Genomic DNA, 56126 nt, shown 5'->3' on the forward strand with positions numbered 1-56126 from the left:
CTCACCCGAACCCTCCACCACACCCGCCCAACCAGGAAAAACACTAAGTAAGTGGCATTGACCAGTGGTGTGGCGGGGTTTGGTGTCGCGCGGGGTGGTGGTGAGGGTGCGCGGGTCACGGCCAGTGGTGGTGTGCGGTGACGGGTGCTGACGCGTCGTCAACCGTTGAGATGGCCGAGGGTTTCCTTGATCTTCTCGGGTGTCGACGTCGGCTGCCTCCGGCATGAGGTGGCAGATCGCGTAGTGGGCTGACAGCAGCGCTCGGATCTTCTGTCGCACTGTCTCAGGGCTGGGTTGTGGGGCCGCCGCGGTGGGGGAGGGCCGAGAGAGGGCGGCTTGGGTGATCCCAGCGTTGTGGGCATTCGACTACGCCGCGCGAGTCGCGGGCGCCCTTCGCGAGGTGGGTCAGCGGAGGAAGGCGAGGAGGGCCTGGGTGAACTCCTCCGGGGCCTCGCGGTGCACGTGGTGGCCGACGTTGATCTCCACGACGCGGGCGTCCGGGATGGCGTTCGCCGACTCGTGGAGGCGGTCTTGGGGGACGTGGCTGGCTGGGCCGCCCGCGATCACGAGGGTGGGGGCGGTGATGGCGGGCAGCAGGTCCCACCACCCGGGGGTGGGGGTGCCGACCTGGCGCAGGATGGGGGCCACCAGGCGCCAGTCGAAGTCGACGGGTTGTGACGGGGTGGCCGGGGGGGCGCCGTGGGGTGGGTCTGGTGGGGTGTGCGGGGGTGGGGCCATGTCCTCGATGACCAGCCTGCGGACTCGGGTGGGGTGCCTGGCCGCGAGCAGGTGGGCGACGGCTCCGCCCATGGAGTGGCCGACGAGGTCGACCTGGGGCAGCCCGCGGCGGTCGAGGAAGGCGAGGACGTCGGCGACCATCAGGTCGAGCGTGTAGGCCGTCGCGGGGAGGCTGTCGCCGTGGCCGCGGGCGTCGAGGGCGATCGCCGCGTGGCCCGCGTCGGCCAGGGCGTCGGCGACCTTGTCCCACGTCGCGGCATTGCTGCCGAGGCCGTGCAGCAGCACCACGGGGTTCGCGGTGGGGTCGCCGGTCTCGCGGTGGCCGAGGACCACGGTGCCGACGGCGGTCGCCCCCGTGCGGAACTGCGCCATGAGGGGGCCTTTCTCCAACTCAACGCCAGAGGAGGCGGTGAAAGGGTAACGTAGCCAAGTTTCGCTCAGCGTGTCGAGAATGTCGGCAGGATCATCCCCCCGACCCGCCTAGCGCTTGGCCAGGCGGCGGCGCTGGGCGTCGAGATAGGCGCGGGCGCGGCGGGCGCCGCCGCGGCGGGTGATGGCGGCGTCGAGGGAGTCCAGGACGCGCACGACGCGGGCGGTGTCGGGGGTCCAGCCGAGCCGCGCGCACTCGGCCAGCCAGTCCGACGGGCTGGTGTGGCCCCTGAGCCGGTTGCAGCGGCGGCAGGCGGCCACCTCGTTCTCCAGCCACGACGGGCCGCCCTTGACGCGGGGGACCAGGTGGTCGGTGGTCGCCGGGACGCGCCCGGAGACGTCCAGGCCGCACCAGGCGCAGGTGGGGCCGTCGCGGGCCAGGATGAGGTCCATGCGGGCGCGGCGGTCCGGCTGGGCGGTCACAGGCGGGCGGCGAGGGACTGGGCGTCGCGGGGCGCTTTGACCTTCATGTCGTTGTCGAAGTACACGTAGACGTCGCGGCCCGAGGTGGCGACGGGGGCGCGGGCGGCCACGGCGAACTCGGAGCGGACGTCGCGCCCGTCGCGCCAGGTGCGGATCTTGCCCGCCCAGGCGTCCAGCGCCGAGTCGGTGTAGCCGCTGGCGTAGAGCTCCACGTCGCCGTGCAGGCGGACGTAGGCGAAATCGGCGGTGATGTCCTCGAACCGCGGCCAGGTGCCCGCCGTGTCCGCGGTGACGCACGCGACCCCGTGCGCGCGCAGCACCTCGGCGAACCCCGGCACGGCGAACCCGGGGTGGCGCACCTCGATGGCGTGCCGCAGCGGCCGGTCCTCGTCCGCCCGCGGCCACGAGCGCCCGTCGAGCCGGTGGTCGTGCTCCTCGGCCAGCCGGGCGGCCTCCCCGGTCGAGCGGGGTAGCTGCCCCAGGAACCCGTGCAGCACGTCGGCGTCGAAGGGCAGCGTCGCGGGCGTCTGCCACAGCACCGGGCCCAGCTTGCGACCCAGCGCCAGCACCCCGGAGGCGAAGAAGTTGGCCAGCGGCGTCCGCGCGTCCTTGAGGCGCTTCATGTGGGTGATGAACCGCGGCCCCTTCACCGCGAACACGAAGTCCTCCGGCGTGCTGTCGCGCCAGCGTTGGAAGCTCTCCGGGCGTTGCAGCGAGTAGAACGAGCCGTTGACCTCGACCGTGTTCACCTTGCGCGACAGGTACGCGAGCTCTTCCCGCTGCACCAGGCCCTTCGGGTAGAACTCACCGCGCCAGGGCGGGTAGACCCACCCGGACGTCCCCACGCGGACCGTTCCCGGCATGGCTCCATGGTGCGCCATGGCTGCTCACAGCCGCTCGACGAGCCGCCGGGCGTCGGTGGGCGCGTGCCCGTCCATCGTGTTGTCGAAGTAGACGAACACCGGTCCGGACGCCGCCCACGCGCGAACCCGCTCGCCCCACTCGTCCAGCGCGGCGTCGGAGTAGGCGCCCCGGTACAGCTCGCTCTCACCGTGCAGGCGCAGGTAGCGGAAGGCGGCGGTGTCGGAGTCCAGGCACGGCCACGGCCCCGCGCTGTCGGCCAGCACCAGCGCGACCCCGTGCGCGGTGAGCTGCTCGCCGAACCGGTCGTCGTGGAAACCGCGGTGGCGGACCTCCAGGGCGTGGCTGAACCCGTCGCCGCCCAGCTCGTCGAGCAGCCCCAGGAACCCCTCCACCCGGTCGGCGTCGTAGGGCAGCGACGCGGGGGTCTGCCACAGCACGGGCCCCAGCTTCGCGCCCAGCTCGGCGACCCCGGAGTCGAAGAACCGGGCGAGGGGGTCGCGCACGTCGCGCAGCCTGCGCTCGTGGGTGACCTCGCGCGGCCCCTTCACCGCGAACACGAACCCCTCCGGCGCCGCGTCGCGCCACCGCGCGTAGTCGGCGGGCTTGCGCGGCCCGTAGAACGTGCCGTTGACCTCGATCGTCCCGACGCGCTGGGCCAGGTAGGCCAGTTCCGCCCGCTGCGGCAGCCGGGGCGGGTAGAACTGGCCCCGCCAGTTCGGGTACACCCACCCCGACGTTCCCACCCGGACGTTGTCGACCACCACCCCATGGTGGCAAAAACGATCACGCACCGCAGGGCGAGACACCCGCGCAAAGCGCTGTGCCCCCGGCCGGGGCCGGGGGCACAGCGCTTTCGAGCGGACTTACGCGACCGGGACGGAGGCGACGCCCGGGGCCAGGAACGGCTTGCCGTTGACCTTCTCCGAGATGCCCTCGCGGTCCAGGAACGGGGTGATGCCGCCCAGCCAGAACGGCCAGCCGCCACCGAGGATCATGCACAGGTCGATGTCCTGCGCCTCGGCGACCACGCCCTCGTCGAGCATGATCCGGATTTCCTCGGCCACGCCCTCCAGCACGCGCTGCAGCACCTGCTCGCCGGTCAGCTCGACCGAGCCGAACTCCCAGAGCGCCTGCACCTCCGGGTCGACGGACTGGTTGCCCTTGTCGTCCCAGACGTAGACCGACGACTTGCCCGCGTCGACGAACTTCTTCATGTTCGGGCTGGCGCCGAAGCGGTCCGGGAACGCGCCGTGCATGGTCTCCGCGACGTGCAGCGCGACCGGCGCGCCGACGAGCTGCAGCAGCACCAGCGGGCTCATCGGCAGGCCCAGGCCCTCGGTGGCCTTGTCGGCCACCTCGAACGGGGTGCCCTCGTCGATCGCCTTGACGACCTCGCCCATGAAGCGGGTGAGCAGCCGGTTGACCACGAACGCCGGGGCGTCCTTGACCAGCACCGAGGACTTCTTCAGCGACTTGCCCACGGAGAACGCCGTCGCCAGGGTGGCGTCGTCGGTCTTCTCCGCGCGCACGATCTCCAGCAGCGGCATGACCGCGACCGGGTTGAAGAAGTGGAAGCCCACGACGCGCTCGGGGTGCTTGAGGCCCGCGGCCATGTCGGTGATCGACAGCGACGAGGTGTTGGTGGCCAGCACGCACTCCGGGCCGACGTGCTCCTCGACCTCGGCGAACACCTTCTGCTTGACGCCCAGCTCCTCGAACACGGCCTCGATCACGAAGTCCGCGTCGGCGAACGCCGCCTTGTCCAGCGAGCCGGAGACCAGCGCCTTGAGCCGGTTCGCGCCGTCGGCGGACAGGCGGCCCTTGGCCTGCAGCTTGTCGATCTCGGTGTGCACGTAGGACACACCCTTGTCGACCCGCGCCTGGTCGATGTCGGTCAGCACGACCGGCACCTTGAGCTGGCGGGCGAACAGCAGCGCCATCTGCGAGGCCATCAGACCGGCGCCGACGATGCCGACCTTGCCCACCTTGCGCGCCAGCGACTTGTCCGGGGCGCCCGCGGGCTTCTTGGCGCGCTTCTGCACCAGGTTGAACGAGTACAGCCCGGCCCGCAGCGGGTCGGTCATGAGCACGTCGGCCAGCGCCTTGGTCTCGGCCGCGTACCCCTTGTCGAGGTCGTTGTCGCGGGCCAGCTCCAGCAGCTCCAGGGCCTTCTCCGCGCCCGGGGACGCGCCCTTGGTCTTGCCGTGCACGATCGCCTTGGCGCGCGCGACCGCGGCGTCCCAGCCCGCGCCGCGGTCGATCTCCCGGCGCGGGACGGTCACCGTGCCGTTGACGACCTCGGCGGCCCAGAGCAGCGACTGCTCCAGGTAGTCCGCCGAGCCCAGCAGCACGTCGGTGATGCCCAGCTCGAGGGCCTGCTTCGGCTTGAGCATGCGGTTCTGCGCGAGCGCGTTCTCGAAGATCACCGTCACGGCCGCGTCCGGGCCGATCAGGTTCGGCAGCAGCTGCGTGCCGCCCCAGCCCGGGAACAGGCCGAGGAAGACCTCGGGCAGCGCGATGGCCGCGGTGTTGTCCGACAGGGTGCGGTAGTGGCAGGACAGCGCCAGCTCGAGGCCGCCGCCCATGACCGCGCCGTTGATGAACCCGAACGTCGGGATCTTCGACTCGGTGAACCGGCGGAACACGTCGTGGCCGGTCTGGGCGATGTCGAGCGCCAGCGAGCGGTCGCTGATCTGCTCCACACCGGACAGGTCCGCGCCGACGGCGAAGATGAACGGCTTGCCGGTGACGGCGATGGCGGCCGGGTCCAGCTCCAGCGCGGCGTCGAACGCGGCGTTGAGGCTGACCAGCGACTGCGGCCCGAAGGTCGACGGGCGGGTGTGGTCGAAGCCGTTGTCGATCGTGATGAGCGCGACCGGCTTGTCCAGGCCGGGGACCTTCACCGCACGGGTGACGGCCTTGGTCACGACCTCGTCCGGGAAGGCCTTCTCGGCCTGCTCCTGGGTCAGCATCAGTTGTCGCCCCCGTTCCAGTTCGGGTTCTCCCAGATCACGGTGCCGCCCATGCCGATGCCGATGCACATCGAGGTCAGGCCGTAGCGGACCTCGGGGTGCTCGGCGAACTGGCGGGAGAGCTGGGTCATCAGCCGCACGCCCGAGGAGGCCAGCGGGTGCCCGCAGGCGATGGCGCCGCCCCACATGTTGACGCGCGGGTCGTCGTCGTCGATGCCGAAGTGGTCGAGGAACGCCAGCACCTGCACGGCGAACGCCTCGTTCAGCTCGAACAGGCCGATGTCTGAGATGGACAGACCGGCGCGCTTGAGGGCCTTCTCCGTGGCCGGGACCGGGCCGATGCCCATGACCTCGGGCTCGACGCCGACGAAGGAGTAGCCGACCAGGCGCATGCCGACGGGCAGGCCCAGCTCCTTGGCGGTCTCCTCCTCGGCCAGGATGCAGCCGGTCGCGCCGTCGTTGAGGCCGGCGGCGTTGCCCGCGGTCACCCGGCCGTGCGGGCGGAACGGGGTCTTGAGCGCGCCGAGCTGCTCGACGGTGGTGCCGGGGCGGGGCGGCTCGTCCTCGGTGGCCAGGCCCCAGCCCAGCTCCGCGGAGCGGGTGGAGACGGGGACCAGCTCGGGGCCGATCTTGCCCGCCTTGACCGCGTCGGCGTACTTCTCCTGCGAGCGCGCGGCGTAGGCGTCGCAGCGCGCCTTGGTGAGCTGCGGGAACCGGTCGTGCACGTTCTCCGCGGTCTGGCCCATGACCAGCGCGGTCGGGTCGACGAGCTTGTCGGCCACGATCCGCGGGTTGGGGTCGACGCCCTCGCCCATCGGGTGGCGGCCCATGTGCTCGACGCCGCCCGCGATGGCGATGTCGTACGCGCCGAAGGCGATGCCGCCGGCGAGCGTGGTCACCGAGGTCATCGCGCCCGCGCACATGCGGTCGATGGAGTAGCCCGGGACGGTCTTGGGCAGGCCCGAGAGCAGCGCGGCGGTGCGCCCGATCGTCAGGCCCTGGTCGCCGATCTGGGTCGTGGCCGCGACGGCGACCTCGTCCACCCGCTCCGGGGGCAGCTCGGGGTGGCGGCGCAGGAGTTCGCGGATGACCTTCACGACCAGGTCGTCGGCGCGGGTCTCCGCGTAGATGCCCTTCGGGCCAGCCTTCCCGAACGGCGTGCGCACACCGTCGACGAAGACCACGTTCCGAACGGCGCGCGCGGCTGCGTCTGCAGCGGGTGCGGCCACGAGGGTGCTCCTTTGTGGGGTTGGCTACCAGTTGGTAACCCCACTCTAGCGCTTGTTACCCGACGGTAACTACGGCTACGACCCTATGGCGTGAGACACATTCGGGCGATTCGCGGCCGGGTGCAGCCCGAGGAAGCGGGCCATGTCGTCGACGGCGTGGGCGAAGAAGTGGTCGGCCGGGTCCGCGCTGCCCACGAGCTGGCCGAACAGCTCGAAGCTGAGCATCCCGAACAACTGCGTCCACGCGGTCATCAGCCGCGCCATCGCCCCCGGCGGCAGCGTCGAGCCGATGCCCGCCAGCACCTGGGTGAGCTGGGCGCGCAGCGCCTCGGGCAGGTCCTCGTCGGCGAGGTCGGCGGCCTCGGCCACGCGCACCAGGGTCAGCGGGACCCGGGCGGCGGGGGCGACGGTGTCGACGGGGGCGCGGTAGCCGGGGATGGGCGAGCCGAAGATCAGCTCGTACTCGTGCCGGTTGGCCAGCGCCCAGGCCCGCGCCGCCGCGCAGACCGCGTGCCACCACGCGGCGGGCTCGTCCGGCTCGACCGCCTCCACGGCCGCGCCCAGCGCGTCGTAGGCGTCGATGATCAGCGCGGTCAGCAGGTCGTCGCGGCTGGGGAAGTAGCGGTAGATCGCCGACGAGGCCATGCCCAGCGCCCTGGCCACGGCCCGCAGCGATAGCTGCGAGGGTCCGTCGGTGGCGAGCTGGCGGCGGGCCTCGTCCTTGATCGCCGACGTCAGCTCTGCCCTGGCGCGCTCGCGCGCGGTCTGCCCGGCTCCCATGGGGCGAGTGTGACACAACGAGAGCGGTGATCTCAAATGAGAGCAGTGCTCTTGACAGCGCCCGCCCGGCCCCGCTTCACTGGTCCAGCACACCGAGAGCACCGCTCTCGCTGATCCCGGGAGACGATGATGACCATGGCCGAGCAGACCCCCCAGCAGGACCACTCCAAGCGCTACCTCAAGCCCGGCGCGTTCACCCGCCACGGGTTCAACGGGCTCGTCGGCTTCCTGGTCAAGCGCGGGGTCAACGTCTGGGGCTCGCGCATCCTGTCCGTGCGCGGCCGCAAGTCCGGCGAGATGCGCTCGACCCCGGTCAACCTGCTCGTCTTCGAGGGCGAGAGCTACCTGCTCTCCCCGCGCGGCCACAGCCAGTGGGTCCGCAACCTGCGCGTGGTGGGCGAGGGCGAACTCCGCGTCGGCAAGCGCGTCCAGCGCTTCACCGCCGTCGAGCTCGACGACGCCGTCAAGCCCCCGCTCCTGCGCGCCTACCTCAAGCGCTGGGCCTTCGAGGTCGGCGCGTTCTTCGACGGCGTCAGCCACAAGTCCTCGGCAGACGAGCTGCTCGCCGTCGCGCCCAAGCACCCGGCCTTCAAGATCACCTTCGTGGAATAGCCAACAGGCCGTGCTTTGGAAGTCCATGTCCGCGATAGCCGCGCCGGATGTGGCCCCTGACGGCACGGGGCGAAGGCATCAGCACAACACCTCCGCCCCGCACCGCCAGGAACCACCCCGATCACGACTCTCATCGAACGAGACTCCCAAACACGGCCTAGCCCGCTGACGCGCGCAGGGCGGTGGACAGGGCCTCGGCGACCAGGGCCGTCTGCCAGGTCCGGGCCCCGCCCGCGCGCAGGGTCGCGGTGACGGTGTCGACGTCGGTGTCGGCGGGCGGGGTCCAGCAGGTCCGGCGGAGCAGGTCCGGCTGCAGGAGGTTCTCCATCGGCAGCCGGTGCTCCTCGGCGATCTTGCCCAGCGCGGCGCGCGCCGCGGCCAGGCGGGCCGCCGCCTCGGGGTCCTTGTCCGCCCAGCGGTTGGGGGGCGGGGGGCCGTCGGTGGGCGGTGAGGGGTCGGGCAGGTCGCTCTTGGGGAGCTGGGCGGCGGTGCGCAGCGCGCGCATCCACAGGGCGACCTGGCGGCGCTGGGCGCGGCCCTTGAAGACCGGCAGTTGCAGCAGCGAGCCCTCGTCCGGCGGGTTGGCCGACGCCGCCTGGATGATGGCGCTGTCGGGCAGGACCCGGCCGGGGGCGATGTCGCGGTCGCGGGCCAGGCCGTCGCGGGCCTCCCAGAGGGCGCGGATGGCGGCGAGGCCGCGCGGGGTGCGCACGCTGTGGATGCCCGAGGTGCGCCGCCACGGCTCCTTGCGCGGGGCGGCGGGCGGGGCGGTCCGCAGGGCCTCGAACTCCTCCAGCGCCCACTCCAGCTTGCCCTGGGCGCGCAGCTCGGCCTCGAGCGCGTCGCGCAGCGGCACCAGCAGCTCCACGTCCAGCGCGGCGTAGTTCAGCCAGTCCACCGGCAGCGGGCGGCGCGACCAGTCCGCGGCGCCGTGGCCCTTCTCCAGGTGGTAGCCCAGCAGCAGCTCGACCAGGGTGCCCAGGGCGACCCGCTCGAAGCCCGCGAGCCTGCCCGCGAGCTCGGTGTCGAACAGCTTGGCCGGGCGCAGGTCCAGCTCCGACAGGCACGGCAGGTCCTGCGACGCGGCGTGCAGCACCCACTCGTCGCTGCCCAGGGCCTCGACGAGGGGGTCGACGCGGTTGTCCACGGCGATGGGGTCGATCAGGAAGGTGCCCGCCCCCTCGCGCTTGACCTGCACCAGGTAGGCGCGTTGGGAGTAGCGGTAGCCGGAGGCGCGCTCGGTGTCCACGGCGATCGGGCCACTGCCCGCGCTGATGCGCCGGGACGCGCGCTCGAGGGTCTCGAGGTCGGCCACGACGTCCGGGGTGCCTGCCACGGGCTCGGTGAGCGGCACCGGGGCGGTTGGGTCAATCCCGGTTGGTTCCGAGGCGGGGGTTGTCACGGCCGATCACCCTACGGCACGGCACGTGTTCTTCGCGTGCAGATCAACGGCGGCGCGCTGAGATCAGCAGCGGTTGTGTGGCGGGGCCATGCCCAGCCCCGCCACACAACCGCTGTTGTCTAGCGGATGACGCCCGCCCGCATGGCGAGTGCCACCATCTGCGCCCGGTCGCCGGTGCCCAACTTGCGGCCTATCCGCGACAGGTGCGACTTCACCGTCAGAGCCGAGAGGTTGAGCGCCTCACCGATCTCCTTGTTCGACTGCCCGTCTGCGACGAGCTGCAGCACCTCGACCTCGCGCGCCGAGAGCTCGCGCGGGGTGTTGTCGGTGCCGGGGACCCGGGTTCCCGTGGCGAGGACCGGCGCGACGCTCGGGTCGGCGTAGACGCCACCCTCGAGCACCCGGCGGACCCCGTCGGTCACCACCACGGGTGAGGCGGACTTCAGCAGGTAGGCCTGAGCGCCTGCCTGGAAGGCCGACCGCACCGCGTACGGGTCGTCGGACGAGGCGAGCACGACGATGCGCGGCCAACCATGGCTGCGCAGCTCCGTGACCAGCTCGATCCCGCTGCCGTCCGGCAACCCGAGGTCCAGGATCGCGAGATCGCACGGCCCGGTGGCCTGCGCTCGCGCCCTCGCCTCGGCCACCGTGGCGGCCTCGTGCACTGTGCCCGCACCCATCTGGGTCAAGCGGGCTGCTATCGCCTCCCTCAACAGTGGGTGGTCATCGACCACCAGCACTGAGAACAGCTCCTCCCGCGGGTGCGGGACCATGTTCGCTGGCAAAGAGCCAGCTGGCGTGGTTCGGACGGCCTGACCTAAGCCGACGGCAGCCACGTCACTACCTCCCTCGAGTCGGTCGTTGCCCCCCGACCGGCACTGGGACTTTCGACCAAACAGCCGCGCCGCCGTTGGACCGAAAGTGGTGTCGACGAAGGCAGCCTAGCCGCCCAAGCGGGTTAGCGGGACGATCAATCGGGTAAGTATCCGAAAGGGTCGTGACTGAGGGCCGTTCTTGTAACACGATCGGGTGAGCACCTGACTGGTGACGTAACGGATCGGACTCGGCACTCGATGAAATGGGGTCACCGGTAGTGCACACCTCCGAGGGTGACTCGGCCGCCCGCGCGCTGCTGGCCGCCACACCGCTGATCGACGGTCACAACGACTTGCCCTGGGCCCTGCGCGAGCTGTTCGGCGCGGACCCCACCGCCGCCGCCACCGGCCGCGACCTCACCCTCGACCAACCCGACCTGCACACCGACCTGGCCAAACTCGCCAGGGGACAGGTCGGCGGCCAGTTCTGGTCGGTCTACGTGCCCTGCTCCCTGACCGGCCACTCAGCGGTGACCGCCGTGCTCGAGCAGATCGAGCTGGTGCACGAGCTGATCGCCCGCCACCCCGACCGGCTCGCCCTGGCCACCACCGCTGACCAGGTCGAACAGGTCTTCGCCTCGGGCCGGACCGCCTCGCTGCTCGGAGCCGAGGGCGGGCACTGCATCGCGGAGTCCCTCGGGGCCCTGCGCGCACTGCACCGGCTGGGTGTGCGATATCTGACCTTGACACACAACGACAGCCTCTCCTGGGCCGACTCGGCCACCGACGAACCGCGGGCGGGCGGGCTCTCGGAGTTCGGCGAGCGGGTGGTCGCCGAGATGAACCGGCTCGGCATGCTCGTCGACCTCTCCCACGTCGCCGACACGACCATGCGCGCCGCCCTCGAGGTCACCACGGCCCCCGTGGTGTTCAGCCACTCGTCCTGCCGGGCGGTGACCGACCACCCCCGCAACGTCCCCGATGACGTGCTCGAACTGATCCCGGGCAACGGTGGCGTCCTCATGGTGACCTTCGTGCCCCGGTTCGTCAGCGGCGCGATAGCCGAGTGGGACGCCGAACTCGCCGCCGCCATGGCCGCCGCGGGCGCCAAGCACGCCGACCTCGCCGACCGACGGCGGTTCCTGGCCTCGTGGAGCGGTCGGCACAGGCAGCCCAGAGCCACGATCGAGGACGTGCTCGCCCACCTCGACCACGCCCGCGAGGTCGTCGGCGTCGACCACCTCGGCATCGGCGGCGACTACGACGGCTGCGCCGAACTCCCCGTCGGGCTCCGCGACGTCGGCTCCTACCCCGCCCTGTTCGACGGGCTGCTGGCTCGCGGGTGGAGCGCGGAGGACTGCGCGAAGGTTGCGGGGCGTAACGTCCTACGTGTGCTCCGCTCGGCCGAAGCGGTGGCGGACCCCCGCTGTTAACTGGCAAAAGTTAACGCGCCAGATCATCACGATCGCACAGGCGGACCGGGCGGCCGACCTGGGCCGAACGGCGCAACACCACCACCTACCGGTGAACTGGCAACGGGGAAGGACCCGAGGCCGCCTCGGACGTGGCAGCGTGCCCTCGGAGCCGGCGTGGGACCGGGCTCCGGAAGGAGTCCCGCCAGTGATGCCAAGACGCGCGCTCGCCGCAGGCCTCGGCGCGGTCGTCGTCGCCGGGCTCGGCGCCGCCACCGCCCCGACCGCCTCGGCCCAGGACGCCACCCTGCGCGCGAACCAGGCGGTCGCCCGCCAGTGCTTCGCCGAACCGCTGCCCCGGGGCGCGGCCGGGGTCGACCGCCGCGAGGTGACCTCCTCGGTCGACGGGCTGCTGCAGGCCAGGCTCACCCCGCGCGGCGCGCACCAGGGCGACTGGGACCTCTCGGTGTTCGACGCCGCCAGCGGCGCCGTCGTCGCCGCCTCAGCCGGGCTGCGCGAGGTGGAGCTGGCCGAGGGGTTCGTCGCCAAGGGCCAGGAGCTCGTCGTCCAGGGCTGCCGCCACGCGGGCGGCTCGAAGGCGGTGACCCTCAGCGTGGACTTCCTCGCGCTGACCCCCCAAGGCGCGCCGACCACCCCGGCCCAGGTCGTACGGGTGCGGACCCCGACCAAGGCCGACAAGGACAAGCTGCTCGCCCTCGACCTGGACCTGACCGAGAAGGCCGACGCCACCGGCGTCGAGGTCGTCCTCGCCGACGACACCGACCGCGAGACCCTCGCGGGCAGCGGCCTGCGCAGCACCGTCGTCCAGACGGACCTGTCCGCCCGCTCGGTGGCCAACGCCAAGCAGGACCGCGCCTACAGGGACAACACGCCCAGGTCCGCCCTGCCCTCGGGCCGCACCGCCTACCGGCACCTCTACGACTACGAGTACGAGGCCAAGGAGCTGGCCCGCGCCAACCCCGGCCTGGTGCGCGCCTTCACCCTGCCCGAGCCCAGTTGGGAGGGCCGCGACATCGTCGCCCTCGAGATCGCCGCAGCACCGGCCACCCCCAACGACGGCAAGGCGACCAACGTCGTCATGGGCGTGCACCACGCCCGCGAGTGGCCCGCGGGCGAGCACGCCATGGAGTGGGCCCACGAGCTGGTCAACGGCCACAAGGCGGGCGGCGCCACCAAGGCCCTGGTCGGCAGGACGCGCAACGTCGTGGTCCCGGTGGTCAACGTGGACGGCTTCGCCACCTCCCGCGAGGCCGAGCCCCAGGGCGACTACAGCCGCTTCGACTACGAGATGAAGCGCAAGAACTGCAACGTCAACGACTCCCCGCCGCAGCTGCGCACCGGCACGTGCGCGGCCAACCCGGCGGGCCGCGAGCGCGGCACCGACCCCAACCGCAACTACGCGGGCTTCTGGGGCGGCGCGGGCGCGTCGACGACCTGGAGCAACGACACCTACCGCGGCTCCGAGCCGTTCTCCGAGCCCGAGACCCGCAACGTGCGCTGGCTGGTCTCCAACCGCCAGGTCACCAACCTGCTCACCCTGCACACCTACTCGAACCTGGTGCTGCGCGTGCCCGGCGTCGCCGACGTGCGCCCGCCGCTCGACGAACCCGCCTACAAGGCCCTCGGCGACAAGATGGCCTCCCGCAACGGCTACACCAGCCAGCCGTCCTGGGCGCTCTACGACACCACCGGCTCCACCGAGGACTGGTCGTACTTCGCCACCGGCGGCTGGGGCTTCACCTTCGAGATCGGCGCCACCGAGTTCCACCCGCCGTTCGAGACCGGCGTCGTCGCCGAGTACGCGGGCCTGGCCCCGGCGGCGGGCGCGGGCAAGGGCGGCAACCGGCAGGCGTTCCTGGACATGCTGGCCAACGCCGCCGACCCGGCCGCGCACTCCACCCTCGTCGGCTCGGCCCCCAAGGGCCACCAGCTGACCCTGCGCAAGGCCTTCCAGACCCCGACCTCACCGGTGGTCAACCCCGACGGCACGGTCAGCCCGCCCCACTACGTCGCCGACACGCTCACCTCGAAGCTGGACTCGACCGGCGGCCGGTTCTCCTGGGCGGTCAACCCCTCCACCCGGCCCTACGTCGCGGGCCGCTACGGCCGCGACCCGCAGGGCCCGCCGCAGGCCGCCACCACCCTGGCCAACCCGCCCGGCGTGCCCGCGGAGAACACCGACTTCCCCAACGACGCCACCGCCGAGCGCATCCCGTTCCGGGTCGAGGGCCTGCCCCAGGTCGACAACGGCCGCTTCGCCGTCACCATCGACTGGGCCACCCCCGACACCGACTGGGACCTCTACGTCCTCGACGCCGCGGGCAACGTGGTCGCCACCTCGCTCAGCGGCGGCACGACCACCGAGCGCGCGGTGCTCCACGACCCGCCCGCCGGGGAGTACGTCGCCGTGGTGGTCAACTACGCCCAGGCCGACCCCGCCGCGCCAGACGACTACACCAACCCGCGCGTCGAGTTCGCCTCGCCGGTCCCGCCCACCTACGGGCCCAAGGAGCCCTACCAGCTCTCCTGCGCCGACAAGCGCGGCCGCGTGGTGGGCCTGGCCGACGTCTACGTCGACCGCGGGCAGACCGTGGACGTCGGCCAGGTGTGCTCGGGCACCGCCCGCGCGGCCAAACGGCGCTGACACCCGGGTGATGGCGGCGGGCTCCCCCCTTGCGGTAAACCGGGGGAGCCCGCCGCTGCCACCCGAGGACCCCCGTGCCCAAGCTCCTCCTGATCGCCACCGGCGACAGCCTGGCCCAAGTCCGCCACAGCACCCCGCCACGCGTGGCCGACGCCGCCGAACTGCTCGCCCTCGCACCCGCCGACACCGACGCCCGCGGCCTCGACCTCACCGTCGAGCCGTCCTGGGACACCACCCCGGGCAGCCAGCTCGCCATCGCCCGCCACGTCCGCTCCGCCCTGCTCGACGACGCCCACGACGCCGTGGTCGTCTCCCACGGCCTCGACACCGTCGAGGAGACCGCGTTCCTCACCGACCTGGTCCTCGCCGAGGCCGCCGACCTCGGCTCCGTCGTGTTCACCGGCGCCCTGCGCGCCCTCGACGACCCCGCCACCGACGGCCCGCCCAACCTGCGCGCCGCCTTCACCGCCGCCCTCGACCCGGTGACCGCCGGCCTCGGCGCACTGCTCTGCGCCGACGGCGAGCTGCACGCCGCCCGCTGGGCCACCCTCGCCGACACGACCAGACCGCCCGCCCTGTCCTCGGCCCCGCACGACCGCCTCGGCCGGGTCGAGGGCGGCGGCGCGGTCCTCGAACGCCGGGCCCCACCCCGGCCCCCGGTCGCGCGAGACCTGCCGGAGACCGACGTCGCGCTGGTCAAGACCTACCCGGGGATGCCCGTCTCGGTGCTCACCGCCGTGGTCGACGCCGGGGCGCGCGGACTGGTCGTCGAGGGCACCGGGGCGGGCAACCTGCCCGTCGAGCTGCTCCTGCCGCTGCGCGAGATCATCTCCTGGGACATCCCGGTCGTGCTGGCCTCGCGGGCCGCCACCACCGGCCCGCCCGCCGTCCCACCCGCAGGCGGCGCACTGCCGGTGGCGGCGCTCGGCCTGGCCGCGCGGGTCGGGGTGCTCAGCGCGGGCGGGCTGCGACCCGGCCACGCGCGGATGGCCCTGATGGCCGCCCTGGGCTCCGGCGGCGGGGTGAAGGCCGCGCGGGACTACTTCGCCGCGCTCTGCCCCTGACCACCGCGCTGGGTGAACAGCGCCACCCCCTCCGGGGGCAGGCCCACGACACTGGCCATCAGGTCGCAGAACGCCTCGCCGTGCGGGCCGAGGCCGCCGGTCGGGGTCCACGACGCGCGCAGCTCGAGGTCGTCGGTGCGGGCCGGGCCCGCGATGTCGCCGAACCGGGCCGAGGACGTGTCGGTGACCGTGCCGCCCAGCGCGCTGAACTCCGCCTCGGCCGCGGCGAGCGCGTCGGTCAGCCACGACCAGCCCACGTTGGGCAGCAGCGGGTCGTCGGCCAGCTCCACGTCCAGCTCGGCCCGCACGTACGCCACCACCCGCAGCACCCCGTTCCAGGCCTCCTGGCCCTCCGGGTCGTGCAGCAGGATCAACCTCCCGGTGGCGTGGACGTCGGCCGGGCCGGTCGCCTCGGCGGTCAGCGCGTACGCGAACGGGGCCAGCCGCTGCGGCGGGCGGACCTCCGCGAGCGCCAGCTCCGAACGGGGCCGGAGCGACTTCAGCGCCGCGACGGCCTGGACGAACAGTTCAGGCGCGGTCGACGTACCAGTCACGACTGGTGACTGTAGGACCACCCGAGTCAGTGAGTGGGAGGGCGCGCCGAGGGCGAGCGACCCGATTGCGCCACCGACCGTGGAGCGACTGGCCGGTAACCCGGCGCGGCGGGCGGCCCCGGGGCCGTGGGACCATGGCGGGGCCATGACTGATCTGACGCACCCGGCCCCGGCCAGCTCCATCGAGCCCGCCGCCCGCCGGGACCTCGCGGACGCGCCCTTCCTCGTCGCCGCGCGCGGTGGCGTGCCCAGCCGGGTCCCGGTCTGGTTCATGCGCCAAGCGGGCCGCTCACTGCCGGAGTACCGGGAACTGCGCGCGGGCACCCGCATGCTGCAAGCCTGCTTCGAGCCGGAACTGGTCCGCGAGATCACCCTGCAACCCATCCGCAGGCACGACGTCGACGCCGCCATCCTGTTCAGCGACATCGTCGTGCCGCTGCGCGCCGCGGGCATCGAGCTCGACATCGTCCCCGGCACCGGCCCCGTCGTCGACCACCCCGTGCGCACCCTCGCCGACGTCCAGGCCCTGCCGGTCCTGCACCCCGAGCAGGTCGACCCGGTCGCCGACGCGGTGCGCCTGCTCGTCGCCGACCTCGGCGACACCCCGCTCATCGGGTTCACCGGAGCCCCGTTCACCCTCGCCTCCTACCTGGTCGAGGGCGGGCCCAGCCGCAACCACGAGCGCACCAAGGCGCTCATGTACGCCGACCCCGACACCTGGCACACCCTGCTCGACCGGCTCGCCGACACCGCCCTGACCTTCCTGCGCGCCCAGATCGCCGCGGGCGTCGACGCCGTGCAGGTCTTCGACTCCTGGGCCGGGGCGCTGTCGACCCGCGACTACCGCGAGTACGTCCTCCCGCACTCGGCCAAGGTCCTCGGCGGCCTCGCCGACGCGGGCGTGCCGCGCGTCCACTTCGGCGTGGGCACCGGCGCGCTGCTCGGCTCGATGCGCGAGGCGGGCGCCGACGTCGTCGGCGTCGACTGGCGCACCCCCCTCGACGAGGCCGTGCGCCGCGTCGAGCACGAGACCGACCGCGGCGGCGTCGTCGTGCAGGGCAACCTCGACCCGGCGACGCTGTTCGCGGGCGACGACGTGGTGCGCCGCGAGGCCACCCGCATCGTCGACGAGGGCCGCGCCGCCGCCGGGCACATCTTCAACCTCGGCCACGGCGTGCTCCCCGACACCGACCCGGACGCGCTGACCCGCCTGGTCGCCCACCTGCACACCCTCACACCAGGCCGATGACCCCGCCGGTGCGCCCGCCGCGGGTCGCCGTCGTCGGCGCCGGGATCTCCGGCCTGACCGCCGCGCACCGGCTGCGCGACCTGCTCGGGCCCACCGCCGCGATCACCGTCGTGGAGCAGACCGACCGCCCCGGCGGCAAGCTGCACACCACCGAGGTGGGCGGCCTGCGCGTCGACGTCGGCGCCGAGGCCTACCTGCACCGCCGCCCCGAGGTCACCGACCTGCTGGCCGAGCTGGGCCTGGCCGCCCGGGCCACGCACCCGGCCAAGGCCCGCTCCACCGTCCGCGCGGGCGGCGTCACCCGGCTCATCCCCGGCGGCACCGTCATGGGCGTGCCCACCACCGCCGGCGCCGTGGCCGACCTGCTCACCGACGACGCCCGCGCGCGGGTCGCCGCCGAACCCGACCTGCCCGGCCTGGACTGGACCGGCGACGCCGCCCTCGGCCCGCTGCTGCGCGCCCGCTTCGGCGACGAACTCACCGACCGCCTCGTCGACCCCCTGCTCGGCGGCGTCTACGCGGGCGCGGTCGACGGCCTCGGCCTGCGCGCCACCATGCCCGGCCTGGCCACCGCCCTCGACGACGGCGCCACCTCGCTCACCGCGGCCGCCGCCGCGAGCGCCCCCACCCCCTCCGGCGGCCCCGTCTTCGGCACCGTCGACACCGGCCTGGGCACCCTCGTCGACGCCCTCGTCGCCACCGCCGCGGCCGACCTGCGCCTGGGCACGACGGTCCGGCGACTGGAGCGCACCGCCGCGGGCTGGCGGCTGCACCTGGGCGCCAACACCCCCGCCCACGCCCCGGACCACCCCGCCCTCGACGCCGACGCGGTCATCCTCGCCGTGCCCGCCCCCGCCGCCCGCAAACTCCTCGACGGCGTGGTCCCCGCGGCCTCGGCCGCCTACGGCCAGGTCGAGGTCGCCTCCATGGCCGTCGTCGCCCTCGTGCTGCCCCCCGGGACCGAGCTGCCCGGCACCAACGGCGTGCTCCTCTCGGCGGGGGAGCGCAAGCTCGACGGCACCCCCTTCGCCGCCAAGGCGTTCACCTTCTCCCACACCAAGTGGCCGCACCTGCGCGCCGCCGGACCGGTCCTGGTCCGCGGCTCGGTCGGCCGCCACCACGACCCCGGCGCCCTGCGCGCCGACGACGACGAACTGGTCCGCCTCGTCCGCGCCGACTTCACCGAGCTGACCGGCGTCGGCGCCCCGCCCATCGACACCGCCGTCCGCCGCTGGGGCGGCGGCCTGCCCCAGTACGGGGTCGGGCACACCGCGCTCGTCGAGCGCGTCGAACGCGCCGTCGCCGCCGAACCGGGCCTGGCCGTGGCCGGGGCGACCCTGCACGGCGTCGGCCTCCCCGCCTGCGTGGCCACCGGGGACGCCGCCGCGCGCCGCGTCGCCGAGCACGTGACCGGGAACGCCTGACTCCTGCTGGAACCGCTCCCGACCGGGGTGCGACTATTGAGGGCATGGCGCGCCTGAACTATGCCGAGTTGAACGACACCATCCGCTACACCATGTGGTCGGTCTTCCGCGTCGAGGCGGGGAAGCTCCCGGAGGACCGGGGCGACGCCGCCGCCGCGACGACCGAGTACCTGGACGCCCTCGAGGGGAAGGGGGTGGTGGTGCGCGGGGTCTACGACGTGGCCGGGCTGCGCGCGGACGCGGACTACATGATCTGGTGGCACGCGGAGTCGATCGAGGAGCTGCAAGCCGCCTACACCGGCTTCCGCCGCACCCCGCTGGGCCGGGTCTCCGACCCGGTCTGGTCGCAGGTCGCGCTGCACCGCCCCGCGGAGTTCAACCGCAGCCACATCCCCGCCTTCCTCGCGGGCGAGGAGGCGCGCAAGTACATCTGCGTCTACCCCTTCGTCCGCTCCTACGAGTGGTACCTCCTGCCCGACGACGAGCGCCGCAAGCTCCTCGCCGACCACGGCAAGGAGGCCCGCGACTACCCGGACGTGCGCGCCAACACCGTCGCCTCCTTCGCCCTGGGCGACTACGAGTGGATGCTCGCCTTCGAGGCCGACGAGCTGCACCGCATCGTCGACCTGATGCGCCACCTGCGCGGCACCGAGGCCCGCCTGCACGTGCGCGAGGAGACCCCCTTCTACACCGGCACCCGCGTGCCCCCGGCCGAACTGGTCGCCAACCTGCCGTGACCCCCCACCGCGTCGCCGAACTCGCCGAACGGTGCGTTCGCGGCGTGACCGAGGCGGCGGCCGCGGTGCTGGCCGAGCGCGGGACCACCCCCGGCCCCGTCTCCGTCGACCCGCTGCACGCCCTCGAGTCCTTCCGCAGCGAACGCCACCTGCTCGCCGACGGGGCCCCCGTCGGCGAGCTGTGGGCCCCGCTGTCGGGCAACTACCGCACCGCCGACGGCTGGGTCCGCCTGCACTGCAACTACCCGCACCACGAGGCGGCCGCCCGCGGGCTGTACGGAGACGATCTCGCCCCGGTGCTGGCCACCCTGCCCGCCGAACAGGTCGAGTGGGACGTCCTGGCCGCCGGGGGAGCCGCCGCCGCCCTGCGCACCCCCCAACGCTGGCAGGCCACCCGCCAGGCCACCGCCCTCACCACCGAGCCCCTGGTGGACCTCCGCCGAGTCGGCGGCGGCCCACCCCGCCCCTGGCCCCCCGCCGACCGCCCCCTGACCGGCATCCGCGTCCTGGACCTCACCCACGTCATCGCAGGCCCAGTGGCCTCCCGCGTCCTAGCCGCCCACGGCGCCCACGTCCTCCACGTCGGCGCGGCCCACCTCCCGACGATCACCCCCTTGGTCATCGACACCGGCTTCGGCAAGCGCTCAACCCACATGGACCTCCGAGACCGGGCCTGGCGCCTGGCCCTGCGCTCCCTCCTGGCCGACGCGGACGTCCTGGTCCAGTCCTACCGCCCAGGCTCACTGGCAGCCAAGGGCTTCGGCGAGGCAGACCTCCCCGACAACAAAGTCCTCGTCAGCCTCTCCGCCTACGGCCACACCGGCCCCTGGCAAACCAGAAGAGGCTTCGACAGCCTCATCCAACTGGCCACCGGCCTCGCCTGGCGCCCCGACGGACCCCCTGCCGCCCTCCCCGCCCAGGCCCTCGACCACGCCACCGGCTGGCTGGCCGCCCAGGGCGTGTTGACGGCGTTGCGGCGGCGGGCGGTGGAAGGTGGTTCTTGGCACGTGCGGGTGTCGCTGGCCCGCACCGCGCAATGGCTGGATTCGTTGGGTAGCAATGTTTCGACGACGCCAACCCCTGCCGAAGGGTTTGTCGAATCGTTGGGGTGCAACACTTCTGCGAATCACGCCGAACTCGACGCCCATGTCAAGTCCTTGTCGCACAACGATTCCGTGCATCGGGTTGATCCTTCGACACAAAACGGCCCCGGGGGCGTCGGCGGACGCGAGGAGTCGCTGGCCCACCTCATGGCGGAGACCCCCAGCGACTTCGGCCTGATCCGCCACGTGCGCATGCCCGGCGAGCTGCCCGGCTCGCCCCCGCACTGGGACCACGGGCCACGCAAGCCGGGAGCTGATCCCGCGCAGTGGTGGTGACCCAGGCCGCTCACCCGTTGCGGTTTGGGCCGGCGCGGGGGCACCCTCGGTAGTTCGCCCTGTCGTGGGCTGGGTTCGGCGGGGGTGCTCCCAGCGGCTTGCCCCGTCGTGGGTTGGGGCCCGTACGCGGCTGCGTTGCGGGTTGGGTTCGGCGCGTGGGTGCCTACGGCGGTTCGCCCCGGTGCGGGTTGGGTTCGGCGCGCGAGTGTTCCCGGCGGATCGCCCTGTCGCAGGTTAGGCCCGGCAGGGGGTGTCCCCGGCGGCTGGCCCCGTCGCGGGATGGCCTGGCACGCAAGTCATCCCGGCGGCTGACCCATCGCGGGCGCGGCTTCCGCGTGGCGGGCGGGCCTAGTGTCGGCTGCGCGTTCGTCCGCTCGCTGCCCCAGCGGCGGGTGTGGTTCGGCGTGCGGGTGCCCCTCTGCCTCGCCCATCCCGGCCGGTGGTGCCCCCGGAGGCTCAACCCACCACACGCGCGGCCCCACGCGACGCGAGTGCGCGCCTCGCGCGACGACCGGCCCCCAGAGCGACCCGGCGCGGGTGCGGGTCCCGCGCGGCGGTGGGCGACCCAGGGGTGCTCGCTCAGCGGGAGAGGGCTCGAGCTGGCACTCCGCCCGTCTGCGGGACCCGATGCCACGGACCGCCCACTTGCCTTCGCGCCCCTTCCGAATTCAGGCTACCCGCGACCCCCGACAGTTTCCGCCCTCCGCCGCCAAAGCATCCACAACTCCCGAGTCCGTCCACAGCACCGCCTACTCCGACCGTGCCTTGGACGGCTGGACGCGCTTGGGCTCGCCCGCCATCTTCGGGTACTCCGGTGGGTAGGGCAGGTCGCCCGCGTCCTGCTCGTCCGACAGCTCCAGCAGGGGGTCCAGCGAGAACGCCGCCTCCGCGATGCCCGCGTGCAGGTCGCCCACCTCCGCGAAGCGGGTGGGCATCGAGTGGATGGTGAAGTCCTCCGGTCGGGCGTCGGCCACCTCCTCCCACAGCAGCGGGGCCGAGACCTGGGCGTGGGGGGTGGGGCGGATGGAGTACGCCGACGCGATCGTGCGGTCGCGGGCCATCTGGTTGAAATCGATGAAGACGCGTTCGCCGCGGTCTTCCTTCCACCAGCTCAGGGTGACCTGGTCGGGCATGCGCCGTTCCAGTTCGCGGCCGAAGGCGATCACCGCTCGGCGGGCCTCGACGAAGGTCCAGCGTGGTTCGATCGGCACGTAGAGGTGCAGGCCGCGGCCGCCGGAGGTCTTGGGGAAGGCTCGCATCCCGAGTTCCCCCAGCAGGGAGCGTGCCTCGGCGGCGACGCGCGCGGCGTGGGAGAAGTCCGTGCCGGGCTGCGGGTCGAGGTCGATGCGGAGCTGGTCGGGGTGGTCTGGGTGGTCGCGGCGGACCGGCCAGGGGTGGAAGGTCAGGGTGCCCAGGTTGGCGGCCCAGGCGACGACCGCCAGTTCGGTGGGGCAGACCTCGTCGGCGGGGCGGCCGCTGGGGAAGGTGATGCGGGCGGTCTCGACGTAGTCGGGGGCGCCCTTGGGGGCGCGCTTCTGGTAGAACGCGTCGCCGGAGTGGTCTTGGCGGGTGGAGAGCTTGGCGCCCTCGGTGACGCCGCCGGGCCAGCGCTCCAGGGTCGTGGGGCGGTCGCGCAGGGCGGCGAGGATGCCGGGGCCCACGGCCAGGAAGTACTCCACGACCTGGAGCTTGGTCACGCCCAAGCCGGGGAAGTACGGCTTGTCGGGGCTGGACACCCTGACCTTGCGGACCCCCTCGGGGCCCTCGACGTCGATCTCGACCGCGGGAGTCGCCATGCGCGCAATCTACGGCCGACCACCGACAACCGCGAGAGAAACCGCTCGTCAGCGCTCGCTACGCTCAGGAGCAACACAGCCAGCACCGCAACACCCACCCCCGACTTGAGGACCTGACCGGTGAAGATGGACAACAGCCCCGCCCGGGGCACCCGTGACCTGCTGCCCGCGACCGTGGCCGTGCGCGACCACGTCCTGGCGACCATCACGGCCGTCTACCACCGCTACGGCTACCACCGGATCGAGACGCCCGCCCTCGAGAGCATCGAGCGGCTCTCCGGCGGGCAGGGCGGCGAGAACGAGAAGCTCATCTACCGGGTCCTGCGCCGCGGCCTCGACGAGACCGTCGCAGCGGGCGCCGAGCTCAAGGACCTGGTCGACCTCGGCCTGCGCTACGACCTGACCGTCCCGCTGACCCGGTTCTACGGCAACAACCACGCCACTCTGCCGACCCCGTTCCGCTCGTTCCAGGTCGGCCCGGTCTGGCGCGCCGAGCGCCCGCAGAAGGGCCGCTACCGCCAGTTCCACCAGTGCGACATCGACATGATCGGCGAGGAGAGCGTGCTCGCCGAGGTGGAGCTGATCGAGGCCACCACCGAGGCGCTGGCCGCCACCGGCCTCGCCGGGACCACCGTGCGCGTGTCCGACCGCCGGTTCCTCACCGCGCTGGCCGACGCCGCCGGGGTGCCCGAGGCCGAGCAGGGCGGGCTGTTCATCACCCTCGACAAGCTCGACAAGGTCGGCTGGGACGGGGTGCGCGCCGAGTTGGTGTCCCGGGGCCTGGACACCGGGAAGGTCGACGGTCTCCAGGCCACCATCACCGGCCTGACCGGCGTCGACCCGGCCAAGCTCGGCGCCACCCTGGCCGACGCCGTCCCCGGCCTGCCCGACGAGGTCGTCGCCGACCTGGCCCAGACCGCCGACGCGCTCGCCGCCGTGTCCGCCACCCGGCCGGTGAGCTGGGAGTTCGACCCGACGCTGGTGCGCGGGATGGGCTACTACACCGGGCAGATCTTCGAGGTCACCCACCCGGCCTCGTCCGGGTCGGTGGCCGGTGGCGGGCGCTACGACCGGCTCGTGGGCCGCTCCCTGGGCCGCGAGGTGCCCGCCTGCGGGTTCTCCATCGGCTTCGAGCGCATCGTCGACCTCATCGACGCCACCCCGACCGGCGAGGCGGTGGCCGTGCTCTACGAGGCCGACGTGCCGCTGACCGCGGTGACCGCGCGGGCCCGCGCGCTGCGCGCCGAGGGCGTGTCGGCGTCGCCGGTGCGCAGGCGGGGGAAATTCGGCGCGCAGCTCGGCAGGCTCAAGGAGTGGGGTTTCACCTCGTTCACGCAGGTCCGCGCCGACGACCAGGGCGATTCGGAACTGCGCGACCTGGGCGAGGGCTGAGCGGGGCGGCGGCGAGGCGGTCGCCACGGGAGCCGACATCTCGGTCCCGGAGAGCTACCCTCGGTGCATGGTCTCGACAGGAACCCAGGGACTCCCGGAGGACGACTGGGGCCCGGAGCGGCGCGCGGGGCGGCGGGACCGCTTCCAGGACGACCTGGTCGGCCTGGACCCGGACGACCCCGACGCGCTGGCGTTCGCCGAGCACCTCGACCGGATGGAGCGGGTGCGCAACGGGTACACCGTCGAGGGGTACCTCGGCGGGGTCCAGGACTTCGCCGAGAGCGCGAACCGCCTCGGCGGCCACCGCAGGCTCACCGCGGGAATCCTCGCGGCGCTGATCCTGTTGGGAGTGGTAGTGGCCGCGTGGGACTCCGTGCTGTTCATCCTCGGCGTCCTGTTCGGCTGAACGCGGCCCCGAACCGTCTTCGGGAGAGCCAGCTTGGAGGAGAGATCGTGGTCGGCATGAAGCCCGTCGTCGGCGCCACCCCGCGGGTGGTCAAGTCGGATCAGGAATGGCGTGTGCAGCTCGACCCGCGCGAGTACGCGGTGCTGCGCCAGGCGGGCACCGAGCCCGCCTTCACCGGCGAGTACACCGACACCAAGACCGAGGGCGTCTACGCGTGCCGCGCCTGCGGGGCCGAGCTGTTCCGCAGCGACACCAAGTTCGAGTCGCACTGCGGCTGGCCGTCGTTCTTCTCCCCGCTGGCGGGGGAGAGCGTCGTGCTGCGCGAGGACCGGGAGTTCGGCATGGTCCGCACCGAGGTGCTCTGCGCGAGCTGCCACAGCCACCTCGGGCACGTGTTCGAGGGCGAGGGCTACCCCACCCCGACCGACCAGCGCTACTGCATCAACTCGATCTCGCTGCGGTTGATCGAAGCGGGTTGATCGAAGCGGGGTGATCGCGCGAGCGGTCAGTGGTCGACCCTTCCGGGGGCGGCGGGAAAGCCGTCCCCGGAAAACCTAAATCCACCCCACCGGACCCTTAAATCTAGCTCAAGCCTCCTTGTGCCCGTGGTCAGCGCGGTTGAGCATTGTGCACCCGCCGGAACACATCCGGTGACCACGAAGGGGAGATGGCGATTCTCGGGCGTTGACCGACGGTGGTGGGCGACCGGCTCCGCTTTCTCCCTGGACAGGGGAAGAAATGGGAGAGACGTGGGGGATCGCCGGACCTGACTTCCTGCGCGGTTACGCCGTCGCCCTGGCGTTCGCGGCGCTGGCCTGGACGGCGGTGCGGCTGATCGCCCGTTCCGGCCCGCGCGGGACCTGCGCCGACGCCGTGCCGCACAGCCTGCTCACGCTCGACGAGCTGGCCTACCTCGCGGGCGGGCCGCGCAGGCTCGTGGAGGTGTCGCTGGCGCGGGTGCTCGACGCCGGGCTGGTGCGGCCCAGCCGCGCCGGTCGGGTCCGGGTCGTGGCGGGGGCCTCGACCGTGCACGACGTGGACAGCGCCCTGCTGTCGGATGCCGGGGGCTACCGGTACCGGACAGTGGGCTCGCTGGTCGACCAGGTCGGTCGGAGCGCGCCGGTGCGCGACATCGGCGCCGCCCTGACCCGCAAGGGGTTGCTGGTCGACCGGGGTTTCTGGAACGGGCCGGGCGCCGCCCTGCCGTTCGCGCTGTTGTTCGCGGTCGGGACGGCGCGGGTGGCCGCCGGTGCGGCGGGGGGCCGCCCGGTCGCGCCGCTCGTGCTGCTCCTCGGGGTCACCGCCGCGGTCGGCGTCGTGCTCGCCAGGCGGGCGCTGCCGCTGCGGACCCACGCGGGGGACCGGGTGCTGGCCGAGGCCACGGCGGCCAGGGTCGGCGACTTCGGGCCGGGGGCGGCGCTGCTCGGCGGGGTGGCCGGGCTCGTCGCCCTCGGCGGCCTCGCCGCGCACCCGGACGCCGAGGTCAGCTCCGCGCTCGAGCCGGTGTGGCAGGCCGCGTCGGGCACGAGCTGGTCGCCGTACTCCGGCGGCGAGAACCCCACGGGGGCCTCCTGCGGGGGACCCGCGTCCGGCGGCAGCCGCGGAGGGGACGGCTGCGGCGGCGGGTGCGGGGCCTGATCGGCTGATCGGGTCCGGCCCGGGGGGAGCGGGGAGCACAATGGGCGGCATGGGAGAGCTCGGGATCGGCATCGGCTGGCGGTCGGAGATCGACCTGACCGTGGAGCGGCTGCCGGGGGTCGACTTCGTCGAGGTGGTCGCGGAGAACCTGCACCGCGACCACCTGCCGGACTCGATCGCGGTCCTGCGCGAGCGCGGGACCCCGGTGCTCCCCCATGCCGTCTCGCTCTCGTTGGGCGGGGCCGACCCGGTGGACATGGACCGCGTCGAGCACCTCGCCGCCGTGGCCCGGTTGACCGACGCGCCCCTGGTGAGCGACCACGTCTGCTTCGTCCGCGCGGGCGGGCTCGACTCCGGTCACCTGATGCCGGTGCCGCGCACCCGCGAGGCGCTGGACGTGCTGGTGGCCAACGTGCTGGCCGCCCAGTCGGTCCTCGAGGTGCCGCTGGCGCTGGAGAACATCGCCGCTCTGCTGAGCTGGCCCGACGCCGAGCTGACCGAGGCGCGGTTCCTCACCGAGCTGACCGAGCGCACCGGCTGCGGGCTGCTGATCGATGTCGCCAACATGTGGGCCAACGCCCGCAACCTCGGCGAGGACCCGGAGGCGCTGCTCGACGGCCTCCCGCTGGAGCGCTTGGCCTACGTGCACGTGGCGGGCGGTGTGGTGCGCGACGGCGTCTACCACGACACGCACGCCCACCCGGTGCCCCAGGAGGTGCTGGACCTGCTGGGCCTGCTGTGCGACCGCGTCTCCCCGCCGGGCGTCCTCTTGGAACGCGACGACCACTACCCCTCGGACTCGGCGCTGGCGGCGGAGCTGGAGGCCATCCGCGCGGTGGTGCGCCGGTGACCGGCGCGCGCGAGCGGCTGGCCGCCCAGCAGTCGGCCCTGCTGCACGCCCTGCTCGCAGGCGGGCCCGCGCCCGCGGGGTTCGACGAGGCGGCGCTGCGGGTCGAGGCGGACGCGCTGCTGGCCAAGCGGCGGCGGGTCGTCGCGACGATCACCCCGGAGACCGCGCAAGCGTGCGGGGCTGAGTTCGCCGCCCTGTTCGCCGAGTACGCCAGGGCGAACCCGCGCCGGGCGGGATCGCGGGCGCGGGAGGACGCGGCGGCGTTCACCGCGTTCATCGCCGCGCGCGAGCGCCGCTGGTGGCGGCGGCGCTGACCGGTCGGCGATGCGGCCTGCTCAGCCCAGGTCGCGCAGGGCGCGCTGGGCTGTCTCAAGCTGCTCCTTGAGTTCCAGCACCCGTTGCTCCGCCCGCTCCTTGGCCGCCAGCAGCGCCACGTTGACCGCCTCGCCGACCTCCGCGGGCAGGAACCTCGACAGCTTGCCCACATCGCCCGCGGGCACCGGCGCCCACTTCACCGTCCTCCGCTTGCCCACCAGCACATCCACCGACCAGTCGCCCTCCGGCGTCGCGTGCAGCGTCACCGTGATCTCCACCGGCTGCGCGGTCTTGCGCGTCGCGCGCTTGGCGGGCGGCGGTGGTTCGGCCCCGGCCTCGATGCCGACCACGACCGCGGGAGCGGGAGCGGCAGGCGCGGGCGCCGGGCGCGGCGCGGCCTTGCGCGGGGGCGTCGCGGGCTTGTCCTGGGTGAGCTCGCCCGGGGAGAACGACAGCACGTCGCGCGAGCCCGCGGGGCGGACCTGGATGAAGTCGCCGTCGGGTGGGTCGTCGAAGGCGACGACCTTGCCCGCGGCGCCCGGGTCGACGCCGACCGCGGCCCCGGTGAACCAGACCGGTGTCGGCTTGCCCGCCGCCAGGGCCGCGCGCAGCCCCTCGATGTCCTCCGCCGTCAGCGCCTTCGCCACGTGGTGCTCCTCCTGGGTGTGAGTCGATCACCAGTGTGCCCGCGCCCACCGACAATCCGGCAGCCGGGCGTCACCCATTGGCGTGGTCCGGTTCGCCCGGCCCGCGGCGCGCTCCTAGCGTCCCTGAGATGATGACGACGGTCCGGTACCTGTGGTGGCGAAGCTGCTACGACGGGGTCCTGCACGCCTTCCCGGTCGGGCGCAACGACCGGCTGGCGCACCGCCACTACCGGGCGAGCTGCACCCACGCGGCCCCTCCCGACCTGGCGGGGGTCGACGAGGGCGGGCCGCGGTGCACGCTGTGTTCGCTCATCATTTCCAGCGGAGCCGTTGTGCCCGCGCCGCGGTCGCTCGCACAGTAGTCACGTGCGCGCCCTGCTGGCAGCCCTGCTGCTCCTGGTCACCACCGCCCTGCCCGCCGCCGCCCACCCGCCCGCGCGGCTGCGGGCGATGACCTTCAACATCCACACCGGTGTCGGCGCGGACGGCGCCCTCGCCCTCGACCGCACCGCGGCGGCCATCCGCGCCGCCCGCCCGGACGTCGTCGGCCTGCAGGAGGTCGACGTGCGCTGGTCCGAGCGCAGCGGGTTCGCCGACCAGGCCCGCGAGCTGGGCCGCCGGACCGGGATGCGGGTGTTCTTCGCGCCGATCTACGACCTGCCCGGCGAACCGCACCGCCGTCGGTACGGGGTCGCCGTGCTCAGCGCGCTGCCGGTGCTGCTGACCCGCAACCACGAGATCACCCGCTTGTCCACACAGGACCCGGCACTGCCGCCGACCCCGATGCCCGGCTTCGCCGAGGTCGTCGTGCGCACCCGCGCGGGCCTGGCCCACGTCTACAGCACCCACCTCGACTACCGGCCGGACCCGGCCGTCCGCGCCGCGCAGGTCCACGACATGCTCCGCGTCCTCGCGCGCACCCGTGCGCCCCAGGTCCTCCTGGGCGACCTCAACGCCGAGGCGGGCGCGCCCGAGCTCGCCCCCCTGTGGACCGCCTTGGGCCCCGTCCCGTCCGCGCCGACCTACCCCGCCACCGCGCCCACGGCCGCCATCGACCACATCGCGGTGTCGAGGGGCGTGCGGACGCGCGCGGTGTCCGTTCCGGACACCCGGGCCTCCGACCACCGGCCGGTCGTCGCCGACCTGGTCCTGCCCTGACCGCGGCCCGGGGCCGTCAGTCCTGGGACACGTCCTGGTCAACCTCGCGCAACCGGTACTCGCACCCGTACTCCACCGCGTAGTGCAGGTCGTAGTGGTGCACGATCTTCGGGCCGCCGTGCAGGTGCACGTGGGTCACGGTCGCCTTGGGCTCGGCCGGGAGCTGCGGCAGCGTGTCCACGCGCCCGTCGAGGGGACCACCGACGTACCGGACCAGGTAGGGGTCCGACATGGAGCGCCTCCCTCGGGTCCGTCGCGGATCGTCCCGGTGCCGGGACGACTGCCAGCAGTGTAGGCGCGCGCACCGCCGATTCCAGGGGGCTGAACCGGGTCGGGAGAGGTCATCCACCGATCGGAGCAGCGGGTGCGGCGGTCCGGAGGCGGTTGGTCACAGAACGGGTGCCACGCGGGATGTCACGGAGGGCAGACCGTGCCGTCGCGGGGGGCCTTGCCGTCGACGAGGAACGCGCGGGCGGCCTCGGTGGCGCAGGCCGAGGGCCCCAGCGCGCCGTGGCCGACGCCCTGCCAGGTCACCAGCGCGGCGGTGGCGAGCTGCTGGGCGGCGCGCTCGGTGCCGCGCAGCGGGGTGACCGGGTCGGTCGCCGTGGCGATCACGACGATCGGCGGGGCGGTGCGGGCGCTGGGCTGCGGCAGCTCCTGCGACGGGATCGGCCACGGGCTGCACAGCGCCAGCCGCTGGGCCAGCAGACCGCCGAAGAACGGGTAGCGGGTGTTCCACTCCTCGGCCGCGACCGTCAGCTCCCGGGTGGACAGCCGCGACTTGGTGTCGTTGCACGTGGTGATCAGCGTGCCGTCGAAGGTCGCGGGCCAGACGTCGCCCTCGGTGAGGACGGGGTCGACCAGCGCGTTGACGCCCGCCCCGACGCCGCCGCGCAGGTCGGCCAGCGCCTTGGACAGCGCGGGCCACGCCTGCCGGTCGGCCAGCCCCGCCAGCACGGCCCGCAGCACCACACCCGGCCCCAGTTCGACGCCGTCCCCGGTGACCACGGGGGTGGACCCGGCGGTGGCCAGCACCTCGGTCAGCGCGGTCCTGGCGTCGCCCAGCTCGCACGAGCGGGCCCGGCAGTCGTCGGCGAACGCGGTGAAGGCCGCCTCCGCGCCCGCGGCGACGCCCTCCAGGCCGACCTTGGCGTCCGGGTTGGGGTCGGGCAGGCCGTCGAGCACGATGCGGCCGACCTTGTCCGGGTGGCGTTCGGCGAACACCGACAGCACCCGCGCGCCCTCGCCGTGCCCGATGGCGTGCAGCCTGGGCATCCCCAGCGCTGTGCGGAGCACCTCGGCGTCGCCCGCCGCCCGCCAGGTGTCCAGCGCGGGCAGCCGCGCCTCAAGGCCGATCAGGCACTGCTGGCCCGCGGTGCGCGCCTGGTCGACGACGGCCTCGAGGTCGTCGGGCTCGGTCGAGCGCGGGTCGATCCCGACGACGCTGTAGCGGGTGTCCTCCGGCACGCAGCGCGCGGGCTCGCTGCGCCCGGTGCCGCGGCGGTCCACCCCCACCAGCGAGAACCGGCTCATCAGCTCCGGCGGGAGGGCGGCGGCGAGTTGGGCGGCGTAGGCCGTGCCGGGCAGGCCGTCGACGTCGTTGAACACCAGGACGGGCACCGGGCCGGAGCCGACCTTGACCAGGCTCAGCCGGGCCAGGCCCTGACCGGGCAGGTAGGGCGAGTCGAGGATGCTGTTGACCCGCGCGCAGGCGGTCGGCAGGGTGGTCGGCGGCAGCGCGCCGGCGATCTCCGGGGTGCAGTCCGACCACCGGACGCGGGCGTTCTCGGGGGTCCCCAACTCGGGGACGGGGGTGGGCTCGTTCACGGCGCTGGTCCGCGGCGGCTGGCCCTGCTCCCCGTCGTTGACCACGATCCCGGGGCGGGTGGACGGACCGGCCGTGCAGGCGGCGAGCAGGGCGATCGGGGCCAACCAGGTCCAGCGTCCGACCCTCACGCGATGCCCGTCCCTCTCCCCGCACAGTGCTGCCTACTGCCCGGGAGCGTGTCAGCAGGTAGGTGAGAACACGGTGAACACCCAGACATAGGATGTCTCGGACGATGGGGGTGCGGATGAACGAGGGTGTGGCGCCGGGGTGGCAGGGGCGGTTGGCGGCGACCTCGCGGTTGATCGGGTCCATCCCGCCGACCGCGCAGGTCCTCGTCGGGATCGTCAGCGTTCAGGTCGGCGCCGCGCTGGCGAAGCAGTTGTTCGCTGCTGCGGGGGCCACCGGTGTTGTCGCCCTGCGGCTTGTCTTCGCCGCGCTGATCCTGCTCGCGATCTGGCGGCCGTCGTTGCGCGTCACCCGGCGCACTGTGGGTGTCGTGGCGGGGTACGGCGCGGTGCTGGCGGCGATGAACATTCTGTTCTATCTCGCCCTGGAGCGCATTCCGCTGGGGATCGCGGTCACCGTCGAGTTCCTTGGTCCGATGATGCTCGCGCTCGCGGGGTCTCGTCGGTGGCTCGACGCGGTTTGGGCTGTTCTGGCGGGGGCGGGGGTGTTGCTTCTCGCTCGCGGTGGTGACGCGGAGTTGTCGCTGCTGGGGCTGTTCTTCGCCTTCGCCGCGGGGGTGTGTTGGGCGGGGTACATCTTGCTGGGGGCCGCCCTGGGGAAGCAGAGTGCTGATGGGAGCGGGTTGGCGTTGGCGATGGGGGTGGCTGGGCTGATCGCGTTGCCGGTGGGGGTGGTGGGGGCGGGGCCTGACCTGTTGAGTCCGGTGGTGTTGGTGGTGGGGTTGGGGGTCGCGTTGTTGTCCTCGGTGATTCCGTACACGTTGGAGTTGGAGGCGTTGCGGAAGATCCCGCCTCGGGTGTTCGGTATTTTGATGAGTTTGGAGCCCGCGGTGGCGGCTGTGGCCGGGGTGGTGGTGCTGGGGGAGGTTCTGGTGGTTGATCAGTGGGTTGCCATTTGTTGTGTGGTGGGGGCTTCGGTGGGGGCCACCCGGTTCTCTCGGCCCGTTGTGTAGGTGGGGGTGTCAGGCTGGGTCCTCTTTGGCCCTGACCTTGCCCTTGAGGACCGAGTCCAGGTCGTAGCGGGCGGGTTCCTCCAGTTGCTCGTAGGTGCACGAGTCGGGGGTGCGGTCTGGGCGCCAGCGGCGGAACTGGGCGGTGTGGCGGAAGCGGCTCGGGTAGGCGCCCTCGGTGTGCTCGTAGGCGACTTCGACGACGCGTTCCAGGCGGAGGGGGACCCAGGGTTGGTCCGTGGTGCGCCAGCGGCTCACGGCGCCGGGGAGGCGGGAGGCGCCGTGGTCGTCGGTGTGCCAGGGGTGGTCCTCGGCGCCGCCGGGGATCAGTTCGGCCATCTCCTGGGCCAGTTCGCGGCGGCGGGTGGCGGTGAAGGAGCCCGCGACGCCGACGTGGTTGAGGGCGCCGGTGTTGTCGTAGAGGCCCAGCATGAGGGAGCCGACCGCCTCGCCCGGTTCGGTGTCCTTGTACCAGCGGATGCCGGAGACCACGCAGTCGGCGGTGCGGGTGTGCTTGAACTTCAGCATCGTGCGCTTGTTGGGCGTGTACGGGCCGTTGGGCTTGCCCATCACGCCGTCCAGGCCCGCGCCCTCGAAGATCGTGAACCACTGGCGGGCCAGGTCGGAGTCGGTGGTGGCCGGGGTCAGGTGCACCGAGTCCGAAAGGGACAGCAAGCCCTCGAGGACGCGGCGGCGGTCGACGGCGGGGGTGTCCAGGAGGACGTCGTCGTCCAGGGCCAGGACGTCGAAGGCGATGAAGCGGGACGGGGTCTTCTCGGCCAGCAGGTCCACGCGGGTCTTGGCGGGGTGGATGCGCTCGGAGAGGGCGTCGAAGTCCAGGCGGCCGTCGCGGTCGACGACGAGTTCGCCGTCGAGCACCACCCGGTTCGGCAGTGCGGCCAGCAGCGCCGTCACCGCCTCGGGGAAGTACCGGTTCAGCGGCTTGCCCGAGCGCGATTGCAGCGTCACCTCCGGCCCGTCGCGGAACACCAGGCAGCGGAAGCCGTCCCACTTGGGCTCGAACACCAGGTCCGCGTCATCCGGGATGGACTTGGCGGGCTTGGCCAGCATCGGTTGGACCGGCGGGGTCAGCGGTAGCGACACGGTCCCATCCTGCCCCGGCGACCCTGCTCAGCGCACCCGCTGGCGCTCCGCCGCGCCCATCTCCACCCGCACCGCCGTCGGCAGCGACTCGACGCCGAGCGACTCGCGGGCCCGGGTGAGCACGGAGGCGTCCAACTCGCGCCACACGTCCTTGACCCGCGCCCCCTCGGCGAGCCAGACGCTGAGCCGCAGCGCCGGGGTCTCCGGGTCGCCGACCACCGTGGCCCGCGCGCGGTCCACCCCGCTGACCTGCTCGGCGTCGGCGGAGATGGCCTCGGCGATGGCGCCCGCGGTGACCACCAGGCCGGAGCCGACGGACTCGTCGAGCGCCAGGTCCGGGTGCCGCTCCGGGCGCAGGGTGCGCAGCACCAGCAGCACTCCGAGCACCGCCAGCAGCACCCCGGCGGCGATCGCCACACCGCGCGCCAGGTTCGGCCAGTCGCCCAGGGTCTGCATGGCGATCGGGTCCAGCACCGGGCGCAGCGCCCGGAACGAGCCCACCCACCCCGCCCCGACGACCAGCGCGAGGACGCCCAGCGCCAGCGCGAGGACGCCGACGAGCGTGATGACCACCCGTTCGGTGCGGTAGGAGCGGGCCAGGGCGGCGACCGAGGGCGGTGTCATGAGCGGTCCCGGGGTGAGTCGACGACGACGGTGATCTTGGGTTGGTTGCCCAGCGGCAGGTCGGCCAGCGTGTCGCGCACGACCTCGAGCAGCCGGGGCCGCAACTCCTGCTCGGACTCCAGGCCGCTGGTCGCGCGCACCCGCACCTTGCGGGCGGTGGCGGTGACCGACGCGCCGGTGACGTTGTCCTCCGCGCGCACCCGCACCCCGACGATCCGGGCCAGCGAGCGCGGCGAGGTCCGCACGGTGATCCCGGGCGCGGGGTCCAGCAGCGCGACGTCCTTGCGCCGCGCGGTCATCGAGACCAGCAGCAGGACCAGGCCCGCGCCCGCGAGGACCCCCGCGACGACGCGCACGTCGGTGCTCTGCCACGTCATGTCGGCGACCCGGTCGCGCACGGTCGGCCACGGCACCAGCAGCGGGCCGTCGACCGGCCGCGCCCAGGTCCAGGCGACCTCGACGGCCAGCAGCGCGCCCCCGGCGACCAGCGCCAGGCCGAGCAGGCAGGTCAGCACCCGCACCAGCACGCGCACGGTCACTCCACCCTGGGGCGGGTCGCGGGCAGCAGCGCCGACACGGTGACGTCCACGCCCAACACCCGGTACGAGGTGATCCGCTCGACCTCCTCGGACACCTTGGCGCGCACGTCCGAGACGACCTCGCGCACCTTGGCCGGGTAGTGCAGCGCCAGGTCGACGCGCAGCGACACCGTGTCGCCCGCCCCGGTCACCGTGGCCGACGACCCGTGCGAGCCGATCAGCTTGCGCCTGACCGAGGTGGTGCCCGGCGCGGTGTCCGCGGCGTGTTCGGCGATCTTGCGCACGACCACGGGGTCGATGCGCAGCGCCCCCCGGTCGTCCCGGTCGTCTTGGTCGGTCACTTGTCCCGCCCGCGGCCGCCGCCGAACATGTCGGACACGTCCAGCTCGCCGTCGAGCACCCGGCCCACGACGAGGCCGACGAAGCCGACCGCCAGCGCGATGATGAAGGCCAGGAAGCCCTGTGAGGCGGCCAAGCCGAGGATGAGACCGGCGATGATGCCGGTCTGGGTTGCGTTCATGTCTCCCTCACGGTGCCCGACCCGGGTCAGCGGACCCGGGGCTTGCGGAAGCGCCTGCTGTGCCAGCGGCGCACCCGGTCTGTCATCGCGCGCAGGCCACGGGACCTGTGCACGCCTACGATTGGCCCGTCCAGCCGGGGGTCCGCACTGTCGAGTGTGGACCCACCGGCGGTCGAGCGCAGCGCGGCGAGCCCGGCGACGAACTCGTCCGGGTCGCCGCCGACGTCGGGGTGGGCACGGCGGACGAACTCGCGGATGGCCGCCTTGTCCTCCCGGCCGCTCATCCGGCCGCCGCGGGCGGTCCGGTGGCGAGGTCGGCCACGTGCACGTCCACCGGCACCGGTCCGAGCAGCGCCCGCACCCGGTCGCGCACCCGTCCGGCCACAGCCGGGACTTGCGTACCCCAGGCCAGCACGACCGAGACCTCCACGCCGCCAGCGCCCACCCGGACCCCGACGACCCGGCGTCCGGGCAGTGCGGTGGCGACGGTGTCGAACGCGCCGCCGTCCAGCGCCACCACATCGGGGTCGGCGAGCACCGCGGCGCCGATGGCCGCGGCCGCCTCGCCGGTCAGCGGCGTCGGGTCCGGCGGGGTCACGGCGCTGGTCACTCCACTCGGGACGTGACCGGCGTGGGCTCCTCGTCGCCCTCGTCGGGCAGGTGGATGTCGTTGACCGCGATGTTGACCTCGATCACCTCGAGGCCGGTCATCCGCTCCACGGCGTTGATCACGTTGCGGCGCACGGCGCGCGCGAGTTCGACGATGCCCACGCCGTACTCGACGACGACGTCGAGGTCGATGGCGGCCTGCTTCTCGCCGACCTCGACCGACACCCCGGAGGTGGACACGGTGCCCGCGCCGGGGATGCGCTCGCGGATCGCGCCGAACGCGCGCGACACGCCGCCGCCCATCGCGTGGACGCCGGTCACCTCTTTCGTGGCCATGCCCGCGATCTTCTGCACGACGTTCGAGGCGATGGTGGTCTTGCCCTGGCTCTGGTCGTCGGCCAGGCGGGCGGGGGCCTGCCCCACGCGCGAGGTGGTGGGCTCCGTGGCCGTGTTGGCTTGGGTCGTGCTCGTGTTTGCCATCGTCGGCAGTCCCTTCCGTTCACATGGGTTCCGGCGTCCGCGAGTGTCGCTCCGGGCGCCGCACACATCAGATGCCCCGCCCTCCCGGAAACTCTCGCAAGGTCACCCGAATGGGGGATGCGACACGATCCTGGCTCAGTCCACGACGTCGACGACCTCCACCGTGACCTCCGGCAGGCGGTCGGCCAGGTGGGCGGACAGCGCCAGGCGGACGTGCGCGCGCAACCCCTCGGCCACCTCGACGGCGGCCACGCCGAAGCGGACTGCCAGTCCGAAGGAGACGGTGCCGTCCCGCACGGTCGTGGACCGCGCCCGGCCGCCGCCGGTCGCGGCCAGGAACTCCCGCGCGGCCTCCCGCGCCACGAACGCGACGACCTGCTCGGACACCCGCAGCACCCCGCCCTCCTGCGGCACCTCGACCGACCCGACCGCGCCGCGCGCGGACCGCACGGCCGCCAGCGCCCGACCCGCCAGGCCGGGCGGGGGCGGCACGGGGATCTCGGCGGCGGCTCGCACCAGCGACCACTCCGCCGCGGCCTCCGACAGCGCGGGCGCGCAGTACGGGCAGTGCTCGGCGTGCGCGGACAGCCCCGGGTCGACCGCTGGGCCGCCCACCGCCACGGCGACCAGGTCGTCCCACTCGCGCCCGCAGGGCAGCGCCCCGGTGCGGGCCCCCGCTGGGCCTCCCGTCCCGCTCGTGCCGTTCATCGCAGCTCCCTCAGCTTGACGAGCAGGGCCGCGCGGGCCCGGTGCAGGCGCTTGTGCAGCACCGGGACGCTCAGTTCCAGCACGGCGGCGACCTCCTCGTAGGTCATGCCCTCCAGTTCGCGCAGCACCAGCGGCACCCGCTGCGAGGGCTCCAGCGCCGCGATCGCCCGGTGCACCGCCGCGGCCCGCTCGCCCAGCAGCGCCCATGCCTCCGGCGACGGCCGGTCGTCGGCGGGCTCGGGCACGCCGTCCAGCGGCACCGTGGGCCTGCGCCTGCGCAGGTGGGCCATGGCGGTGTTGGTGACGACCCGGTACAGCCAGGTCGACACGGCGGAGTCGCCGCGGAAGGACGCCCGGCCGCGCCAGGCGGCGATCCAGGCGTCCTGCACGATGTCCTCGGCCTCGGCCGGGTCGCCGCACAGCCGCAGCGCCACCCGGTACATCCGGTCGGTGTGGGCGCGCACGACCCCGTCGAAGGCCGCCGCGCCCAGGCCGGTCACCGGCCCCGTTTCCGGTAGCGCAACATCAGGAACCCGTCGTCGGCCAGCGCCGAGGCCAGCTCCATCCGCAGCGGCGCCGCGCCGGGCCCGGTCGCGATCCGCCCGGAGCCGCCACCGGCGAGCAGCGGGGCGACGGTCAGGTTCACCTGGTCGACCAGGTCCGCGGCGATCAGGTCCCCGAACAGCCGGGGCCCGCCCTCGCAGTCCACCCGGTTGAGGCCGCGCGCGGCCAGCGCGGCCAGCGCCGCGGCCGGGTCGAAGCCGTCCTCGCCCGCGACGACCACGTCCGCCCCGGCGTCGGCGAGCCGGGCCCTGGCCGCCGGGTCGGACGACCCGGCGGTGATGACGATGGGCGCCACGACGGTGTCGGTCAGCAGCGGCGAGTCCGGCGGCACCGAGCAGCGCGGGGTCACCACCGCGATGGGCGGCACCTCGGACAGGCCCAGGCGCGCCCGCCGGTCGGTGCGGGTCTCGGTGCGCTTGAGGCCCCGGTAGCCCTCCGCGCGCGCGGTGCCCCAGCCGACGAGGACCACGTCGGCGAGGTCGCGGCCGAGGGCGAAGACCTTCTTGTCCGCCGGGCTCGACAGGCCGCCGGACACCCCGTCGACGGCCACGGCGCCGTCCGCGCTGGTCACGAAGTTCACCTGGACGAAGGGGGCGTCGAGGCCCGCCGGGTAGTCGTAGAGCGCTTCCAGGGTCGTGTCGTCCACCACATCGGGGGTCTGGTCGGGGAGAGGGGGCCACAGCCTGTGCACGTGCCCAGCCAAGCACGCCGTTACGCTCCCGGCATGTCCGCAGGCAGGCTCACCGACCGAACGCCTCAGATCAGCCCGGACGAGCTGATCGCCGCGCTGGCCCCGCCGCCGCGCTTCGGCGAGGTCCGGTTCGACACCTACGTGCCCAACCCCGACGAGCCCAGCCAGGCGGCCGCGGTGGAGTCCGGGCGGGCCTTCGCCGCCGAGGTCGGCTCCGGCGGCGGGGAGCGCTCGTTGCTGCGCAGGGTGTTCGGCGGCCGGTCGGCCGGGTCGTCCACGGGCAAGCCGGGGCTCTACCTCGACGGCGGGTTCGGCGTCGGCAAGACCCACCTGCTGGCCTCGCTGTGGCACGAGGTCCCCGGGCCCAAGGCGTTCGGCACGTTCGTCGAGGTCACCAACCTCGTCGGCGCGCTGGGGTTCCGGGAGGCGGTGACCCGGCTGTCCGGGCACCGGCTGCTGGCCATCGACGAGTTCGAGCTCGACGACCCGGGCGACACCATGCTGGTGACCCGGCTGCTGTCGGAGCTGACCGACGCGGGCGTGCACGTGGCGGCCACCTCGAACACGCTGCCGGACAAGCTGGGGGAGGGGCGGTTCGCCGCCGAGGACTTCCTGCGCGAGATCCAGGCGCTGTCGGCCCGGTTCACCGTCGTGCGCGTCGACGGGCCCGACTACCGCCACCGCGGCCTGCCCGACGCCCCGGCCCCGATGTCCGACGCGGACCTGGCCGCGAGCGCCGAACGGGTCGAAGGGGCCACTCTGGACGACTTCGGTGCCCTGTGCGAGCACTTGGCGCGGTTGCACCCTTCGCGCTACGGCAAACTCGTCGACGGCGTGGCGGCGGTGCACCTGCGGGGGGTGGCCCCGCTGGGCGGGCAGGACGTGGCGTTGCGGCTGGTGGCCTTCGCCGACCGCCTCTACGACCGGGCGGTGCCGGTGGTCGTGTCCGGGCGGCCGGTGTCGGAGCTGTTCACCGACGAGATGCTGCGCGGCGGCTATCGCAAGAAGTACCTGCGGGCGGTCAGCAGGCTGGTGGCGCTGTCGCGGGACGCGGCGTCGTTGCCGGGCCCCCGCGACTGAGCGCCGGGCTGGGGTACCGCCAGGTCGTGTTCCGGAAGTCCGTTCGAAACACGGACTAAGTCCGGCGGGTCGGCGAGGACTTGTGCTCGTCGATCAGCGCCCACACCGACTTCCCGGTGGTGCTCCCCGCCGCGCGCGAGCCCGCTTGCCTGCGGGCTCGGGGCACGGGGTCGCCGGTGTCGAAAGCGCGCCCCGGGGCGCTGAGTTCCTGGCTGATCTGGTCGTAGATGGGTGTGTCGGTCACCGCCATCCTTTCCGTCGCGAAAGGCCGCACTGCCAGGCTACGCACCGTACGCCGTCGGTTTCACGGCGCCACACGGTGGGCCCCCTGGCTACTTCGTGTGAACGAAATCGGGGGGCCGGCTACTCTTCGACACCTTCTCCGCTGACGAGGGCACCCGGTCGACCACCCACGCGAGGACGATGACCGTGCCGGTCGCCCAGAACACCGCGCCCACGGTGTCGCTCGGGTAGTGGTAGTCCAGGCCGACGATCGCCCCGGCCGCCACTGCGGTCAGCGCCACGGCGGCCGTCCCGGCGCCCAGTGCGGCCAGCGCCCGCCTGCCCGGCGCGGCGTTGCCCGCGATGACCACCGCGACAACCGCCAGGACCGCCGCCATCGTGCCGGTGTGGCCGCTCGGGTAGGCGAGGTAGTCGTTGTGCGTGCGGTCGAACAGCGGCTTGAGCACCCACGTGTTGAGCGCCGCGGTGACCACGGGACCGGCGACGGCCAGCACCGCCACCCTCGGCCTGCCCGCGCGCAGCGCCACCACCACCAGCACCAGCACGATCACCGCGATCGACACCGAGCGGGTCGCGTACGACAGCGGCGTCAGCGCGCCGGGCAGGTGGGTGAACAGCCGCCCGGTGGCCCGGGACAGCGCCAAGTCCACCGGGCCCGCGCTCGTCTGGCCCGCGACCGCCAGGCCCAGGCCGAGCACGACCGCGTAGCAGGCGGCGACGACCGCGGCCGCCGCCGCGCCCGCGCCCTCGGGCAGCAGCCGGTGTCGCTCCACGCCGCCCACTATGCCCGAACGGGTCAGCCCAGGGGGTCGGCGTCGGTGAGCCTCGCCAGCTCCGCGGCCACGTCGTAGGTCGGCGCGGGCGGGACCGGCGCGAGGTCCTCCAGCGTCTCCAGCAGCAGGTTCGCCACCGCCCAGTTGCGGTACCACTTGCGGTCGGCCGGGACGGCGTACCAGGGGGCCGCGTCGGTCGCGCACCGGCGCATGGCCTCTTCGTAGGCGTGCTCGTAGTCCGACCACCGCGCCCGCGCGGCGACGTCGGCCGGGGAGTACTTCCACTGCTTGGCCGGGTTGGTGAGCCGGGCGATCAGCCGCTTGCGCTGCTCCCCGGCGGACAGGTGCAGGAAGACCTTGACCAGGGTGGTGCCGGACTCGGTCAGCGACGCCTCGAAGTCGTTGATCTCGTCGTAGCGGGCCCGCCAGACCTCCTCCGGGACGATCTCGTCGACCCTGGCGACGAGGACGTCCTCGTAGTGCGAGCGGTCGAACACGCCGATGTAGCCCGGCTTGGGCAACCGCTTGCGGACGCGCCACAGGAAGTCGTGGCGCAGTTCGGCCCGCGTCGGCGCCCCGAACCCGGTCACGAGCAGGCCCTGGGGGTTGACCAGGCCGCAGACGTGCCGGACGACACCGCCCTTGCCGGAGGTGTCCATGCCCTGCAGCACCAGCAGGACCGACCGCCGCTTCTCGGCCCACAGCGCCTCTTGCAGCTCGCCGAGCCTGGTCTTGATCGCGGTCACCGCCTCGGCGGCCTCGGCCTTGCCGGTCGGGCCCACCGGGGTGTCGCGCGGTCCGGGCAGCACGCCGTCGCCCGGTCGCAACCGCAGCGTGTCCCGCACTCCTGCCTTCGCCATGCGGTGCAGAGTAACCCGACAGACGCAATGATCGCCTGCCAACGTCGACCACCACGCAACGATTGCCCGTCAAAAGCAATGCTCGACGGCTGATTCGCCTGGTGGTCTGGGCCTAGCCTGGGGGCATGACCGCGACCGCCGCCACCCCCGGGACCGACCACCTCGCGCTGGCCGACGAGTGGAGCACGCACAACTACCACCCGCTGCCGGTGGTGGTCGCCGAGGGCGAGGGCGCCTGGGTCACCGACGTGCGCGGCAGGCGCTTCCTCGACTTCCTGGCAGGCTACTCGGCGCTCAACTTCGGGCACCGCCACCCGGCGCTGCTCGCGGCGGCGGCCGAGCAGCTCGGCAGGCTCACGCTGACCAGCCGGGCGTTCCACCACGACCAGTTCGGCCCGTTCTGCCGGGAGCTGGCCGAGCTGACCGGCACCGAGATGGTGCTGCCGATGAACACCGGCGCCGAGGCCGTCGAGTCCGCGATCAAGGTCGCCCGCAAGTGGGCCTACCAGGTCAAGGGCGTGCCCGCCGACACCGCCGAGATCCTGGTGGTCGGCGACAACTTCCACGGCCGCACCACCACGATCATCTCCTTCTCCACCGACCCCACCGCCCGCGACGGCTTCGGCCCCTTCACCCCGGGCTTCCAGGTCCTTCCCCACGGCGACGCCGCGGCGCTGGCCGCCGCCATCACCGACCGCACCGCCGCGGTCCTGCTGGAGCCCATCCAGGGCGAGGCGGGCGTGAACGTCCCGCCACCGGGCTACCTCGCCGAGGTCCGCCGCCTCTGCGACGCCGAGAACGTGCTGCTCATCGCCGACGAGATCCAGTCCGGCCTCGCCCGCACCGGCGCCCTGTTCGCCCTCGACCACGAGGGCGTCCGCGCCGACCTCTACACCCTCGGCAAGGCCCTGGGCGGCGGCATCCTCCCCGTCTCCGCCGTCGTGGGCCGCCGCGACGTCCTCGGCGTCCTGCGCCCCGGCGAGCACGGCTCGACCTTCGGCGGCAACCCCCTGTCCTGCGCCGTCGCCCGCGCCGTCATCGTCCTGCTGGCCACCGGGGAGTTCCAGCACCGCTCCACCACCCTCGGCGCCCACCTCCACACCCGCCTCAACGCCCTCGTCGGCAGGGGCGTCACCGCTGTCACCGGCCGCGGCCTGTGGGCCGGTGTCCAGCTCACGTCGCTGTCGGGCCGCGCGGCCTCGGAGGCATTGATGGAGCGCGGGGTGCTGTGCAAGGAGACCCACGGCAACACGTTGCGCATGGCCCCGCCTCTGGTCGTCACCGAGGCCGAGATCGATCTCGCGGTGGACGCCCTCGCCGACGTCCTGGGCTGAGGGCGTCCACACGGGGGAGTGACACCGCCGCGAGGCCGCTTCGCCCCCATACTGTCCTCGCGCCGACTAGCGAATCCGCCTCTGCAGGACTGTGTGGACGGCGAGGGCTGCGGAAGCGGTCACGATCGGCACGACCAAGCTGGGCGTCAAGATCTCGGCAAGCACTTCAAGCACGCCCCAGGTGGGTGACTCCTGAGCTGCTGCGCCCACGAACGCCGCGATGCCGACGGCAAGCAGGTAGATCACGACAGTCCTGACTGGGATGCCGCCGAACTTGGGCGGTTCGTCGGGGTCGTGTGCGCCGGTCATTTCGTGCTCTCCGTAACGGTGGGTGGCGTGCTGGGCCTTGCGTCATGCCCAAGCCCGGCACGCCACGGTTTCCACCCCGCTTGCGTGGGGATGACGCACGCTGTGACGCCAGCCTGTGGCGTGACGAGGGAACAGCCCGACGAGTTCAGCGAACTCGTCACGCCATAGGCCGGGCGTCGCAGCCACCGGCTGTGTCGCTGGTAATTCTGTCGCCTTTCTGTCCGTAGCCAGTGATCCTTTCGGCCCAGTACGGTCTGCTGCTTGTAACGACAAGAGCACTGGGGCGGATTCGATTGTCACCAGTGATCAACGCGGAGGTGGGGGAGTGGGGGAGCTTGAGGACTGGGCCCACGTCTGGGCCAAGTCCGGCTTCGACCGGTACGAGTCGTCGGAGGAGTGGTTGCCGTTGTGGCAGCACCTCGACGACAGCGGGGGCGTGGCGGAGCTGCTTGTGCGCCACTGGATCTCGCCCATGGCGGTGGAGCGGATCGCGCGGGAGGTGCCGGGCGGGAGCGAGGGGGTCGTCCGGCTGGCCGGGTGGCTGGCGCGGGTTCACGACGTCGGCAAGGCCAGTCCTGCCTTCGTCGTCCAAGTCCCCGTGCTCGCGGACCTGCTGCACCGCGCGGGCGTGGAGGTCAAGCTCTCGATCGCCAACGACAAGGACCGGCCGCTGGTCAACCACGCCCTGGTCGGCCACGTCGCGGTGGTCGAGTGGCTTCAGGCCAGGGGGTTCTCGGGTCGCCTGGCGAAGCAGTGGGCCTCGATCGTGGGCAGCCACCACGGCACGGCTCCCGACACCATCGGTCTCCAACGCGTCCGCGAACGCCCCGACCTCGCCGGGACCGGTCGGTGGGCGGACATGCGTGCCGCATTGCTCGTCCGCGCCGCGCGGCACTTCCCCGACCTGGATGACTTCCGGGATGCGCGGCTCAGCCTCCCCTCCCAGGTCGTGCTCTGCGGCGTGGTGATCCTCGCCGACTGGATCGCCTCCAACTCCGCCTACTTCCCGTTGTGGCCGACGCCCGCGACGGCCGGTCAGCCCGACGACGGGGAGACGGCTCGCCGGGTCGAGCACGCCTGGCGCAAGCTGGCCCTGCCCGCCGGGTGGCGGGCCAAGCCGACGGGCGACAGCCCCGACACCCTCATGCGCGCACGGTTCCAGCGGCCCTCGGCCCGGCCCGTGCAGCGCGCCGCCGCCGAGCTGGCGCGCACGGACGAGCCCGGGATCATGGTCATCGAGGACGCCATGGGGTCGGGCAAGACCGAGGCCGCGCTCTTGGCGGTGGAGGAGCTGGCCGCGCGGGTCGGCGCTGACGGCTGCGTTGTCGCGCTGCCCACCCAGGCCACCTCCGACGCCATGTTCTCCCGGGTCCACGCCTGGCTCGACCTGGTGCCCAAGGGCGCGGCGGTGTCGTTCGCGTTGACCCACGGCAAAGCCCACCTCAACGACGAGTACTCCGGTCTGGTGGGCCGGGGTCGGGTCGGCGCGGTCGACGACTGCGGTGGCGCCATCGCCCACGAGTGGCTCAGCGGGCGCAAGAAGTCCGCGCTGGCCTCGTTCGTCGTCGGCACGGTCGACCAGGTGCTGTTCGCGGGGCTGCGCACGCGGCACTTGATGCTGCGCCACCTCTCGCTCGCCGGGAAGGTCGTCGTGGTCGACGAGGTGCACGCCTATGACGTTTACATGTCCCGATATCTGGATCGCGTCCTGCACTGGCTGGGCGCTTACGGGGTGCCGGTCGTCCTGCTTTCGGCGACGCTGCCCGACGCCCGCCGCGCCGAGCTGCTGCGCGCCTACGCCGACGGCAAGGGCGTGGCCGTCACCCCGCCCCAGGGCAATCCCGGCTACCCGGTCATCACCACCCTCTCCGGCGCCCACGCCATCGACTCGACCGCGGAGCCGAAGACCGTCGCGCTCGACCACCTCCCGGACGACCTCGACACGCTGATCCGGCACCTCGACGACACGATGGCGGGCCGCGGCTGCGCCGTGGTCATCCGCAACACCGTCACGCGCGTGCAGGAGACAGCGGAGCGTCTGATCAAGGAGTACGGGGCGGACAACGTGACCGTCGCGCACGCGAGGTTCCTCGCCTGCCACCGCTCCGCGAACGACCGAGACCTGGTGCGGCGCTTCGGGCAGGGGGGCGACCGGCCGGACTTCCACATCGTCGTCGCCTCCCAGGTCGTCGAGCAGTCGTTGGACATCGATTTCGACCTGATGGTCACCGACCTGGCGCCCGTCGACCTCGTCCTGCAGCGGCTCGGCAGGCTCCACCGGCACGCCAGGCAGCGGCCGGGCCCGCTCGCCGACCCGAGGTGCGCGATCGTCGGCGTCGCCGACTGGGACGCCGCCCCGGTCGTCGCCAACCCCAACGCCCGCCGGATCTACGGGGACCACACCCTGCTCCGCTCCGCGGCGCTGGTCGCGGGACGCCGCCACGTCCAGCTCCCCCAGGACATCGCCCCCCTGGTCCAAAAAGCCTACGGTCAGGACCCGGTGGGACCGGCGAGCTGGCAGACCGCCATGTCCACCGCTGCGGAGGCCGCCGCGGTGTCGGCCCGAAAGCGCTTCGACGCAGCAGGCTCCTACCTCGTCAAACCCGCGGGCGCCTTGCCCTCGCTGACGGGGTGGAACGACGACAGCGCGGGCGGGGCCAAAGAGGAGGCCAAGGGGCTGGCCCAGGTCCGCGACGGCGAGGAATCCCTGGAAGTCCTCGTCCTGCAGCGCGACGAGGCGGGTGGGCTGCTGCTGCCGGAATGGGACGAGGGCGCCTGGGAGGAGGTCGGGCGCCAGGTCCCGACGCACGACCAGGTCCCGGAGGACCAGGCCAAGGCCGCTTTGGCGTGCTCGCTGCGGCTCCCCCTCGCGCTCTGCCACCCCGGGGTCGTCGACGCGGTCATCGCCGAGCTCGAACGCCGCACGATCGAGAGCTTCGAGGTGACCCCGCTGCTGCGCGGTCAGCTCGTGCTCGTCCTCGACGCCGACATGACCGCCGAGCTGCACGGGTTCCGCCTGACCTACGACACCCGCCGAGGACTCACCCATGACAAGCTCTGAGACCATCTTCGACCTGCTCGAGCAGCCCTGGATCTTGGCGCGGGCCAAGGGCGGCGCGACCGTCGAACTGTCCTTGTCGGAAATTTTTCGCGAGTCCGGAAATCTCCTCGGGCTGGTCGGCGAGGTGCCTACCCAGGTCTTCGCCACCACCCGTTTGCTGCTCGCCGTGTTGCGCCGGGCCATGCACCGGGCTGAGCGTCCGCTGGTCGACTTCGAGGACTGGCAGCCGCTGTGGTCGGCCTTCCCGCTGGTCGATGTGGAGGAGTACCTGGTCGAACACAGGGACAGGTTCGACCTGCTGCACCCCAGCACGCCCTTCATGCAGGTGGCGGACCTGCGCACGGCGAAGGGCGAGATGTCGGACCTGAGCAAGCTCATCGCCGATGTGCCCAACAACCGGCCGTTCTTCACCACCCGCATCGGCACGCCACTGCGCCTGAGCCTCGCGGAGGCGGCCAGGTGGGTCCTGCACTGCCAGGCGTTCGACTTCTCCGGTATCAAATCCGGCGCCGCTGACGACAAACGCGTCAAAGGCGGCAGGGGCTATCCAATCGGCCTCGCCTGGTCGGGGCAGCTCGGCGGCGTCCTCGCCGAGGGCAGGACGCTGCGCGAGACCTTGTTGCTCAACCTCATCCCGGACCACGTCTTCGGTGAGTTCGTCAGCGAGGACAGGCCTGTCTGGGAACGCGCCGCGCTGACCGGTGAGGAGGAGGTCGTCGGTGGGCGCACGCCGACCGGGCCTGTCGACCTCTACACCTGGCCGAGCAGGCGCATCCGGCTCGCCGTCGACGGCGACCAGGTCACGGGTGTGCTGGTGTGCAACGGGGACAAGATCCTGCCGCAGAACCGGTTCGACTTCGAGCCGCACACCTCGTGGCGGCGCAGCACCAACCAGGAGAAGCAGCTCAAGTCGGCCGTGCCGGTCTACATGCCGCTGGAGCACGACCCGTCCCGGGCGATCTGGCGCGGGCTCGCCGCCATGCTCCCCGCGGCCGTCCGCACGACTGGCGAGGTCCCGTCCCGGCGCGTGCCCGGGGTCCTGCGGTGGGTGGCCGAGCTGCGGCTCGAGGGTGTCCTCGCCCCCGACGCCCCGGTGGCCCTGCACACGATCGGGATGACCTACGGCAGCAACAACTCCGTCATCGACGAGGTCGTCGAGGACCGCCTGTCCGTGCCCGCCCTGCTCGTCGCGGAGGACGCCGTCGACCTGACCCGGGTCGTGCTGTCCTGCGTCTCCTCCGCCGAGTCCGCCGCCAAGGCGCTGGGCTCCTTGGCCGCGTCCCTGGCCGAAGCGAGCGGCGGCGAGTACGGGCCCGCCCGGTCGCGGGCGGTCGAGTCCGCCTACGACGCGCTCGACCCGTTGTTCCGCCGGTGGGTGCGCGACGACATCAGGGAAGGCGTCGACGAGGACGATGTCCAACGGATCTTCCACCTCGCAGCCAAGCGCGCCGTGGCCCGCCTGGGCGCCGAGCTGGTCGAGGCGGCCCCCGCGACAGCCTGGTCCGGGCGCAAGAAGGACGGCCGCGCCCTGAGCGCCACCCACGCCTACAAGCGCTTCGACGGCGAGCTGCGGGCCGCCCTGCCCAAGGCCGACGACCCGACACCCGCCTGACCCGAACGGAACACCATGAGCACTGGAACAGAGCAGAGGTCAGTCAAGTCCACTGTGGACTCCTTCGTCGGGTCGACGATCTCCGGGCTGCAACGGCAGTACCTCGCCAACGCCTCCGCCGGTGTTGCCGCCCTGGCCCGGCTGCGCCGTGCCGCGGGCAAGGCCCCCGGGGAGATCGCCGACGTCTTCGAGTTCACCCTCTCCCCGGAGCTGGCGGTGGGTCGGGATGCCCGCGACGAGGACGCGCCGACGGCCGCGGAGGTCGCCGCGCACCACGCCATCACCCTCTTCGCCCTGCACCAGCAGTCGCAGACGCGGCCGATGCACCTGCGCGGGGTGGGGTTCGGCTCGGCGTTGCGCAAGGTCGCTGCCCCCAAGGAGGGCGACACCCCCAAGACCGGTCTGGACACGCCGGTGGTCCGGCGGTTCGAGATGATCAGCACCGCCGACTCCCTGCCGGAGTTGGCCCACCACCTGCGCGGCGCCGTGCAGTTGCTGCGGTCGCGCCAGGTCCCCCTCGACTACGGCCAGTTCGCCGTCGACCTGCTCGACTGGCAGCTCGGCGGCAAGTCCAGGACCTGGCTGCGCCTGCGCTGGGGCCGCGGCTTCCACTTCGCCCCCAAGGACAAGGACGCCGAGCCGGAGAAGGGCACCGGGGCCGACAAGACCACCGGCTGACCGGCCACCGGTCGCCCACCACGTCAGCACCAGCGGAAGGAGCGGCACAGTGCCGCGCACGATCATCGACATCCACGTCATCCAGACCGTCCCGCCGAGCAACCTCAACCGGGACGACACGGGCAGCCCCAAGTCGGCCGTCTACGGCGGCACCCGCCGCGCCCGGGTCTCCAGCCAGGCGTGGAAGCGCGCCACCCGCGACGCCTTCGCCTCGCTGCTGGACAGCTCCGAGCTCGGGGTGCGGACCAAGCGCGTCGTCGAGCTGCTCGGCGACGAGATCGAGGAGCAGGACGGCTCCCTAGCAGGCCGCGGTCAGGACTTGGCCAAGGACCTGCTGGCCGCGGCGAAGATCAAGACCGGACCGGCGCGCAAGAAGGACCAGCCGGACGAGGTCGGCTACTTGCTGTTCCTCAGCCGCAAGCAGGTGCAGAACTTGGCCGCGCTCGCCGTCGAGGCCGCGGCCGAGGCGGGCGAGGGCAAAGTCGCCTTCGACGGCAAGAAGGTCAAGGCCGTCGCCGACCGCGAGCACTCCATCGACGTGTCGCTGTTCGGCCGGATGGTCGCCGACGACACCGCCCTCAACGTCGAGGCCTCGGCGCAGGTCGCCCACGCCATCAGCGTGCACGCCGTGGCCAACGAGTTCGACTACTACACCGCGGTCGACGACCACAAGCGCGGCGACGACGAGGAGGACGCGGGCGCGGGCATGATCGGCACGGTCGAGTTCAACTCGTCGACCCTGTACCGGTACGCCAACGTCGACGTCGACCACCTGCGCGGCAACCTCGGCGACACCGAGGCCACCAAGCGCGCGGTCGCGGCGTTCCTGCGGGCGTTCGTCACCAGCATGCCCACGGGCAAGCAGAACACCTTCGCCAACCGCACCCTGCCCGACGCTGTGCTCGTCGTGGTCCGCGAGACCCAGCCGATCAACCTGGCGGGCGCGTTCGAGGCGGCCATCGGCGAGGGTGAGAAGGGCGGTCGCATCGCGGCGTCCATCCTGAAGCTCGCGAAGCAGGCCGGGGAACTGCACGAGGCCTTCGGCGAGACCCCGGTCGCGAGTTGGTCGTTCGGTGTCGGCGAGCGGGTCGACCTGCTGCACGAGGTCGCGACCCGGTCCACCCTCGACGAGGTCGTGCGCGAGGTCGCCGAACTGGTCGAGCAGCGTCAGGAGCAGGCGTGACGGCGCTGTTGCTGCGCTTCGCCGGGCCGTTGCAGGCGTGGGGGACCGGCAGCCGGTTCTCCCGTCGGGAGACCGACCGGGTGCCGTCCAAGAGCGGCGTGGTCGGTCTGCTCGCCGCCGCGAGCGGGTACCACCGGGCGGAGTTGGACGTGGGGCGCGCGGTCGACGAGATCGAGGCGCTGTTCAACCTGCGCATGGGTGTGCGGGTCGACCAGCCCGGCCGCATCGAGCGGGACTTCCAGACGGCCCGCACCCGCGACGGCAAGGACGCGATGCCGCTGTCGCACCGGTTCTACCTGTCCGACGCGGTGTTCCTCGTCGCGGTCGAGGGCGACAGGGCGCTGCTGGAGGGACTGCGCGACGCGCTGCGCCGCCCCGCGTACCCGCTCGCGCTGGGTAGGCGCTCGTGCCCGCCAGTCGGCAAGGTGGAGCACGGCCTGTGCGACGGCGACGTCCGGGCGGCGCTGACGACCGAGCCGTGGGCGGCCTCGAAGCGGGTCATGCGGCGGGCCAGCGCGTCGGAGCGGGTGGACCTCACCCTGGTCGTCGACTGCGCGGCGGACGACGACCTGGCGGTCCAGGTCCAGGACCAGCCCATCAGCTTCGACCCGGCCCACCGCCGGTACGGCTGGCGCTCGGTGCGCGAGGAGTCCATCGAGGTCCTGAACCCCGAGTGGCGGCAGCCACAGCCCACCGACATCCACGACCCGTTCGGATTGTTGGAGAGCGTGTCATGACGGCGTTCCTCACCCGGTTCGAGGTCAACAAGGCCCGGCGCGGGGCCCGTGACCTCATGGGGTCGCTGCACCGCATGCACGCCGCGGTGCTCGCGTCCTTCCCGGATTCGCACCGCGCCACGGTCGAGGGCGGCCGGGTGCTCTGGCGCCTCGACCACGGCGACCACAGCACCACCCTCTACATCGTCAGCCCGCACGAGCCCGACCTGACCCACCTCGTCGAGCAGGCGGGTTGGCCCACGACCCAGACCTGGGCCACCCGGGACTACTCGCCGCTGCTCGACCGGCTGTCGACGGGGGACCGCTTCGCCTTCCGACTGGCGGCCAACCCGACCCGCTCTCAACGCCGGGAGGACGACGACCGCTCCCAGCGGTACGCGCACGTCACCGTCGCCCAGCAGACCCAGTGGCTGCTCGACCGCGCCCTCCGCAACGGCTTCGCCCTCTGCGAGGCCGCCGAGAAGGAACCCGATGTGGCGGTGCGGGGCAGGCAGAGGTCGCAGTTCGCCCGTGGTGGGAAGACTGTCACGCTGTCCACCGCCGTGTTCGAGGGCAGGCTCGAGGTGACCGACCCCGACCTGCTGCGCGCGGCGTTGGTCGGCGGCATCGGCCCGGCCAAGGGCTACGGGTGCGGCCTGCTGACCCTGGCGGCGGTCCCCGGGTGAGCGACATCCCCGGCGCCCGGCCGGTGCCGATCTCGCACCTGACCCGGGCCCAGGACCGGATGACGTTCGTCTACCTGGAGCACTGCGTCGTCCACCGCGACGCCAACGCGATCACCGCCAAGGACGCCAGGGGCACCGTGCACATCCCGGCGGCGACGCTGGGCGCGCTGCTGCTCGGTCCGGGGACCAACGTCAGCCAGCAGGCGATGGTGCTGCCCGCGGAGAGCGGTTCCACGGCGGTGTGGGTCGGGGAGCGCGGCGTGCGCTACTACGCGCACGGCCGCACCCTCGCGCGTTCCTCGCGCCTGCTGGAACGCCAGGCGGAGCTGGTGTCGAACCGGACCTCGCGGTTGCGCGTCGCACGGGCGATGTACGCGATGCGATTCCCCGACGAGGACACCACGGGGCTGACGATGCAGCAGTTGCGCGGCCGCGAGGGCGCCCGGGTGCGGAGGATCTACCGCGACCACGCGAAGCGGACCGGGGTGCAGTGGGAGCGCCGCGACTACGACGTGACCGACTTCGACAGCGGGACCGCCATCAACAAGGCGCTCTCGGCGGCGAACACCAGCCTCTACGGCGTGGTGCGCGCCGTGGTCGTCGCGTTGGGCCTGGCCCCCGGGTTGGGGTTCGTCCACACCGGCAACATGCGGTCGTTCGTCTTCGACGTCGCGGACCTGTACAAGACCGAGATCACCATTCCGGTCGCCTTCGAGATCGCCGCCAAGGAGGTGGGCGACGTGGCGGCCGAGACCCGCCGCGCCGTGCGCGACCGCATGAAGGACGGGAGGTTCCTCGAGACCTGCGTCCAGGACATCAAGTCGCTGCTCGCCGAGCCGGGTGGGCAGGACGTGGAGTACGGACCCGAGGCGTTCGAGGACCCCGACGTGGTCATGCTGTGGGACTACAACGGACGCAACGTCGCCGCGGGCGTCTCCTACGACGAGGACGACCTGTGACCGTCGTGGTGGTGGCGGCGTGCCCGGTCGGCCTGCGCGGCCACCTCACCCGCTGGCTGCTGGAGATCTCGCCGGGGGTCTTCGTGGGCCAGGTCAGCGCACGGGTGCGCTCCCTGATGTGGGAGCGCGTGGTGGAGATGGTGAAGTCCGGCCGCGCCATCATGGTCCATCACTCCAACAACGAACAGGGGTTGGAGTTCAGCGTCCACGGCAGCGAGTGGATACCTGAGGACTTCGAGGGCATCACCCTCATGCGCCGCCCGGCCCCGGCGGCTCCGGACGCGCCCGCCAAGGCGGCGGGATGGAGCAACGCGAGCAAGCGGCGCAAGTACGGGCGGCGCTAGGTGCAGCGGACCGGGAGGTCGTGAACGGTTCGACACACAATCGGATGATCGTGGCACGGGGATCTCGCGGGTTTGGTCTGGATTGCGATGTCGGCGTCGAAGCCCTTCGCCAACACACCGTTGACCCCGCTGCGGCTGGTCCGCTGTGCCGTGCAGGGCGAATGGCTGCTCCATGCCGACCTGTCGACCGGCTTCAGCTCGACGGAGAGCGCAGCACGCCGATCTCGGTCGGCGACGAGCTGGCCGCCCGCATCACCGAACTTGAGGCGGGCATCACCCAGGCCGGGGGTGGGCCCGCCGATCACCGCCGCACGCCAAGGACCAGGTCTCGTCCTACCTGGACACCCCAGCCCCACCGGAGCCAACCAGCCGCGCCCTGCAATCTCTCGCCCGACCCCACCCTCCTCGAGCACATCCAGCCCGGCACCCCTCTACAACGACAAGCTCTTGGCCCCACCCTGCCCGTCGTCCGCACCGACGCATTGAACTTGTTCGACACTGACTCCTGGCGTCGCCGCCGCTTCCGACGCGACATGGAGGCGGGCCTGATCGGCATCAATGTCCCATCCACGTGGACTACAGCTTCGGCGGCTGGGAGAACTCCTTGTTCGGCAACACTCATGCCTACGGCCTTGACGGCCTGCATTCCTCCACTCGCAACAGGTCGTCACCACTTGCTGGACTGACCTATCCACAGCGGGGAAGCTTGGGGTCTCTGCCGAGACGCGACGGTCGGAGAACAGATCATCACTCCATGTGATCAGTCGGTCACTGAATTGTCGTGGAGGTAGAGAAGTGATGCTAAAATCGCGATGGCACGCGGATAACCGCAGGTCAAGAAGTGTCTTCCCCGCGTGAGCGGGGCTGTTCCCTTGAGCGTCGTGCGCGTGCTGGGTCGCATCGGGTCTTCCCCGCGTGAGCGGGGCTGTTCCCGCGTTGGTGGTGGCGTTCGACGACCGGGTCAAGTCTTCCCCGCGTGAGCGGGGCTGTTCCCATGGCCATGAGTGTCTTGGCTTCGGCGCTGGTGTCTTCCCCGCGTGAGCGGGGCTGTTCCCCCGGTCAAAGAGCACTTGTCCGAGGGGTTAGAGTCTTCCCCGCGTGAGCGGGGCTGTTCCCAGCGCCGTCCAAGCATCGATCTCCGAGACGTCGTCTTCCCCGCGTGAGCGGGGCTGTTCCCATCCCGCCCGCGACCAAGACCGCGTTGGACGAGTCTTCCCCGCGTGAGCGGGGCTGTTCCCTACCTGTCGAACGTGCAGTCGAAGAAGTTGGAGTCTTCCCCGCGTGAGCGGGGCTGTTCCCTGTACGACCTCGATCGGGGTGGTCTTGCCGCTGTCTTCCCCGCGTGAGCGGGGCTGTTCCCCCTTGCAGCATCGAGAATCCGTCCGGGGCGGTGTCTTCCCCGCGTGAGCGGGGCTGTTCCACTCATCGCGTTGTGTTTCGTGATGCGACGCGACGTCTTCCCCGCGTGAGCGGGGCTGTTCCTCGGGGGGTCAGGTCGCGGTGGTGGGCCGACTCGTCTTCCCCGCGTGAGCGGGGCTGTTCCCAGGCTGTGCAACCCGAAACAACCGACGGTCTTGTCTTCCCCGCGTGAGCGGGGCTGTTCCCCCGGGCACCGGTATTCCGAGCCGGACACTCCTGTCTTCCCCGCGTGAGCGGGGCTGTTCCCTCCCGAAGGTGGACACCATGGCTTTCAACTTCGTCTTCCCCGCGTGAGCGGGGCTGTTCCCGGCGAGATCAGCCCGCCGTAGAAGGTGACCCAGTCTTCCCCGCGTGAGCGGGGCTGTTCCACTGACCACCTCCCTGCAGGAGCTGCTTGCCTTGGTCTTCCCCGCGTGAGCGGGGCTGTTCCCCTCGATCACCCCGTAGTCACGGGCGAGCTCTAGTCTTCCCCGCGTGAGCGGGGCTGTTCCCCCCACCGCGAGTCAGCTCAAGGCCGTGGTTTTGTCTTCCCCGCGTGAGCGGGGCTGTTCCGCACGCCAGCGGAAAGAATTTCGACATCACCAAGTCTTCCCCGCGTGAGCGGGGCTGTTCCCGGGTGCACGCCCACGAGAAGCCGGAGCGGGTGGTCTTCCCCGTGCGAGCGGGGCTGTTTCCGTCACCGCGGGATTGGGCCGGTTCGCCAAGAAGGCTTCCCATCCGAGCGACGCTGTTCTCCAAGCCCGCCATGCCCGCACGCAGGCCGTGCTACCTCCCCCGCGCGAGCGGGCCGTCCTCCAACCCGGCTGGCCCGCACCAAACGCCCCAAGCCCCCACCACACCAGCCCGCCCCCGACGAGACAACGTAGATCGAATGCCCATGCCCCAAGCGGCTCAACCGCATAACCACCCGACCTACGCAAGAGCGCTCAGCTAAACCGGCTCAACACCTCCTTCGCGGTGTCGATCGGAATGCTGAAGCCGATCCCCACACTGCCCGCCGACCCGTTCGAGGAAGTCACCGGCGAGTAGATCGCGGAGTTGATCCCGATGACGCGCCCAGCAGTATCAAACAGCGGACCCCCCGAGTTGCCCTGGTTGATCGAGGCGTCAGTCTGAATGGCCTTGTAGCTGACCGAGGACCCGCGGTCCGAGCTGATCGACACATCGCGGTCGAGAGCGCTGATGATGCCGGTGGTGACAGTGCCCTGCAGCCCGCCAGGGGAGCCGATGGCGATGACCTCGTCGCCGATGTGGGCCTCGGTGGAGTCGCCGAGGGTGGCGGTGGGGAGGGATGAGACGCCCTCGGCTTGGAGGATGGCCAGGTCGGAGTTGGGGTCGGTGCCGACGACCGTGGCTTGGGCGGTGCGGCCGTCGGAGAAGGTCACTGTGACCTCTCGGGCGCCTGCGACGACGTGGTTGTTGGTCAGGATGCGGCCGTCGGTGGTGAGGATGACTCCGGAGCCGAGGCCCTGGGCGTTGCCGGTGCGCACGGTGATCTGCACGACCGTCGGCATCACCTTGTCGACGACGGCGGCCACGTCGGTGGCCGTCGTGGAGGACGCGGGGGCGGCGATGGGCGCGGCCGTCGGTGCGGCGGCACCGTCGTGGCCGATCAGTGCGCCGGTGGCCCCGCCGACCAGGCCGGCGCCGAGCACGCCCGCCGCGACCAGGGCGACCGCGCCCCGGCGGAACCGGGTCGGCGGCTTGGCGGCCTGCTGCTGGTAGAAGGGCTGCTGGGTCGGGGCGCCGTAGTGCGGCTGCTGGGGTTGGCGTGGTGCGGGGGTCGTCATGCCATGGACTCTGGGGCCGGAGGATGTGAGCAGCCTGTGCGCCAGCGGAGGAGAACCCAAGAACGGTTAGGTTGGGGCGGTGACGAGTGACACCTTCCTCCGCCTGCAGGCGCGCACCCAGCGCTTCACCCTCGGCTCCCCCCGCGACTTCCACATCGCCGCGGACGGCAGCCACGTCCTGTTCCTGCGGTCCTCCTCCGGCGAGGACCGCACGCACGCCCTCTGGGTGCAGGACCTCGCCACCGGGCAGGAGACCCGGCTCGCCGACCCGGCCGCGCTGCTCTCCGGCGGCGCCGAGGAGCTCTCCGCCGAGGAGCGGGCCCGCCGCGAGCGGTCCCGACAGCAGGGCGCGGGCGTCGTCGGGGTCGCCACCGACGCCGCCGCCCGGGTCGCCGCGTTCTCCCTGTCCGGTCGCCTGTTCGTGGCCGACGCGCTGACCCGGGAGACCCGCGAGCTGACCACCGACACGCCGATCATCGACCCGCGCCCCAACCCGGCGGGCACCCGCGTGGCCTACGTCGCCGGGGGTGCGCTGCGGGTCGTCGGCATCGACGGCGCCGACGACACCGTGCTCGCCGCGCCGGACAGCGACGAGGTGACCCACGGCCTCGCCGAGTTCATCGCCGCCGAGGAGATGAACCGCTCCCGGGGCTACTGGTGGTCCCCGGACGGCGAGCGGCTGCTGGTCGCGCGCGCCGACAAGACCCCGGTGCGCCGCTGGCACATCGCCGACCCGGCCAACCCCGCCGCGGCGCCCTCGGTCATCGCCTACCCGGCCGCGGGCACGCCCAACGTCGTGGTCACCCTCGAGGTCATCGGCCTCGACGGCGCCCGCGTCCCGGTCGACTGGGACACCGAGGCCCGGCCCTACCTGGTCACCGCGCACTGGTCCGGCCGCGGCCGCCCGCTGATCGCCGTGCAGTCCCGCGACCAGCGCACTGTCGAGGTCCGCGCGATCGACCCCGACACCGGGGCCACCGAGCTGGTCCACACCGAGACCGACGACACCTGGGTGGAGGTCACCACCGGGGTCCCGGCGTGGTCCCCGGACGGCGAGCTGGTCCGGGTCGCCGCGCACGACGGCGCCAACCGGCTGTTCGTCGGCGACGCGTGCGTCAGCGGCGACCTGCAGGTGCGCTCGGTGCTGGACGTGGGCGACGACGTGCTGTTCACCGCCTCGGCCGAGGACCCCACGCAGGTGCACGTCTACACCTCCGGCCAGACCCCCACCCGGGTCTCGGTCGAGGACGGCGTGCACGCCGCGACCCGCTCGGGCGGCACGACCGTCGTCGTGTCCTGGTCGCTGGGCTGGTCGGGCCCCCAGGTC

At 72.8% G+C, this 56126-nt stretch carries 59 protein-coding genes and 1 CRISPR repeat array (1 of these 60 running past the window's edge); of the genes, 28 read left to right on the forward strand and 31 right to left on the reverse strand.

What is annotated here, in order from left to right:
- Window positions 1–405: 405 nt before the first annotated feature.
- The 7 genes from GCL84_RS05810 to GCL84_RS05840 all read right to left on the reverse strand — a co-directional run bounded on the left by GCL84_RS05810 (window position 406) and on the right by GCL84_RS05840 (window position 7435).
- Window positions 406–1110 carry an alpha/beta fold hydrolase gene (locus tag GCL84_RS05810; protein WP_156754318.1) on the reverse strand — a complete coding sequence of 235 codons (705 nt, stop codon included), beginning with the start codon at window positions 1108–1110 and terminating at the stop codon, window positions 406–408.
- Window positions 1111–1218: 108 nt separating this feature from the next.
- Window positions 1219–1590, reverse strand: a complete 372-nt coding sequence (locus GCL84_RS05815; protein WP_235926020.1) for an HNH endonuclease — start codon at window positions 1588–1590, stop codon at window positions 1219–1221.
- Window positions 1587–2453 (reverse strand): DUF72 domain-containing protein, encoded by an 867-nt coding sequence (locus tag GCL84_RS05820; protein WP_156754319.1) that lies wholly within the window; start codon window positions 2451–2453, stop codon window positions 1587–1589. The genes GCL84_RS05815 and GCL84_RS05820 overlap by 4 nt, the downstream gene beginning before the upstream one ends.
- Window positions 2454–2477: 24 nt before the next feature.
- The gene (locus GCL84_RS05825) at window positions 2478–3215 is read right to left on the reverse strand and encodes a DUF72 domain-containing protein (protein WP_156754320.1); all 738 of its coding nucleotides are present in this window, start codon (window positions 3213–3215) and stop codon (window positions 2478–2480) included.
- A 102-nt stretch (window positions 3216–3317) separates the two neighbouring features.
- A complete protein-coding gene (locus GCL84_RS05830; RefSeq protein WP_156754321.1) occupies window positions 3318–5426 on the reverse strand; it encodes a 3-hydroxyacyl-CoA dehydrogenase NAD-binding domain-containing protein in 2109 nt (702 codons plus the stop codon).
- The gene (locus GCL84_RS05835; protein ID WP_156754322.1) at window positions 5426–6655 is read right to left on the reverse strand and encodes a thiolase family protein; all 1230 of its coding nucleotides are present in this window, start codon (window positions 6653–6655) and stop codon (window positions 5426–5428) included. Before GCL84_RS05835 ends, GCL84_RS05830 begins: the two co-directional genes overlap by 1 nt.
- Before the next feature lie 75 nt (window positions 6656–6730).
- The gene (locus GCL84_RS05840; protein ID WP_156754323.1) at window positions 6731–7435 is read right to left on the reverse strand and encodes a TetR/AcrR family transcriptional regulator; all 705 of its coding nucleotides are present in this window, start codon (window positions 7433–7435) and stop codon (window positions 6731–6733) included.
- A gap of 135 nt (window positions 7436–7570) precedes the next feature.
- Between GCL84_RS05840 and GCL84_RS05845 the strand changes: the two genes are divergently transcribed.
- A complete protein-coding gene (locus GCL84_RS05845; RefSeq protein WP_156754324.1) occupies window positions 7571–8047 on the forward strand; it encodes a nitroreductase family deazaflavin-dependent oxidoreductase in 477 nt (158 codons plus the stop codon).
- A gap of 157 nt (window positions 8048–8204) precedes the next feature.
- On the opposite strand, the gene GCL84_RS05850 is transcribed toward GCL84_RS05845, so the two are convergent.
- Entirely contained in the window at window positions 8205–9401 is a 1197-nt protein-coding gene (locus GCL84_RS05850; RefSeq protein ID WP_235926021.1) for a ribonuclease D, read from the reverse strand.
- A gap of 167 nt (window positions 9402–9568) precedes the next feature.
- Window positions 9569–10285, reverse strand: coding sequence for a response regulator (locus GCL84_RS05855; RefSeq protein ID WP_035282988.1), 717 nt, complete (start codon window positions 10283–10285; stop codon window positions 9569–9571).
- A gap of 257 nt (window positions 10286–10542) precedes the next feature.
- Between GCL84_RS05855 and GCL84_RS05860 the strand changes: the two genes are divergently transcribed.
- The 3 genes from GCL84_RS05860 (at window position 10543) to GCL84_RS05870 (ending at window position 15405) form a co-directional block, all read left to right on the forward strand.
- Window positions 10543–11697 carry a dipeptidase gene (locus tag GCL84_RS05860; protein WP_235926022.1) on the forward strand — a complete coding sequence of 385 codons (1155 nt, stop codon included), beginning with the start codon at window positions 10543–10545 and terminating at the stop codon, window positions 11695–11697.
- Window positions 11698–11887: 190 nt separating this feature from the next.
- Window positions 11888–14341 (forward strand): M14 family zinc carboxypeptidase, encoded by a 2454-nt coding sequence (locus tag GCL84_RS05865; protein WP_156754327.1) that lies wholly within the window; start codon window positions 11888–11890, stop codon window positions 14339–14341.
- 74 nt (window positions 14342–14415) lie between these two features.
- On the forward strand, window positions 14416–15405 hold the full coding sequence (locus GCL84_RS05870) for an asparaginase (RefSeq protein ID WP_156754328.1): 990 nt from the start codon (window positions 14416–14418) through the stop codon (window positions 15403–15405).
- Here GCL84_RS05870 and GCL84_RS05875 read toward each other — a convergent pair.
- Window positions 15381–15959, reverse strand: coding sequence for a DUF3000 domain-containing protein (locus GCL84_RS05875; RefSeq protein ID WP_156754329.1), 579 nt, complete (start codon window positions 15957–15959; stop codon window positions 15381–15383). The two genes, GCL84_RS05870 and GCL84_RS05875, sit on opposite strands and share 25 nt — an antisense overlap.
- Window positions 15960–16113: 154 nt before the next feature.
- Between GCL84_RS05875 and hemE the strand changes: the two genes are divergently transcribed.
- The 4 genes from hemE to GCL84_RS05895 are packed head-to-tail and all read left to right on the forward strand — an operon-like array spanning window position 16114 to window position 20748.
- The gene (gene hemE, locus GCL84_RS05880; protein WP_407924372.1) at window positions 16114–17208 is read left to right on the forward strand and encodes a uroporphyrinogen decarboxylase; all 1095 of its coding nucleotides are present in this window, start codon (window positions 16114–16116) and stop codon (window positions 17206–17208) included.
- Window positions 17205–18632: a protoporphyrinogen oxidase gene (gene hemG, locus GCL84_RS05885; RefSeq protein ID WP_156754331.1), complete on the forward strand. Its 1428-nt coding sequence runs from the start codon at window positions 17205–17207 to the stop codon at window positions 18630–18632. Before hemE ends, hemG begins: the two co-directional genes overlap by 4 nt.
- A 44-nt stretch (window positions 18633–18676) precedes the next feature.
- A complete protein-coding gene (hemQ, locus tag GCL84_RS05890) occupies window positions 18677–19369 on the forward strand; it encodes a hydrogen peroxide-dependent heme synthase (protein ID WP_156754332.1) in 693 nt (230 codons plus the stop codon).
- Between the two features lie 44 nt (window positions 19370–19413).
- Window positions 19414–20748, forward strand: coding sequence for a CoA transferase (locus GCL84_RS05895; protein WP_235926023.1), 1335 nt, complete (start codon window positions 19414–19416; stop codon window positions 20746–20748).
- A 749-nt stretch (window positions 20749–21497) separates the two neighbouring features.
- Here the strand turns inward: GCL84_RS05895 and ligD are convergent.
- On the reverse strand, window positions 21498–22544 hold the full coding sequence (gene ligD / locus GCL84_RS05900) for a non-homologous end-joining DNA ligase (protein WP_156754334.1): 1047 nt from the start codon (window positions 22542–22544) through the stop codon (window positions 21498–21500).
- 126 nt (window positions 22545–22670) lie between these two features.
- Here ligD and hisS point away from each other — a divergent pair, with 126 nt between their 5' ends.
- The 6 genes from hisS (at window position 22671) to GCL84_RS05930 (ending at window position 27144) form a co-directional block, all read left to right on the forward strand.
- Window positions 22671–23936 (forward strand): histidine--tRNA ligase, encoded by a 1266-nt coding sequence (gene hisS, locus GCL84_RS05905; protein ID WP_235926031.1) that lies wholly within the window; start codon window positions 22671–22673, stop codon window positions 23934–23936.
- A gap of 67 nt (window positions 23937–24003) precedes the next feature.
- On the forward strand, window positions 24004–24342 hold the full coding sequence (locus GCL84_RS05910; RefSeq protein ID WP_197523041.1) for a hypothetical protein: 339 nt from the start codon (window positions 24004–24006) through the stop codon (window positions 24340–24342).
- Window positions 24343–24398: 56 nt separating this feature from the next.
- On the forward strand, window positions 24399–24821 hold the full coding sequence (gene msrB, locus GCL84_RS05915; protein ID WP_156754404.1) for a peptide-methionine (R)-S-oxide reductase MsrB: 423 nt from the start codon (window positions 24399–24401) through the stop codon (window positions 24819–24821).
- A gap of 259 nt (window positions 24822–25080) precedes the next feature.
- The gene (locus GCL84_RS05920; RefSeq protein ID WP_156754336.1) at window positions 25081–25980 is read left to right on the forward strand and encodes a TIGR04222 domain-containing membrane protein; all 900 of its coding nucleotides are present in this window, start codon (window positions 25081–25083) and stop codon (window positions 25978–25980) included.
- 49 nt (window positions 25981–26029) lie between these two features.
- The gene (locus tag GCL84_RS05925; RefSeq protein WP_156754337.1) at window positions 26030–26830 is read left to right on the forward strand and encodes a DUF692 domain-containing protein; all 801 of its coding nucleotides are present in this window, start codon (window positions 26030–26032) and stop codon (window positions 26828–26830) included.
- The gene (locus tag GCL84_RS05930) at window positions 26827–27144 is read left to right on the forward strand and encodes a hypothetical protein (protein ID WP_156754338.1); all 318 of its coding nucleotides are present in this window, start codon (window positions 26827–26829) and stop codon (window positions 27142–27144) included. Before GCL84_RS05925 ends, GCL84_RS05930 begins: the two co-directional genes overlap by 4 nt.
- A 21-nt stretch (window positions 27145–27165) precedes the next feature.
- Here GCL84_RS05930 and GCL84_RS05935 read toward each other — a convergent pair whose 3' ends face one another.
- Complete coding sequence (locus GCL84_RS05935) at window positions 27166–27792, reverse strand: DUF6319 family protein (protein WP_156754339.1); 627 nt, start codon at window positions 27790–27792, stop codon at window positions 27166–27168.
- Window positions 27793–27920: 128 nt separating this feature from the next.
- Between GCL84_RS05935 and GCL84_RS05940 the strand changes: the two genes are divergently transcribed.
- Window positions 27921–28154: a hypothetical protein gene (locus GCL84_RS05940; protein WP_156754340.1), complete on the forward strand. Its 234-nt coding sequence runs from the start codon at window positions 27921–27923 to the stop codon at window positions 28152–28154.
- A gap of 4 nt (window positions 28155–28158) precedes the next feature.
- Entirely contained in the window at window positions 28159–28950 is a 792-nt protein-coding gene (locus GCL84_RS05945; protein WP_235926024.1) for an endonuclease/exonuclease/phosphatase family protein, read from the forward strand.
- 16 nt (window positions 28951–28966) lie between these two features.
- On the opposite strand, the gene GCL84_RS05950 is transcribed toward GCL84_RS05945, so the two are convergent.
- Both GCL84_RS05950 and GCL84_RS05955 read right to left on the reverse strand, forming a co-directional pair.
- Window positions 28967–29182 (reverse strand): hypothetical protein, encoded by a 216-nt coding sequence (locus GCL84_RS05950; protein ID WP_156754341.1) that lies wholly within the window; start codon window positions 29180–29182, stop codon window positions 28967–28969.
- A gap of 182 nt (window positions 29183–29364) precedes the next feature.
- Complete coding sequence (locus GCL84_RS05955) at window positions 29365–30906, reverse strand: alpha/beta hydrolase (RefSeq protein ID WP_156754342.1); 1542 nt, start codon at window positions 30904–30906, stop codon at window positions 29365–29367.
- Window positions 30907–31022: 116 nt separating this feature from the next.
- Between GCL84_RS05955 and GCL84_RS05960 the strand changes: the two genes are divergently transcribed.
- A complete protein-coding gene (locus tag GCL84_RS05960) occupies window positions 31023–31916 on the forward strand; it encodes an EamA family transporter (RefSeq protein ID WP_197523042.1) in 894 nt (297 codons plus the stop codon).
- A 9-nt stretch (window positions 31917–31925) separates the two neighbouring features.
- On the opposite strand, the gene GCL84_RS05965 is transcribed toward GCL84_RS05960, so the two are convergent.
- From GCL84_RS05965 to GCL84_RS06015, 11 genes are all read right to left on the reverse strand, one after another.
- Window positions 31926–33017, reverse strand: coding sequence for an ATP-dependent DNA ligase (locus GCL84_RS05965; RefSeq protein WP_156754344.1), 1092 nt, complete (start codon window positions 33015–33017; stop codon window positions 31926–31928).
- 27 nt (window positions 33018–33044) lie between these two features.
- The gene (locus GCL84_RS05970) at window positions 33045–33641 is read right to left on the reverse strand and encodes an alkaline shock response membrane anchor protein AmaP (protein WP_156754345.1); all 597 of its coding nucleotides are present in this window, start codon (window positions 33639–33641) and stop codon (window positions 33045–33047) included.
- Window positions 33638–34174 (reverse strand): DUF6286 domain-containing protein, encoded by a 537-nt coding sequence (locus tag GCL84_RS05975; RefSeq protein WP_156754346.1) that lies wholly within the window; start codon window positions 34172–34174, stop codon window positions 33638–33640. The genes GCL84_RS05970 and GCL84_RS05975 overlap by 4 nt, the downstream gene beginning before the upstream one ends.
- 2 nt (window positions 34175–34176) lie before the next feature.
- The gene (locus tag GCL84_RS05980) at window positions 34177–34521 is read right to left on the reverse strand and encodes an Asp23/Gls24 family envelope stress response protein (protein WP_156754347.1); all 345 of its coding nucleotides are present in this window, start codon (window positions 34519–34521) and stop codon (window positions 34177–34179) included.
- Window positions 34518–34700 carry a hypothetical protein gene (locus GCL84_RS05985; RefSeq protein ID WP_156754348.1) on the reverse strand — a complete coding sequence of 61 codons (183 nt, stop codon included), beginning with the start codon at window positions 34698–34700 and terminating at the stop codon, window positions 34518–34520. Before GCL84_RS05985 ends, GCL84_RS05980 begins: the two co-directional genes overlap by 4 nt.
- A gap of 26 nt (window positions 34701–34726) precedes the next feature.
- Window positions 34727–34984: a hypothetical protein gene (locus GCL84_RS05990; RefSeq protein WP_156754349.1), complete on the reverse strand. Its 258-nt coding sequence runs from the start codon at window positions 34982–34984 to the stop codon at window positions 34727–34729.
- Window positions 34981–35298, reverse strand: coding sequence for an Asp23/Gls24 family envelope stress response protein (locus GCL84_RS05995; RefSeq protein WP_235926025.1), 318 nt, complete (start codon window positions 35296–35298; stop codon window positions 34981–34983). The genes GCL84_RS05990 and GCL84_RS05995 overlap by 4 nt, the downstream gene beginning before the upstream one ends.
- Before the next feature lie 8 nt (window positions 35299–35306).
- Entirely contained in the window at window positions 35307–35789 is a 483-nt protein-coding gene (locus GCL84_RS06000) for an Asp23/Gls24 family envelope stress response protein (RefSeq protein ID WP_156754350.1), read from the reverse strand.
- Between the two features lie 135 nt (window positions 35790–35924).
- Window positions 35925–36497, reverse strand: coding sequence for an Asp23/Gls24 family envelope stress response protein (locus tag GCL84_RS06005; protein ID WP_156754351.1), 573 nt, complete (start codon window positions 36495–36497; stop codon window positions 35925–35927).
- Window positions 36494–36997 (reverse strand): RNA polymerase sigma factor, encoded by a 504-nt coding sequence (locus GCL84_RS06010; protein ID WP_268891329.1) that lies wholly within the window; start codon window positions 36995–36997, stop codon window positions 36494–36496. The genes GCL84_RS06005 and GCL84_RS06010 overlap by 4 nt, the downstream gene beginning before the upstream one ends.
- Complete coding sequence (locus GCL84_RS06015; protein WP_156754408.1) at window positions 36994–37710, reverse strand: pyrimidine reductase family protein; 717 nt, start codon at window positions 37708–37710, stop codon at window positions 36994–36996. The genes GCL84_RS06010 and GCL84_RS06015 overlap by 4 nt, the downstream gene beginning before the upstream one ends.
- Before the next feature lie 75 nt (window positions 37711–37785).
- Here GCL84_RS06015 and zapE point away from each other — a divergent pair, with 75 nt between their 5' ends.
- The gene (gene zapE / locus GCL84_RS06020) at window positions 37786–38832 is read left to right on the forward strand and encodes a cell division protein ZapE (RefSeq protein ID WP_156754352.1); all 1047 of its coding nucleotides are present in this window, start codon (window positions 37786–37788) and stop codon (window positions 38830–38832) included.
- A 55-nt stretch (window positions 38833–38887) separates the two neighbouring features.
- Here zapE and GCL84_RS06025 read toward each other — a convergent pair whose 3' ends face one another.
- From GCL84_RS06025 to GCL84_RS06035, 3 genes are all read right to left on the reverse strand, one after another.
- A complete protein-coding gene (locus GCL84_RS06025) occupies window positions 38888–39076 on the reverse strand; it encodes a hypothetical protein (RefSeq protein ID WP_156754353.1) in 189 nt (62 codons plus the stop codon).
- 88 nt (window positions 39077–39164) lie between these two features.
- A complete protein-coding gene (locus GCL84_RS06030) occupies window positions 39165–39848 on the reverse strand; it encodes a phosphatase PAP2 family protein (RefSeq protein ID WP_197523043.1) in 684 nt (227 codons plus the stop codon).
- Window positions 39849–39871: 23 nt separating this feature from the next.
- Window positions 39872–40708 (reverse strand): PPK2 family polyphosphate kinase, encoded by an 837-nt coding sequence (locus GCL84_RS06035; RefSeq protein ID WP_156754355.1) that lies wholly within the window; start codon window positions 40706–40708, stop codon window positions 39872–39874.
- Window positions 40709–40833: 125 nt separating this feature from the next.
- Between GCL84_RS06035 and rocD the strand changes: the two genes are divergently transcribed.
- Window positions 40834–42042, forward strand: a complete 1209-nt coding sequence (gene rocD, locus GCL84_RS06040) for an ornithine--oxo-acid transaminase (RefSeq protein WP_156754356.1) — start codon at window positions 40834–40836, stop codon at window positions 42040–42042.
- A gap of 66 nt (window positions 42043–42108) precedes the next feature.
- Here the strand turns inward: rocD and GCL84_RS06045 are convergent, their stop codons facing one another.
- The gene (locus GCL84_RS06045; protein ID WP_156754357.1) at window positions 42109–42351 is read right to left on the reverse strand and encodes a hypothetical protein; all 243 of its coding nucleotides are present in this window, start codon (window positions 42349–42351) and stop codon (window positions 42109–42111) included.
- Window positions 42352–42676: 325 nt separating this feature from the next.
- Between GCL84_RS06045 and cas3 the strand changes: the two genes are divergently transcribed.
- Genes cas3 through cas2e form a run of 8 tightly spaced genes read left to right on the forward strand, consistent with a single transcriptional unit; the run spans window position 42677 to window position 51590 of the window.
- Window positions 42677–45412: a CRISPR-associated helicase Cas3' gene (cas3, locus tag GCL84_RS06050; RefSeq protein ID WP_156754358.1), complete on the forward strand. Its 2736-nt coding sequence runs from the start codon at window positions 42677–42679 to the stop codon at window positions 45410–45412.
- Window positions 45399–47024 carry a type I-E CRISPR-associated protein Cse1/CasA gene (gene casA, locus GCL84_RS06055; protein ID WP_156754359.1) on the forward strand — a complete coding sequence of 542 codons (1626 nt, stop codon included), beginning with the start codon at window positions 45399–45401 and terminating at the stop codon, window positions 47022–47024. Before cas3 ends, casA begins: the two co-directional genes overlap by 14 nt.
- Before the next feature lie 15 nt (window positions 47025–47039).
- The gene (gene casB / locus GCL84_RS06060) at window positions 47040–47702 is read left to right on the forward strand and encodes a type I-E CRISPR-associated protein Cse2/CasB (protein WP_156754360.1); all 663 of its coding nucleotides are present in this window, start codon (window positions 47040–47042) and stop codon (window positions 47700–47702) included.
- Window positions 47703–47751: 49 nt separating this feature from the next.
- Window positions 47752–48885 (forward strand): type I-E CRISPR-associated protein Cas7/Cse4/CasC, encoded by a 1134-nt coding sequence (gene cas7e / locus GCL84_RS06065; protein ID WP_156754361.1) that lies wholly within the window; start codon window positions 47752–47754, stop codon window positions 48883–48885.
- On the forward strand, window positions 48882–49622 hold the full coding sequence (gene cas5e, locus GCL84_RS06070; protein WP_156754362.1) for a type I-E CRISPR-associated protein Cas5/CasD: 741 nt from the start codon (window positions 48882–48884) through the stop codon (window positions 49620–49622). Before cas7e ends, cas5e begins: the two co-directional genes overlap by 4 nt.
- Window positions 49619–50287 (forward strand): type I-E CRISPR-associated protein Cas6/Cse3/CasE, encoded by a 669-nt coding sequence (cas6e, locus tag GCL84_RS06075; protein WP_156754363.1) that lies wholly within the window; start codon window positions 49619–49621, stop codon window positions 50285–50287. Before cas5e ends, cas6e begins: the two co-directional genes overlap by 4 nt.
- Window positions 50284–51246, forward strand: a complete 963-nt coding sequence (gene cas1e / locus GCL84_RS06080) for a type I-E CRISPR-associated endonuclease Cas1e (RefSeq protein ID WP_156754364.1) — start codon at window positions 50284–50286, stop codon at window positions 51244–51246. Before cas6e ends, cas1e begins: the two co-directional genes overlap by 4 nt.
- Window positions 51243–51590, forward strand: a complete 348-nt coding sequence (gene cas2e / locus GCL84_RS06085) for a type I-E CRISPR-associated endoribonuclease Cas2e (RefSeq protein WP_156754365.1) — start codon at window positions 51243–51245, stop codon at window positions 51588–51590. Before cas1e ends, cas2e begins: the two co-directional genes overlap by 4 nt.
- Here the strand turns inward: cas2e and GCL84_RS06090 are convergent.
- Together GCL84_RS06090 and GCL84_RS06095 are read right to left on the reverse strand one after the other, a co-directional pair.
- The gene (locus tag GCL84_RS06090) at window positions 51587–51895 is read right to left on the reverse strand and encodes a hypothetical protein (RefSeq protein WP_156754366.1); all 309 of its coding nucleotides are present in this window, start codon (window positions 51893–51895) and stop codon (window positions 51587–51589) included. The two genes, cas2e and GCL84_RS06090, sit on opposite strands and share 4 nt — an antisense overlap.
- A 538-nt stretch (window positions 51896–52433) precedes the next feature.
- Window positions 52434–53684: direct repeats of the CRISPR family, unit length 29 nt; unit sequence GTCTTCCCCGCGTGAGCGGGGCTGTTCCC.
- Window positions 53685–53935: 251 nt separating this feature from the next.
- Window positions 53936–54799, reverse strand: a complete 864-nt coding sequence (locus tag GCL84_RS06095; RefSeq protein ID WP_156754367.1) for a S1C family serine protease — start codon at window positions 54797–54799, stop codon at window positions 53936–53938.
- A gap of 79 nt (window positions 54800–54878) precedes the next feature.
- On the opposite strand from GCL84_RS06095, the gene GCL84_RS06100 reads away from it, so the two are divergent.
- Window positions 54879–56126, forward strand: partial view of a S9 family peptidase gene (locus tag GCL84_RS06100; RefSeq protein ID WP_156754368.1) — the 5' portion only. The gene runs 828 nt beyond the window's last position; only the first 1248 of its 2076 coding nucleotides appear in the window; its start codon is at window positions 54879–54881; its stop codon lies beyond the right edge, outside the window.

The sequence above is a fragment of the Actinokineospora pegani genome (genome assembly GCF_009745975.1).
Classification (GTDB): Bacteria; Actinomycetota; Actinomycetes; order Mycobacteriales; family Pseudonocardiaceae; genus Actinokineospora; species Actinokineospora pegani.

Coding starts and splice junctions, on each gene's coding strand:
- GCL84_RS05810 (WP_156754318.1), bottom strand. CDS start 1,110: ATGGCGCAGTTCCGCACGGGGGCGACCGCCGTCGGCACCGTGGTCCTC.
- GCL84_RS05820 (WP_156754319.1), bottom strand. CDS start 2,453: ATGCCGGGAACGGTCCGCGTGGGGACGTCCGGGTGGGTCTACCCGCCC.
- GCL84_RS05830 (WP_156754321.1), bottom strand. CDS start 5,426: ATGCTGACCCAGGAGCAGGCCGAGAAGGCCTTCCCGGACGAGGTCGTG.
- GCL84_RS05840 (WP_156754323.1), bottom strand. CDS start 7,435: ATGGGAGCCGGGCAGACCGCGCGCGAGCGCGCCAGGGCAGAGCTGACG.
- GCL84_RS05845 (WP_156754324.1), top strand. CDS start 7,571: ATGGCCGAGCAGACCCCCCAGCAGGACCACTCCAAGCGCTACCTCAAG.
- GCL84_RS05865 (WP_156754327.1), top strand. CDS start 11,888: ATGCCAAGACGCGCGCTCGCCGCAGGCCTCGGCGCGGTCGTCGTCGCC.
- hemG (WP_156754331.1), top strand. CDS start 17,205: ATGACCCCGCCGGTGCGCCCGCCGCGGGTCGCCGTCGTCGGCGCCGGG.
- hemQ (WP_156754332.1), top strand. CDS start 18,677: ATGGCGCGCCTGAACTATGCCGAGTTGAACGACACCATCCGCTACACC.
- ligD (WP_156754334.1), bottom strand. CDS start 22,544: ATGGCGACTCCCGCGGTCGAGATCGACGTCGAGGGCCCCGAGGGGGTC.
- hisS (WP_235926031.1), top strand. CDS start 22,671: ATGGACAACAGCCCCGCCCGGGGCACCCGTGACCTGCTGCCCGCGACC.
- GCL84_RS05910 (WP_197523041.1), top strand. CDS start 24,004: ATGGTCTCGACAGGAACCCAGGGACTCCCGGAGGACGACTGGGGCCCG.
- msrB (WP_156754404.1), top strand. CDS start 24,399: ATGAAGCCCGTCGTCGGCGCCACCCCGCGGGTGGTCAAGTCGGATCAG.
- GCL84_RS05920 (WP_156754336.1), top strand. CDS start 25,081: ATGGGAGAGACGTGGGGGATCGCCGGACCTGACTTCCTGCGCGGTTAC.
- GCL84_RS05925 (WP_156754337.1), top strand. CDS start 26,030: ATGGGAGAGCTCGGGATCGGCATCGGCTGGCGGTCGGAGATCGACCTG.
- GCL84_RS05940 (WP_156754340.1), top strand. CDS start 27,921: ATGATGACGACGGTCCGGTACCTGTGGTGGCGAAGCTGCTACGACGGG.
- GCL84_RS05950 (WP_156754341.1), bottom strand. CDS start 29,182: ATGTCGGACCCCTACCTGGTCCGGTACGTCGGTGGTCCCCTCGACGGG.
- GCL84_RS05960 (WP_197523042.1), top strand. CDS start 31,023: ATGAACGAGGGTGTGGCGCCGGGGTGGCAGGGGCGGTTGGCGGCGACC.
- GCL84_RS05970 (WP_156754345.1), bottom strand. CDS start 33,641: ATGACACCGCCCTCGGTCGCCGCCCTGGCCCGCTCCTACCGCACCGAA.
- GCL84_RS05985 (WP_156754348.1), bottom strand. CDS start 34,700: ATGAACGCAACCCAGACCGGCATCATCGCCGGTCTCATCCTCGGCTTG.
- GCL84_RS05990 (WP_156754349.1), bottom strand. CDS start 34,984: ATGAGCGGCCGGGAGGACAAGGCGGCCATCCGCGAGTTCGTCCGCCGT.
- GCL84_RS06000 (WP_156754350.1), bottom strand. CDS start 35,789: ATGGCAAACACGAGCACGACCCAAGCCAACACGGCCACGGAGCCCACC.
- GCL84_RS06005 (WP_156754351.1), bottom strand. CDS start 36,497: ATGAACGGCACGAGCGGGACGGGAGGCCCAGCGGGGGCCCGCACCGGG.
- zapE (WP_156754352.1), top strand. CDS start 37,786: ATGTCCGCAGGCAGGCTCACCGACCGAACGCCTCAGATCAGCCCGGAC.
- GCL84_RS06035 (WP_156754355.1), bottom strand. CDS start 40,708: ATGGCGAAGGCAGGAGTGCGGGACACGCTGCGGTTGCGACCGGGCGAC.
- rocD (WP_156754356.1), top strand. CDS start 40,834: ATGACCGCGACCGCCGCCACCCCCGGGACCGACCACCTCGCGCTGGCC.
- GCL84_RS06045 (WP_156754357.1), bottom strand. CDS start 42,351: ATGACCGGCGCACACGACCCCGACGAACCGCCCAAGTTCGGCGGCATC.
- casA (WP_156754359.1), top strand. CDS start 45,399: ATGACAAGCTCTGAGACCATCTTCGACCTGCTCGAGCAGCCCTGGATC.
- casB (WP_156754360.1), top strand. CDS start 47,040: ATGAGCACTGGAACAGAGCAGAGGTCAGTCAAGTCCACTGTGGACTCC.
- cas6e (WP_156754363.1), top strand. CDS start 49,619: ATGACGGCGTTCCTCACCCGGTTCGAGGTCAACAAGGCCCGGCGCGGG.
- GCL84_RS06095 (WP_156754367.1), bottom strand. CDS start 54,799: ATGACGACCCCCGCACCACGCCAACCCCAGCAGCCGCACTACGGCGCC.